Annotated in this window: 61 protein-coding genes; 22 read left to right on the top strand and 39 right to left on the bottom strand. The window is 48.0% G+C overall.

Annotated elements, in window-relative coordinates; all coding sequences use genetic code 11:
* Positions 1-181: 181 nt before the first annotated feature.
* The 7 genes from plsY to acnA all read right to left on the bottom strand — a co-directional run bounded on the left by plsY (position 182) and on the right by acnA (position 8920).
* Positions 182-802 (bottom strand): glycerol-3-phosphate 1-O-acyltransferase PlsY, encoded by a 621-nt coding sequence (gene plsY, locus KNQ13_RS04800; RefSeq protein ID WP_014970115.1) that lies wholly within the window; start codon positions 800-802, stop codon positions 182-184.
* A 17-nt stretch (positions 803-819) separates the two neighbouring features.
* Positions 820-1866, bottom strand: a complete 1047-nt coding sequence (locus KNQ13_RS04795) for a M15 family metallopeptidase (RefSeq protein ID WP_209548136.1) — start codon at positions 1864-1866, stop codon at positions 820-822.
* A 95-nt stretch (positions 1867-1961) separates the two neighbouring features.
* Entirely contained in the window at positions 1962-2396 is a 435-nt protein-coding gene (locus KNQ13_RS04790) for an acyl-CoA thioesterase (protein WP_014970113.1), read from the bottom strand.
* Positions 2397-2408: 12 nt separating this feature from the next.
* On the bottom strand, positions 2409-4652 hold the full coding sequence (locus KNQ13_RS04785) for an AAA family ATPase (RefSeq protein ID WP_026831184.1): 2244 nt from the start codon (positions 4650-4652) through the stop codon (positions 2409-2411).
* A 75-nt stretch (positions 4653-4727) separates the two neighbouring features.
* A complete protein-coding gene (locus tag KNQ13_RS04780; RefSeq protein ID WP_014970111.1) occupies positions 4728-5435 on the bottom strand; it encodes a hypothetical protein in 708 nt (235 codons plus the stop codon).
* A gap of 230 nt (positions 5436-5665) precedes the next feature.
* A complete protein-coding gene (locus KNQ13_RS04775) occupies positions 5666-6130 on the bottom strand; it encodes a DUF3939 domain-containing protein (RefSeq protein ID WP_026831182.1) in 465 nt (154 codons plus the stop codon).
* Positions 6131-6196: 66 nt separating this feature from the next.
* Positions 6197-8920, bottom strand: coding sequence for an aconitate hydratase AcnA (acnA, locus tag KNQ13_RS04770; RefSeq protein ID WP_026831181.1), 2724 nt, complete (start codon positions 8918-8920; stop codon positions 6197-6199).
* A gap of 255 nt (positions 8921-9175) precedes the next feature.
* On the opposite strand from acnA, the gene KNQ13_RS04765 reads away from it, so the two are divergent.
* The 5 genes from KNQ13_RS04765 to KNQ13_RS04745 all read left to right on the top strand — a co-directional run bounded on the left by KNQ13_RS04765 (position 9176) and on the right by KNQ13_RS04745 (position 12887).
* The gene (locus KNQ13_RS04765) at positions 9176-9670 is read left to right on the top strand and encodes a hypothetical protein (RefSeq protein WP_026831180.1); all 495 of its coding nucleotides are present in this window, start codon (positions 9176-9178) and stop codon (positions 9668-9670) included.
* Positions 9671-9873: 203 nt separating this feature from the next.
* Positions 9874-10611: an alpha/beta hydrolase gene (locus KNQ13_RS04760; protein ID WP_026831179.1), complete on the top strand. Its 738-nt coding sequence runs from the start codon at positions 9874-9876 to the stop codon at positions 10609-10611.
* Between the two features lie 179 nt (positions 10612-10790).
* The gene (locus KNQ13_RS04755) at positions 10791-11225 is read left to right on the top strand and encodes a MarR family winged helix-turn-helix transcriptional regulator (protein ID WP_026831178.1); all 435 of its coding nucleotides are present in this window, start codon (positions 10791-10793) and stop codon (positions 11223-11225) included.
* A gap of 57 nt (positions 11226-11282) precedes the next feature.
* Positions 11283-12266: a ring-cleaving dioxygenase gene (locus KNQ13_RS04750; RefSeq protein WP_026831177.1), complete on the top strand. Its 984-nt coding sequence runs from the start codon at positions 11283-11285 to the stop codon at positions 12264-12266.
* 78 nt (positions 12267-12344) lie between these two features.
* The gene (locus KNQ13_RS04745; protein ID WP_026831176.1) at positions 12345-12887 is read left to right on the top strand and encodes an NADPH-dependent FMN reductase; all 543 of its coding nucleotides are present in this window, start codon (positions 12345-12347) and stop codon (positions 12885-12887) included.
* Between the two features lie 82 nt (positions 12888-12969).
* On the opposite strand, the gene KNQ13_RS04740 is transcribed toward KNQ13_RS04745, so the two are convergent.
* Together KNQ13_RS04740 and KNQ13_RS04735 are read right to left on the bottom strand one after the other, a co-directional pair.
* Positions 12970-13731 carry a hypothetical protein gene (locus KNQ13_RS04740; RefSeq protein ID WP_209548138.1) on the bottom strand — a complete coding sequence of 254 codons (762 nt, stop codon included), beginning with the start codon at positions 13729-13731 and terminating at the stop codon, positions 12970-12972.
* Positions 13732-13754: 23 nt separating this feature from the next.
* Positions 13755-14252 (bottom strand): cysteine hydrolase family protein, encoded by a 498-nt coding sequence (locus KNQ13_RS04735; protein ID WP_026831173.1) that lies wholly within the window; start codon positions 14250-14252, stop codon positions 13755-13757.
* A 115-nt stretch (positions 14253-14367) separates the two neighbouring features.
* On the opposite strand from KNQ13_RS04735, the gene KNQ13_RS04730 reads away from it, so the two are divergent.
* Positions 14368-14859 (top strand): GNAT family N-acetyltransferase, encoded by a 492-nt coding sequence (locus tag KNQ13_RS04730; RefSeq protein ID WP_026831172.1) that lies wholly within the window; start codon positions 14368-14370, stop codon positions 14857-14859.
* A 109-nt stretch (positions 14860-14968) separates the two neighbouring features.
* On the opposite strand, the gene KNQ13_RS04725 is transcribed toward KNQ13_RS04730, so the two are convergent.
* Entirely contained in the window at positions 14969-16159 is a 1191-nt protein-coding gene (locus KNQ13_RS04725) for an RNA-splicing ligase RtcB (RefSeq protein ID WP_026831171.1), read from the bottom strand.
* A 71-nt stretch (positions 16160-16230) separates the two neighbouring features.
* Complete coding sequence (locus KNQ13_RS04720) at positions 16231-17043, bottom strand: LysR family transcriptional regulator (RefSeq protein WP_026831170.1); 813 nt, start codon at positions 17041-17043, stop codon at positions 16231-16233.
* A 106-nt stretch (positions 17044-17149) separates the two neighbouring features.
* Here KNQ13_RS04720 and KNQ13_RS04715 point away from each other — a divergent pair, with 106 nt between their 5' ends.
* Positions 17150-18388, top strand: coding sequence for a purine/pyrimidine permease (locus tag KNQ13_RS04715; RefSeq protein WP_026831169.1), 1239 nt, complete (start codon positions 17150-17152; stop codon positions 18386-18388).
* A 251-nt stretch (positions 18389-18639) separates the two neighbouring features.
* Here the strand turns inward: KNQ13_RS04715 and KNQ13_RS04710 are convergent, their stop codons facing one another.
* From KNQ13_RS04710 to KNQ13_RS04700, 3 genes are all read right to left on the bottom strand, one after another.
* A complete protein-coding gene (locus tag KNQ13_RS04710) occupies positions 18640-19725 on the bottom strand; it encodes an MBL fold metallo-hydrolase (RefSeq protein ID WP_014970090.1) in 1086 nt (361 codons plus the stop codon).
* Positions 19726-19846: 121 nt separating this feature from the next.
* On the bottom strand, positions 19847-20299 hold the full coding sequence (locus KNQ13_RS04705) for a general stress protein (RefSeq protein ID WP_236624421.1): 453 nt from the start codon (positions 20297-20299) through the stop codon (positions 19847-19849).
* 125 nt (positions 20300-20424) lie between these two features.
* A complete protein-coding gene (locus KNQ13_RS04700) occupies positions 20425-22011 on the bottom strand; it encodes a peptide chain release factor 3 (protein WP_014970088.1) in 1587 nt (528 codons plus the stop codon).
* A 413-nt stretch (positions 22012-22424) separates the two neighbouring features.
* Between KNQ13_RS04700 and KNQ13_RS04695 the strand changes: the two genes are divergently transcribed.
* Positions 22425-23672: an MDR family MFS transporter gene (locus KNQ13_RS04695; protein ID WP_014970087.1), complete on the top strand. Its 1248-nt coding sequence runs from the start codon at positions 22425-22427 to the stop codon at positions 23670-23672.
* Between the two features lie 298 nt (positions 23673-23970).
* Here KNQ13_RS04695 and KNQ13_RS04690 read toward each other — a convergent pair whose 3' ends face one another.
* Complete coding sequence (locus KNQ13_RS04690; RefSeq protein WP_051004049.1) at positions 23971-24771, bottom strand: hypothetical protein; 801 nt, start codon at positions 24769-24771, stop codon at positions 23971-23973.
* 141 nt (positions 24772-24912) lie between these two features.
* Between KNQ13_RS04690 and KNQ13_RS04685 the strand changes: the two genes are divergently transcribed.
* The 3 genes from KNQ13_RS04685 (at position 24913) to KNQ13_RS04675 (ending at position 27782) form a co-directional block, all read left to right on the top strand.
* Positions 24913-25353: an RrF2 family transcriptional regulator gene (locus KNQ13_RS04685; protein WP_014970085.1), complete on the top strand. Its 441-nt coding sequence runs from the start codon at positions 24913-24915 to the stop codon at positions 25351-25353.
* Positions 25354-25444: 91 nt separating this feature from the next.
* Complete coding sequence (locus KNQ13_RS04680) at positions 25445-26458, top strand: hypothetical protein (protein ID WP_026831167.1); 1014 nt, start codon at positions 25445-25447, stop codon at positions 26456-26458.
* A 22-nt stretch (positions 26459-26480) separates the two neighbouring features.
* Positions 26481-27782, top strand: coding sequence for a VOC family protein (locus KNQ13_RS04675; RefSeq protein ID WP_051590524.1), 1302 nt, complete (start codon positions 26481-26483; stop codon positions 27780-27782).
* 39 nt (positions 27783-27821) lie between these two features.
* Here KNQ13_RS04675 and KNQ13_RS04670 read toward each other — a convergent pair whose 3' ends face one another.
* The gene (locus KNQ13_RS04670; protein WP_026831165.1) at positions 27822-28145 is read right to left on the bottom strand and encodes a hypothetical protein; all 324 of its coding nucleotides are present in this window, start codon (positions 28143-28145) and stop codon (positions 27822-27824) included.
* 92 nt (positions 28146-28237) lie between these two features.
* Here KNQ13_RS04670 and KNQ13_RS04665 point away from each other — a divergent pair, with 92 nt between their 5' ends.
* The gene (locus tag KNQ13_RS04665) at positions 28238-28663 is read left to right on the top strand and encodes a DUF2621 family protein (RefSeq protein ID WP_026831164.1); all 426 of its coding nucleotides are present in this window, start codon (positions 28238-28240) and stop codon (positions 28661-28663) included.
* Between the two features lie 32 nt (positions 28664-28695).
* Here KNQ13_RS04665 and KNQ13_RS04660 read toward each other — a convergent pair whose 3' ends face one another.
* Positions 28696-29178 carry a CcdC family protein gene (locus KNQ13_RS04660; protein WP_026831163.1) on the bottom strand — a complete coding sequence of 161 codons (483 nt, stop codon included), beginning with the start codon at positions 29176-29178 and terminating at the stop codon, positions 28696-28698.
* Positions 29179-29193: 15 nt separating this feature from the next.
* Positions 29194-29892 carry a cytochrome c biogenesis CcdA family protein gene (locus tag KNQ13_RS04655; protein WP_209548139.1) on the bottom strand — a complete coding sequence of 233 codons (699 nt, stop codon included), beginning with the start codon at positions 29890-29892 and terminating at the stop codon, positions 29194-29196.
* A 213-nt stretch (positions 29893-30105) separates the two neighbouring features.
* Between KNQ13_RS04655 and KNQ13_RS04650 the strand changes: the two genes are divergently transcribed.
* Entirely contained in the window at positions 30106-30300 is a 195-nt protein-coding gene (locus KNQ13_RS04650; protein ID WP_014970079.1) for an aspartyl-phosphate phosphatase Spo0E family protein, read from the top strand.
* 428 nt (positions 30301-30728) lie between these two features.
* Positions 30729-31622, top strand: a complete 894-nt coding sequence (locus KNQ13_RS04645) for an SH3 domain-containing protein (RefSeq protein WP_014970078.1) — start codon at positions 30729-30731, stop codon at positions 31620-31622.
* Between the two features lie 51 nt (positions 31623-31673).
* On the opposite strand, the gene KNQ13_RS04640 is transcribed toward KNQ13_RS04645, so the two are convergent.
* The 7 genes from KNQ13_RS04640 to yneA all read right to left on the bottom strand — a co-directional run bounded on the left by KNQ13_RS04640 (position 31674) and on the right by yneA (position 39165).
* Positions 31674-33440, bottom strand: a complete 1767-nt coding sequence (locus tag KNQ13_RS04640) for an ABC transporter ATP-binding protein (protein ID WP_026831161.1) — start codon at positions 33438-33440, stop codon at positions 31674-31676.
* Positions 33430-35187 (bottom strand): ABC transporter transmembrane domain-containing protein, encoded by a 1758-nt coding sequence (locus tag KNQ13_RS04635; protein ID WP_026831160.1) that lies wholly within the window; start codon positions 35185-35187, stop codon positions 33430-33432. Before KNQ13_RS04635 ends, KNQ13_RS04640 begins: the two co-directional genes overlap by 11 nt.
* A 120-nt stretch (positions 35188-35307) precedes the next feature.
* Entirely contained in the window at positions 35308-35538 is a 231-nt protein-coding gene (locus tag KNQ13_RS04630; RefSeq protein ID WP_012370001.1) for a YneF family protein, read from the bottom strand.
* Between the two features lie 106 nt (positions 35539-35644).
* Positions 35645-37633, bottom strand: a complete 1989-nt coding sequence (gene tkt, locus KNQ13_RS04625) for a transketolase (RefSeq protein WP_026831159.1) — start codon at positions 37631-37633, stop codon at positions 35645-35647.
* A gap of 196 nt (positions 37634-37829) precedes the next feature.
* Positions 37830-38066, bottom strand: a complete 237-nt coding sequence (locus tag KNQ13_RS04620; RefSeq protein ID WP_014970074.1) for a DUF896 domain-containing protein — start codon at positions 38064-38066, stop codon at positions 37830-37832.
* Between the two features lie 112 nt (positions 38067-38178).
* On the bottom strand, positions 38179-38832 hold the full coding sequence (locus KNQ13_RS04615; protein ID WP_014970073.1) for a YneB family resolvase-like protein: 654 nt from the start codon (positions 38830-38832) through the stop codon (positions 38179-38181).
* A gap of 45 nt (positions 38833-38877) precedes the next feature.
* Positions 38878-39165: a cell division suppressor protein YneA gene (gene yneA / locus KNQ13_RS04610; RefSeq protein WP_014970072.1), complete on the bottom strand. Its 288-nt coding sequence runs from the start codon at positions 39163-39165 to the stop codon at positions 38878-38880.
* Between the two features lie 210 nt (positions 39166-39375).
* Between yneA and lexA the strand changes: the two genes are divergently transcribed.
* From lexA to glpK, 4 genes are all read left to right on the top strand, one after another.
* Entirely contained in the window at positions 39376-39990 is a 615-nt protein-coding gene (lexA, locus tag KNQ13_RS04605) for a transcriptional repressor LexA (RefSeq protein WP_014970071.1), read from the top strand.
* Positions 39991-40020: 30 nt separating this feature from the next.
* Positions 40021-40491: a metal-binding protein gene (locus KNQ13_RS04600; RefSeq protein WP_014970070.1), complete on the top strand. Its 471-nt coding sequence runs from the start codon at positions 40021-40023 to the stop codon at positions 40489-40491.
* 185 nt (positions 40492-40676) lie between these two features.
* Complete coding sequence (locus tag KNQ13_RS04595) at positions 40677-41378, top strand: MIP/aquaporin family protein (RefSeq protein WP_014970069.1); 702 nt, start codon at positions 40677-40679, stop codon at positions 41376-41378.
* 43 nt (positions 41379-41421) lie between these two features.
* Positions 41422-42939, top strand: a complete 1518-nt coding sequence (gene glpK, locus KNQ13_RS04590) for a glycerol kinase GlpK (RefSeq protein ID WP_026831158.1) — start codon at positions 41422-41424, stop codon at positions 42937-42939.
* A gap of 105 nt (positions 42940-43044) precedes the next feature.
* Here glpK and dhaM read toward each other — a convergent pair whose 3' ends face one another.
* The 3 genes from dhaM to dhaK are packed head-to-tail and all read right to left on the bottom strand — an operon-like array spanning position 43045 to position 44993.
* On the bottom strand, positions 43045-43410 hold the full coding sequence (gene dhaM / locus KNQ13_RS04585) for a dihydroxyacetone kinase phosphoryl donor subunit DhaM (protein ID WP_014970067.1): 366 nt from the start codon (positions 43408-43410) through the stop codon (positions 43045-43047).
* Positions 43407-44006 (bottom strand): dihydroxyacetone kinase subunit DhaL, encoded by a 600-nt coding sequence (dhaL, locus tag KNQ13_RS04580; RefSeq protein WP_026831157.1) that lies wholly within the window; start codon positions 44004-44006, stop codon positions 43407-43409. The genes dhaM and dhaL overlap by 4 nt, the downstream gene beginning before the upstream one ends.
* Positions 44007-44024: 18 nt before the next feature.
* Complete coding sequence (gene dhaK, locus KNQ13_RS04575) at positions 44025-44993, bottom strand: dihydroxyacetone kinase subunit DhaK (protein ID WP_014970065.1); 969 nt, start codon at positions 44991-44993, stop codon at positions 44025-44027.
* 167 nt (positions 44994-45160) lie between these two features.
* Between dhaK and KNQ13_RS04570 the strand changes: the two genes are divergently transcribed.
* Complete coding sequence (locus tag KNQ13_RS04570) at positions 45161-45856, top strand: AzlC family ABC transporter permease (RefSeq protein ID WP_026831156.1); 696 nt, start codon at positions 45161-45163, stop codon at positions 45854-45856.
* A complete protein-coding gene (locus KNQ13_RS04565; RefSeq protein ID WP_026831155.1) occupies positions 45841-46167 on the top strand; it encodes an AzlD domain-containing protein in 327 nt (108 codons plus the stop codon). Before KNQ13_RS04570 ends, KNQ13_RS04565 begins: the two co-directional genes overlap by 16 nt.
* 97 nt (positions 46168-46264) lie before the next feature.
* Here KNQ13_RS04565 and KNQ13_RS04560 read toward each other — a convergent pair whose 3' ends face one another.
* The 6 genes from KNQ13_RS04560 to hflX all read right to left on the bottom strand — a co-directional run bounded on the left by KNQ13_RS04560 (position 46265) and on the right by hflX (position 51299).
* Positions 46265-46537 (bottom strand): GNAT family N-acetyltransferase, encoded by a 273-nt coding sequence (locus KNQ13_RS04560; RefSeq protein WP_026831154.1) that lies wholly within the window; start codon positions 46535-46537, stop codon positions 46265-46267.
* Positions 46537-46749, bottom strand: a complete 213-nt coding sequence (locus KNQ13_RS04555) for a (4Fe-4S)-binding protein (protein ID WP_026831153.1) — start codon at positions 46747-46749, stop codon at positions 46537-46539. Before KNQ13_RS04555 ends, KNQ13_RS04560 begins: the two co-directional genes overlap by 1 nt.
* A gap of 91 nt (positions 46750-46840) precedes the next feature.
* Positions 46841-48187 (bottom strand): type I glutamate--ammonia ligase, encoded by a 1347-nt coding sequence (gene glnA, locus KNQ13_RS04550; RefSeq protein ID WP_026831152.1) that lies wholly within the window; start codon positions 48185-48187, stop codon positions 46841-46843.
* A 45-nt stretch (positions 48188-48232) separates the two neighbouring features.
* A complete protein-coding gene (locus KNQ13_RS04545) occupies positions 48233-48631 on the bottom strand; it encodes a MerR family transcriptional regulator (protein WP_014970060.1) in 399 nt (132 codons plus the stop codon).
* Positions 48632-48772: 141 nt separating this feature from the next.
* On the bottom strand, positions 48773-50050 hold the full coding sequence (locus KNQ13_RS04540) for a methionine gamma-lyase family protein (protein WP_014970059.1): 1278 nt from the start codon (positions 50048-50050) through the stop codon (positions 48773-48775).
* Between the two features lie 7 nt (positions 50051-50057).
* Positions 50058-51299: a GTPase HflX gene (hflX, locus tag KNQ13_RS04535; protein ID WP_026831151.1), complete on the bottom strand. Its 1242-nt coding sequence runs from the start codon at positions 51297-51299 to the stop codon at positions 50058-50060.
* A gap of 135 nt (positions 51300-51434) precedes the next feature.
* Between hflX and KNQ13_RS04530 the strand changes: the two genes are divergently transcribed.
* Complete coding sequence (locus tag KNQ13_RS04530) at positions 51435-52409, top strand: tyrosine-type recombinase/integrase (protein ID WP_026831150.1); 975 nt, start codon at positions 51435-51437, stop codon at positions 52407-52409.
* Positions 52410-52473: 64 nt separating this feature from the next.
* Here KNQ13_RS04530 and hfq read toward each other — a convergent pair whose 3' ends face one another.
* From hfq to KNQ13_RS04510, 4 genes are all read right to left on the bottom strand, one after another.
* The gene (gene hfq, locus KNQ13_RS04525; protein ID WP_014970056.1) at positions 52474-52725 is read right to left on the bottom strand and encodes an RNA chaperone Hfq; all 252 of its coding nucleotides are present in this window, start codon (positions 52723-52725) and stop codon (positions 52474-52476) included.
* A gap of 43 nt (positions 52726-52768) precedes the next feature.
* The gene (gene miaA / locus KNQ13_RS04520) at positions 52769-53701 is read right to left on the bottom strand and encodes a tRNA (adenosine(37)-N6)-dimethylallyltransferase MiaA (protein WP_026831149.1); all 933 of its coding nucleotides are present in this window, start codon (positions 53699-53701) and stop codon (positions 52769-52771) included.
* 450 nt (positions 53702-54151) lie between these two features.
* A complete protein-coding gene (locus KNQ13_RS04515) occupies positions 54152-55150 on the bottom strand; it encodes an ABC transporter permease (protein WP_014970054.1) in 999 nt (332 codons plus the stop codon).
* Entirely contained in the window at positions 55143-56063 is a 921-nt protein-coding gene (locus KNQ13_RS04510; protein WP_026831147.1) for an ABC transporter ATP-binding protein, read from the bottom strand. The genes KNQ13_RS04515 and KNQ13_RS04510 overlap by 8 nt, the downstream gene beginning before the upstream one ends.
* Before the next feature lie 126 nt (positions 56064-56189).
* On the opposite strand from KNQ13_RS04510, the gene KNQ13_RS04505 reads away from it, so the two are divergent.
* The gene (locus KNQ13_RS04505) at positions 56190-56954 is read left to right on the top strand and encodes an SGNH/GDSL hydrolase family protein (protein ID WP_026831146.1); all 765 of its coding nucleotides are present in this window, start codon (positions 56190-56192) and stop codon (positions 56952-56954) included.
* Positions 56955-57031: 77 nt separating this feature from the next.
* Here the strand turns inward: KNQ13_RS04505 and KNQ13_RS04500 are convergent, their stop codons facing one another.
* Complete coding sequence (locus KNQ13_RS04500; protein WP_026831145.1) at positions 57032-57388, bottom strand: DoxX family protein; 357 nt, start codon at positions 57386-57388, stop codon at positions 57032-57034.
* Positions 57389-57671 lie beyond the last annotated feature (283 nt).

Genomic DNA, 57671 nt, shown 5'->3' with positions numbered 1-57671 from the left:
ACGTCTGTAAAGGTCTTGTAAATCCGGTGTAAAAAAACGTGTAATTCCTATGAAATGTTGTTGTATTCGTTTATTTTTCAGAAAGAGTGGCTTTCAAAAGTCGTCGGCTGTCCGAAATAGCTAAAAAAGTCGGTGGATCCCCTCACTTCCTGACAGGAAGGAGGACATCCACCGACTCGAATCAATCGATTTCTTTTTTATCTTTTGCGAACATGTTAATCTTCGATTCCGTCCCTTGACGGATCCGACTGATGTTTTCGCGGTGTTTAAAGATGACGAACAGCGCAAGGACCGTAAAGAACGTTGGCACGATCCAGTCCTGCTCGACGATGCCGATCGTGATGGCGGCGACAATCCCGATGCTTGCGGCGACGATCGAGCTGAGTGACACCATCCGACTGAATCGTAACGTCGTCAAAAACGAAATCAACAAGATGAGAAACAGAATCGGACTCGAAACGAGTAACATTCCGCCAGACGTCGCGACGGCCTTCCCTCCCTTGAACTTCGCGAAAATTGGATAGATGTGACCGATGACCGCCGCTAGTCCGGCAAACAAGGGATGTAATTCTGATCCAAGTAGAATTGGTACGAGACTGGCTACTGCGCCCTTACCGAGATCACCAATCAGGACGATGATCCCCGCCTTTTTTCCAAGCACCCGAAACGTATTCGTCGTGCCCAGATTCCCACTGCCATGCTGGCGGATATCCATGCCGTGTCCCCATTTTCCGACAAGCAGGGCAAACGGAATCGATCCGAGCAAATAGCCTAAAATTAAAATCCCGATGATTTCAATCATGGTCAACCTCCAACGTATTAGTGACCGACCTTCATATATTCTTCAAGAGTCTGTCCATTATTTTTAATTTGTGTGGCTGGACCAACACCGACGTAACGAATATGCCACGGCTCATACGTGTAACCCGTCCGTGACTGGAAGCCGCGGTCATATCGAACGATGAATCCATATTTCGCTGCGTTGTCCGCAATCCATTTTCCTTCTTTTGTATCGCCAAGCGCTGCCGTCAAACCATTCCCGACACTTGGAGCAGAGATATCAAAGACAAGTCCGGTTTGGTGTTCACTGTGACCAGGACGGGCCGAATACTGATCCGCCGCTTCTTTTCCGTCACGGGCGACATAGTTGTTGTAGAGAACCGTTTGTCGTGCCCCTGAACGGAAACCACTGACGGCATTAAGTGTGACGCCGTCTGCTTTTGCTGCTGCGAACATTTTTTCCATTTTTTTTGCTGCTGGTGCCCGCATGTAGCTTTGTTCTAAGACTCCTGAATAGGAAAAGCTGACGTCCGGCACGACTAGATCCGACGGTTTATAGTCGATCGGTAAGCTGTACTTTTTATTGACGACGACTAACTCGCCGAGGGACAGATTGGCTTTTGTATCCGATTTGTCGACGTCTGGTGTCTCAGATTCCGGTTTCGATGGTTTCGCCGGTTCCGGATCCTGTACAGAATCGGTTTTTCCGTCATCTTTCTTCTCTTCTTTTGTATCATCTGTTTTTTCTTCTGTTGCCGACTCATCCTTCTTATCTTCAGCGGCTTTTTCTTCAGCTGCCTTTTTGTCGGCTGCTGCTTTATCTTCGGCTGCTTTTTGGTCAGCGGCTGCTTGTTCTTCTGCTTTTTTCTCCGCTGCGGCTTTTGCCTCGGCTTCTTTTTTGGCTTCAGCAGCTTCTTTTTCTTTCGCTACCTCGGCATCACTTTTTTCATTATCTTGTGCGACCTTTTCATCTGCGTTTTGATTCGCCTGTTCATCTGTTTTTGTGTCTTTTTCCGCTTCCTGATCCCCAGGATTACAACCTGCAAGGAGGAGCGCCAATGTACTGACTGCTACGATTTTTTTCATTTTTAATTCCCCACTTCCTTGGTGCTATTCTATGTTACCTCTAATCGGGCAATTAGAAAAGCCCTCACGCAAGAAATCCTGCTGAGGGCTGAGACTTAATTGGAGACGAGCACGGCATCTTCGGCACGGACTTGTTCATAGATCGCATGCCAGTTTGGAAAGACTTTCGGCAGACGAATTGGTCGGAAGTTCTCTTTTTTCACGACGACGTGCGTCGTCTTGGCCGAAACGGCCAGTTGCCCCTCAGCATTCTTCACTTCGTATCCGTAAATCGTCCGCAAGCCGTCATAATGATCGATCCAGACGGAGACGTGTGCGACATCACCGTATGTCAACGACCGTTTATAATCGAGGTTGACGTTCGTGACCGGGGAGACGTACCCCGTTTCTTCCATTTCCTTGTAGTCGAGCCCCAGTGACTTGATCAGTTCCGTCCGCGCAATCTCGAGATAGACGAGATAATTGGAATGGTAGACGATTCCCATCATATCGGTTTCTGCGTAACGGACTGGTATTTCAATTGTGTGCATGCAGCTTCCCCCTTAAAAATCCTCTTTTTCAAGATAGGACCATTCTGAACCGGTTAAGCTAAGTTTGTCAATTAATCGGACGGATTGTTTAGCGATGGCCCGCTCGACGATCGTGATCGCTGCCCGGGCATTTCCGTTCGGGACCGTCTCGATCGCTTGTTCGAGTGTCTGCTTCGCATCTTCCGTCAAACGGTACCCGTAATCCGCCGCATAGTTGACGATGATCTCGATCAACTCACCTTTTTCATAGTTCGGAAAATGGAACTCACGTTTAAAACGCGACTTCAGTCCTGGGTTACTGGCGAGTAAAGACTGCATCGGCTGCTCGTAACCGGCAAGGACGACGACGAGATTATCGGCATGTTTCGTCATCTCATCGACGAGCGTATCAATCGCTTCCTTGCCAAAGTCGTTTGCCCCACCGTTCAGCGCATACGCTTCGTCGATGAACAGGACACCACCAAGGGCATCACGGATGACATCCCGTGTTTGCTGCGCCGTCTGACCGACGTAGCCCGAGACGAGATCCGCCCGACTGACGACTTTCAAGTGCCCCCGCTTCAAGTAACCGCATTGGCGGAGAACGTCGGCATAAAGCGCCGCGACCGTCGTCTTACCGGTGCCGCTGTTTCCGCTGAAGACAGTATGCAGTTCGACCGGTAAGACCTTAAATCCTGCCTCCTGCCGGCGTTTTTGCATCGACAACAACGCTTGGATCTGTTTGATTTCGGCTTTTAACGGGTGAAGACCCACCAATCGTTCCAGTCGTTCCTCGACGGTATTATCGTCTGATGCAACAAGTTCGAAATCGCTTTGTTCGAGCAAGGCAAAGTCCTCATGACTGGCACTTTCCCCGAGGCTCGCACCTTTTTTAAAGATCGCGTCAAGAACGATATTCCGGACGGCACGCCCGTTTCCGAAACTGGCATCGACCCGTTCGCGTTCAAGTCGGGCGAGCAACGCCCGTTCGGCTTGTTCCGTCAAGACATAATCGTTTGCCGTCGCAATCGAGCGTCCGATCTCAAGCAGTTCTGCATCGGTATAGTCGGCGAGCAGATAATGGTTCGATTCCGGGAATCGGCTCCGGAGACCGGGATTCGCCTTTAGAAAATCACGCATCTCCTCCGGGTACCCGGCGAGGACGACGGCGAACCGTCCTGCATACTCCCCACTCGTCATCGCTGCGACGAGCGTATCGATCGCCGCCTGCCCGTAATCGTTGCCGCTTTGTCCGGCCCGCTTCAAGGCATACGCTTCATCGATGAACAGGACACCTCCGACCGCTTCCCGGACTTTACTCATGACCTGTTCTTCCGTCTGTCCGACGAAGGCGCCGACGAGCGACGAGCGATCCGTCTCGACGACTTCCGGTCGTTCAAGTAAACCTAACTCATGATAGATTTTTGCCATCAACCGGGCGAGCGTCGTCTTGCCGGTCCCGGGATTTCCCATGAAAATCATATGCAGGGACGGTTGGTCACTCGACCGGTAACCGTCTGCCGTCCGTTTTTGCTGGTACTTCAAAAAACGGTACATTTGATGGACACGCAGCTTGATGTCCTCGAGCCCGATCATCGCATCCAGTTCCTCAAGCGCCGACCGTTCGACCTGTTTGATTTCAGCCGGCAACAACGAGACGACCCGCCGTAAGTCCTGGATTGCCGTCGCCTTCAGTTCCGTCATCTCCCGGAATGCATCCCGCGAATAAAATCGTTCCTGCAGGCTGTTGAGAAACTCGGTTGCCGTCTGCTCAAGCGTCGCACTCGACAACAACAACGCTTTCCCCGCTTCAAATAGTTCCGACCAGCGACTGGCGTCTATCCGCCGCAGGCGTTCCGTCAACTCGACGACCTGTTCCGTTTCATGAAGAATCTGATCCGTCTGTTGAATCAGCTCCGTCGTCGCCGAACGTTTGGCATTGGCATTGTCGGTCTCGCGAATCGTTGGGAAGGTATGTGCGACCAGTAATTGATAACTTGTCTGCAATTGTTGTTCGATCAGCAATTGTTCCAGCCGTTCCGGCAAGCGGTCGTGTTGCCGGATTTCCTGCATCCAACTTTCGGCTAACGCATCGATGCGTCCCGTCATGATATACCGGTGTTCGACGAGCAACGCTAAAATGCGGACCAACGCCTCTGTTTCTTGTAAGAGCCGGCTGCTTTGGGCATAACGTAGTGCGAGGACTTCTTCGACCTTCGCTCCATCTTCCCATGCGGCAATCTGTTTGAACATCTCCTCTTTTGAGAACGTCTCCATCTTGAGTTGATTCCTCCTACTTCTCGAAAAAACCGACTTTGCGCGTCACGGTGTGACGCGCAAGTCGGTTTGTCCTCAATTGACTTTTAACCAGTTCGGATCGAATGTATCCAGTGTCTCGAGTTTTTTCATCTTGACGGAATAAAACAGCTTTCCGTTGTTACGCGACTCGGCGCCAAGTACTTTTGACCGGTCGGACGCAACATAGTACGTTGCTTCTTCCGAATTGTCTTCCTTGTCGAAGAACGACGGGTATTGTTTGATCCATTCTTTTGGTACCGTGCTTGCCGGCTCTTTTTTGACGTAGACGTCTGCTGCGAGCCCTGCGATATCGGCTTCCCCTTCGACTTGACCGAAGTCGCCGTCTTCGATGAACTTGATGATCTGTTCATTAAAACCACGCGAGAGGAACGGACGCGGTGCACTGACGCTTTTCGAAGCCTTGGTTTCGTTCAGCAATTTTCCATCCGCATTGTATTCACGGAACATGTCACCGTCCCAGATCGCCATCGTCCCTTTCGAGGGACCGTCGATGACTTCTGTCCGGAAGTGACCTTTGTCGTCAAATACAACTTCATACGTCCGTGTTTCAAGCGCATCTTCCGTCGTCGACAATTTCTTTTCGACATACTGGATGCGTGACATCGTATAAAACGGCTTGACCGGTTTGGTCTTATCTTCGTTTGCGGTCTGTGTCTTATTCAGGAGATAAAAATTATAGGCAAGGAGTATCGCCATTGCCACGATTGCGACTGCAATCCATGTGCTCGTTCGTTTCGTCATGCCATGTACACCATCCTAGATTTGTCTCGTTTCATGTTAATCGTATCGGTTTTAGGCTTAGAATACAAAGGGTTTGTCCAAGATTCCTGCATTTCTGAAGAAATGCGTCAGACTTTTGAACAATTGATTCCGTTTCGCTCAGGGAATACAAGCGGCAGCAGACTCGTCAAGCAAACGACCGATAGCCAACTCAAAAATGGACTCCCGTTCATCCGGCAGTCCATCTTCGTTTAATCGGTTTTTGGTTCAAGCGAGACGATCATCGATTCATCGACGAGGTAATACGTTTGATGAGGCAACTCACGTAAATACCCTTGTTCAAATAACTTCGCACAATCGACTTGAAACGTCTTCGAATACGGTTTGAGCGGTAACTTGCGTTCTTTGTCGAAATAACGGTCGACCGCGACTTGGACATGATCCATCTCATAGACCGTCAAGCGGTCTTTTGCCTCCATGATCGCAAACGTCTCACGTGACATATAAAAAACTTGTGTCGAACGGACACCGAGATGTGGTGCCAGCCGTGTCATGTCGATCCGTTGTTCGTCGTCGAGTAGAATCGTCCGGTTCGTCCCTTTCGGTAACGTCAATTCAAATTTGTGTGTCGCCCGTTTGACTTCATCGAGCGTGACATCGCGAACAGGCAATTCCGGTTCTTCTTTTGGTTGAAACCATTTCTTAAAGCGGTTCACGGCCTCGCCCCTTTCTGCATCAAAAAAGGTGGGGTTACCCCCACCTCAAACGTTAATGTAAACGGTTTAGTTTTGCAAGCGTTCGCGGAGAACCATCGGTAAGATTCCGCCGTGACGGTAGTAGTCGATATCGACTTCTGAATCAAAACGAGCAATCGCTTCGAACTTCGTGACTTTTCCGTCTGCAGCTGTCGCTGTGACTTCGACGACGTCACGTGGACGAACCGACTCGTCGATCGCGATACTGATTGCTTCTTCACCTGTCAGTCCAAGCGAGTCAGCCGATGTGCCAGCTACGTATTGGAGTGGCAGGACACCCATCATGACGAGGTTCGAACGGTGAATCCGCTCAAAGCTCTCGGCGATGACGGCTTTGACGCCAAGCAGGTTTGTTCCTTTTGCTGCCCAGTCACGTGATGAACCCATCCCGTAATCTTTACCAGCAAGGATGACAAGACCTGTGCCATCTTCTTTATACTTCATCGCAGCGTCGTACATCGCCATCGTTTCGCCTGTTGGCCAGTACGTCGTGAAACCGCCTTCTGTCCCTGGAGCGACCTGGTTGCGAATGCGGATGTTTGCGAATGTTCCGCGCATCATGATTTCGTGGTTACCACGGCGTGAACCGTATGAGTTGAAGTCTTTTGGTGCGACACCTTTGCTGACAAGGTATTGTCCGGCTGGTGTTGTTTTCGAGAACGAACCGGCTGGTGAGATGTGGTCCGTCGTGACCGAATCCGCAAACTTACCAAAGACACGGAGGTCGTTCAATGCTTCGACATGACCCGCTTCTTTCGCCAAGTTCTCGAAGAACGGCGGATTTTGGATGTATGTCGACTCTGCATCGAAGTCATACTGATCGCCTGTCGGCACGTCAAGGTTGTTCCAACGTTCGTTTCCTGAGAAGACCGAATCGTACTCCGCACGGAAACTTTCCGGCGTGACGACGGTGTTGATGATCGTTTGGATTTCGTCACGTGACGGCCAGATGTCCGCGAAGAAGACTTCTTGTCCGTCTTTGCCTGTTCCGAGTGACGCGTTCGTGATGTCGACATCCACTGTTCCGGCAATCGCATAGGCGACGACGAGTGGTGGTGATGCCAAGTAGTTCGCTTTGACGAGCGGGTGCACCCGTCCTTCGAAATTCCGGTTTCCTGAGAGGACAGACGAGACGAGCAGGTCTGATCCGAGGATCGCGTTTTCGACGGCAAGGTCAAGCGGGCCTGAGTTTCCGATACATGTCGTACATCCGTAACCGACTGTGTTGAAGCCGAGTTGATCGAGGTACGGTTGAAGACCTGATTTCTCAAGGTAATCCGTTACGACTTTTGATCCCGGTGCAAGTGATGTCTTGACGTATTTCGGAACCGTCAATCCAAGTTCGATTGCTTTTTTCGCAACGAGTCCGGCACCGATCATGACGTAAGGGTTCGAAGTATTCGTACAGCTCGTGATCGCTGCGATCGCGAGGTCTCCCGTACGCATCTCAACCGCTTCGTCTTTAAATTGAACGACAGCGACTTTACTTGCTTCTTCTTCCGCAAGACCAAAACCGGCGTTTCCTTGTGGTGCCGTCAATGCTTTTTGGAACGACGTGTGCACGTCCGTCAAATCAATCCGGTCTTGTGGACGTTTTGGTCCGGCAAGTGCAGGAACGATCGTCGACAGATCAAGTTCAACCGTCTTCGTGAACGTCGGATCTTCGTTTTGCGGCGTGTAGAACAAGCCGTTTGCTTTTGAGTAGTTCTCAACTTTTTCGATCAAGGCTTCATCGCGGCCTGTCAGACGGAGGTACGTCAACGTTTCCGTATCAACCGGGAAGAATCCGCATGTCGCGCCGTATTCAGGTGCCATGTTGGCGATTGTCGCGCGGTCAGACAGTGACATCAGATGAAGTGATGGTCCGAAGAACTCAACGAATTTACCGACAACGTTGTGTTGACGCAACATTTCCGTTACGCGAAGGGCAACGTCCGTCGCTGTTGTTCCAGGGTGCATTTCACCTGTGATGCGGACACCGATGACTTCAGGAACCGGGAAAAATGACGGTTGTCCGAGCATACCGGCTTCCGCTTCGATTCCGCCGACACCCCAACCAAGGACACCAAGTCCGTTGATCATCGTCGTGTGGGAATCCGTTCCGACGAGTGTATCCGGATAGACGTCAACCGAACCGTCAGCTGTTTCTTTTTCAAGAACGACAGATGCCAAGTACTCGAGGTTGACCTGGTGGACGATTCCTGTTGCAGGCGGGACAGCACGGTAGTTATCGAATGCTGTTGTGGCCCAGCGTAACAATTTGTAACGCTCTTCGTTCCGTTCGAACTCGAGGTCCATGTTTTCAGCGAGTGCGCCGGCGAATCCGTAAGCATCGACTTGAACCGAGTGGTCAACAACGAGATCAACCGGAACTTCCGGGTTGATGACAGATGGATCGCCACCGAGGTCTTGCATCGCTTTACGAAGTGATGCGAGATCGACGACAGTCGGTACGCCTGTGAAATCCTGCAAGATGACGCGTGACGGCTTGAACGGCACATCGATATCATTCGATACTTGGGCAGTTCCCCATTTCGCCAAGTTTTCGACATGCTCTTGTGTGATCGAACGACCGTCTTGTTGACGAAGGACGGATTCAAGCAGCACACGGATGGAATACGGAAGGCGTTTGACTTCCGTCAGACCGAGTTCTTCCAATTTCTCAATGCTGTAATAGTTGTAATTTTTACCGTTTGCTTCAAACGAACGGCGTGCACCAAAGACGTCTTGCGTTGGTTGCGTTTGCTTCATGCTGATTCCCCCTTTAAGTGTTGACGACATCAAGCCCCTGATACCGCTTACTTGTACAGCTCTATCATAGTATAATATGAGCCCCGTTACAATTTGAAAGAACAAAAGACCTCCAATAAGTTTTTCTTATCACCTAATTGAGAAACTATATCAATCATATGCTTACACGGATCAACGGTTCCTAGTTTTTAATGGTTCTGTTACGGGTAGTAGTAAATTGTAGAACGACATCAGAACTTTCTGGAGGCGGAAATTATGGCACAATATAAAAATGAGGCAACACACGTCGTTACGACGATCGTTTTCAACGATCTGGAAAAAGCAAAAACCGGTTTTGAGATGATCAAGGACCTCGAAGCGATCAAAGAGATTGAAATGGAACAGATGGTCCTCGCCGAACGCAATGAGACGGACGGCTTCTCGTTCATCGATGCAATCGACTTTACGCAACAGGATCAATCGTTCAAAGGTTCCATGATTGGGATGGCAGTCGGAGTTGTCGGTGGACCGTTCGGCATGCTCGTCGGTTCCGTCGCCGGTTATCTGATCGGCGCGAACCGTGACGAAAAAAACGAACGCGATTCGTTTGATTTGTTTAACCGCACACTCAACCAGATCAATCCCGACCACTACGGCGTCATCATCATCAGCGAGGTCAACGAGGATTCGGAAGCGATCAACGCGATTGCCGCTGAACTCGGAGCGACCGTGCGCCGGACCGGTGAAACGTTTACGGATGAGACGGTTTAATTAAAAAATATTATTGCTTCGTCCCCGTTTTTCGGGGGCGTTTTTGATGTCGATAGTTTTAGTAGAGACTTATTCATTTTACTTGTGATAATACCTAATTATCACAAGTAAAATGAATAAAGTTAACAAATCAGGAAAATGAAACGATAGTAACTATTGGATATAAAAATAATGAACACTACGAAACGAGGAATCACATAACCATGAAATTATTACCACCGAAGCCCTTTTATTACGAAGGCGGCGAAAGAGCTGTTCTGCTCTTGCATTCTTTCACGAGCAATCCGAATGACATGAAAAAGCTTGGCAGCTATTTGCAACAAAATCAGTATTCTTGCTACGCTCCAACACTGAGTGGACATGGACTGCCGACGGAAGACCTTTTGTCGCACGGACCAGCCGACTGGTGGCAGGATGCTCTCAACGGTTATCAACTGTTGAAAGACAAGGGATACGAACGTATAGCGGTCGTCGGACTATCCCTCGGCGGTGTACTTGCCCTAAAAATGGGACAGGAGTCGCAGGTGAACGGTATCGTCACTATGTCCGTGCCCATGTACAAGGAAGCAGCCGTTCTAAAAGAACGAATAATTTATTATGCCCGGCGGTATAAACAACTCGAAGGGAAAAAGGACCAGCAGATTGCCTCTGAAATGGCTGAACTTGATCACCTCCCCTTCGATTCATTAACCGACTTTGAACAAATCATTAACCGGACGAGAGACCAGTTGGCACGCGTCGTCTCTCCTATTTGCGTCCTGTACGGGGAATTGGATGATCCCTCGTACAAGACGAGTGCCGAAACGATTTTCCAAAGCGTAACCTCGGATCAAAAAACGATTAAAGGTTTTGCGCATTCGAAACACTTGATGACGTTAGGAAAAGATATGAACGCAATTAATCAAGACATTCTTGCGTTTTTAAATAAACTGAAATGGTGATGTATTAATCCCCTTTAAAGGCAGTCCGCATTCAACGGGCTGTCTCTTTTCATACTGCTGTATGAATCTAGGCTCCTGCAATCAGAAACCAATCAAAACCATTGACGCCATAAAAAACAGATGGTATATTTATCTCGAATTAAAGATATATGAATTAAAGATAAAAAGAGGTGAACGAAATGGAACAGCCGAATCCGAACTTAAAAGCACTGACAGTCATGGTCCGCGCAGTCGATGCGCTTCATGAAGTCATCAAACAGGATGTTGCGAAGTCCGGACTAAATCCGACAGATTTTTCCGTACTCGAATTGCTGTATCATAAAGGAAGGCAGCCAATTCAACTAATCGGAAAAAAAGTATTGATCACAAGCGGCAGCATCACCTATGTCATCGATAAGCTCGAAAAAAAGAACTACGTCGTTCGCAAAGCCTGTCCGGAGGATCGGCGTGTGACATTTGCGGAACTCACCACAGACGGTCAAACTTTAATGGATACGATTTTTCCGGAACATGAACAAGCCATTAATCAGGTTTTCCAAGGGATTGATCAGGCGGAAATCGAATTGTTCATTAAGACTGCTAAAAAAATAGGCTACCAAGCCCAAAACAATTAAATTTTTTTACCTATATATCTCGAATTCGAGATAATGATGATTAAGGGAGCGATCTACATGAATGAATTAAAAGGAATCCATCACGTAACAGCCATCACGAGCAGCGCCGAGAAAAATTATGCGTTCTTCACCAACGTCTTAGGCATGCGTTTAGTCAAGAAAACGGTGAATCAGGATGATATTCAGACCTATCATTTATTCTTCGCTGACGATAAAGGATCAGCCGGTACCGATATGACGTTCTTTGACTTCCCGGGCATTCCAAAAAGAATACACGGAACAAATGAAATCTACAAAACCGCTTTCCGCGTGCCGACGGATGAAGCACTTGACTACTGGATCAAACGGTTTGACAAATATGACGTCAAACATCGCGGCATCAAAGAACAATTCGGGAAGAAAACCCTCTCGTTCGTCGATTTCGATGACCAGCAGTACATGCTGATTTCAGACGAGCATAATGAAGGCATTGCATCCGGCATTCCATGGCAAAACGGTCCGGTCCCATTAGAATTCGCGATCACCGGTTTAGGTCCGATCCATATCCGGATTGCCGAATTTGACCGGTTAAAAGAAGTGTTGGAAAAAGCGATGTTGATGCGAGAGATCGATCAGGCAGGATCCCTGCATCTGTTTGAAATGGGTCAAGGCGGGAATGGTGCGCAAGTCATCGTTGAGCATAACCTCCTCCTTCCAAGTGGACAGCAAGGATTTGGTACCGTTCACCATGTTGCGTTCCGAGTCGAAGATACGGCCGCTTTAAATGAATGGATCAGCCGCATGCAGAACTTACGATTCAATACATCCGGCTACGTCGATCGTTTCTTCTTCGAATCCTTATATGCCCGTGTCGCCCAAGGTATCCTGTTCGAATGGGCAACAGATGGTCCTGGTTTCATGGGAGATGAGCCGTATGAAACGGTCGGAGAGAAATTATCATTGCCACCGTTCTTAGAATCACAACGTCAACAAATCGAACAAATGGTCCGTCCGATTGATACCGTCCGAAGCACGCGGACAATCGAAAAAGAATATTTATAATCCGGAGGAATTAACTTGAGTCTATTCAGTAAATTATTTGGTTCAAAAGAAACACCACAACAAGAGGAGGAAACGAACATGACAAAATTGAACATTGGGATTATCTTAGGATCAACACGTGAAGGTCGCTTAAGCCCGCAGGTCGGGAACTGGGTCAAAGAAATCGCGGACAAACGTGTGGACGCCAACTATACGATCATTGACATCGCAGACTACAAATTGCCGTTGCTCGGCGAAAAAGACGGCGATGCATCCGGTGCAGCTGCCTGGTCTGAAGCGATCGCCGCTCAAGATGGATTTGTTTTCATCACACAGGAATACAACCACTCGATTTCCGCTTCCTTAAAAAATGCCCTCGATTACCTTCGTGTTGAGTGGAATAACAAAGCAGCCGGAATCGTCTCGTACGGTTCAGTCGGCGGCGCACGCGCAGCAGAACATTTACGCGGGATTTTAGGCGAATTGTTGATTGCAGACGTCCGCGTCCACCCTGCCCTCTCCTTATTCACTGATTTTGAGAATGGGGCGGTGTTAAAAGCAGCACCGGTTCAAGCAGACTCCGTTAACCAAATGCTCGACCAGGTCATTCCTTGGGCCGGTGCTTTAAAAACGATCCGCTGATTATTCCATTCCCCTTAAAAAATGTTTGAAATAGAGATTAAAAATGAGAGAACTCCTTCATTCGGGAGTTCTCTCATTGGTTTTATTCTTTATCTTCCGTCCACGTATCAACATACGAAACGACGTACTCTTTTTTCATTCGACTGTACTTCGTTTCGAAGTAATAGAGGACATTCTCTTTCTGATTCAAAACGGAATACGAATACGTCTTGTACGCTTTTGGAAAAACAGGCTGTTTTTTACCAGCTTGCTTTCCGACTTTTGAATAGTCGATATACGCGACTCTCTCATGTTTCCCGATCCCTGTTCCCGTCAGCACGTCATCCAACTGCTTTTTCGTCATGCCTTTTTTAATTTTTTGATTATTGTAGACACGTGTTGAATTCACAACGGATGAATCAAACCAGTGTTTTTCGACAAGCTTTAACTGCTTGCTGTGCTCTTTCGACTTAAATACGAGCAACATCCGGACGGTTTGGAACGTCACTTCATCCGGGTCATCCGATTCATTCGGCACCTTTGGATTCGGGTACAGATAAAACTCATACTTCAAATATTTTAGTTTCTCATCCTTATCGTACTTATTGGAATCGTATACCTCTCCACTGCATAAAAGATTTACTTTCACCTCATCTTCTGAGCGGTCACACAGATGTTTTTTGTAGCTTTTGCCATACATAACTTCCGCAACACTGGTCATCGAGGCGTTCAATTTTAGCTTTTTAAAGATGTCGTGCTGCGTTTCTTTTTTAGTTTTTGCCACGGCTTCGTTTGGCGGATAACTCGTCAACATCAGACCTAATGAGGCGGACAAAACAACCAGTGACTTAATGACGTTTTTCATGTTAACAACCTCCTTCAACAACGTTAATCAACCGAAAGTAAATCATTGAACTGAATGATGTTGCTGCCCTTTTTCGCATAGTATTCAATCATTTCCGGAAGTTTCTTTTTATCGTAACTCGTGATGCCGTCCGTAATCACCGTCACGTCGTAATCCAGTTTACGTAAGTTGAAACAAGTCGATTTGACACAAGCTGTCGCGTCTCCACCGGTCAGATAAAAATCGGTGATGTTATTTTGCTCAATGAATGCCGCAAACGCTTCGCTCGTTAAGGCATTCCCCTTATATTTTGTGAATACATGATCTGACACGATGTTCAAATCAGGTGCTAACTCGGCACCACGTGTCCCGGTTTTAAACGTTCTTGTCCCGGCTGATAAATTTTCGTGTCGGATGTAGACCACATGCATGTCCTGTCCAACTGCCCAATCGATTGACTGATTGATCGTACCGATGACTTCTTTGTAGTTTTTTGTCATGTCGTTTTGAATATCAATGACGACTAGGGCTTTCTTTTGCATGTAAACTCCTCCTGAATTAATGAACGGATTTTTTAGTTTTGATGATGTTTTGCTTCCGATTCGGATCGGATAACGTACACTTGAGGTAAGAAGCAAATTCAAGGAGGCATGCCCCGTGAAAGAAAAATACTATTTTGACGTCTTTCCTGAACTGACGAGCGAACGGCTCCTCTTAAGAGAAATCCGGTTAAGTGAAGCGAACCACATGATTGAGATTACGGTCTATGATGGTCACCAGGCACAGAACAGCCGGGATGTCATCCGGATTTTGAGTCAGATTGCCCTTGATTACCTCAACGGGGACGGCATTACGTGGGGACTGTATTTAAAGTCGACCGGCGAATTTATCGGGAACTGCTGTTTTTGCAGAGGCTATCAAAATAACATCGCCGAAATTGGGTATGTATTAAAACCGGACTTTCGGGGTTACGGCTATATGACAGAAGCCGTCCAAACAGTTACCCGGTTCGGACTGCAGGACATGAAGGTCACACAAGTTTGCGCCTATACCGAGCTTGATAATCACGCCTCGCAATCCGTACTTCTAAAAGCTGGATTCGTAAAGAGTACGCATGACGAAGACACGTATAAGTTCATTTCTCCCTGACTCCCTTTGTGAAAGCAAACACCTTGCAACCTTCTGATTCATTTCCAATCAAAAGGTTGCATTTTGGTATGTCTACTTTTTTAAAAAAGTTAACTCCGGCTTCCGCCAATCACTTCGCTTTAAAATTATAGAGCGGCTTGATGACTTTGAGTAATTCGACCGTATCCATTGTGTTCAGGATGATTTCCTCCATCGGCTTATAGACGAACGGTGACTCATCACGCGTCGATTCGACGACCGAACTCGACCAGACGTCCTGCATCGTCGCTTCAAACTCTTTGAGGTCAACGGATTTAAAGGCTTTCGAACGGGACATGATCCGTCCTGCCCCGTGTGGTGCCGAATAGTTCCAGTCCGGATTGCCTTTTCCTTTGACGATCAGTGAACCGTCCCGCATGTTCATCGGAATGATGGCGACTTCACCGGCTTGCGCTGAAATCGCACCTTTCCGGAGAATCATCTGCTCGAGATCAATGTAGTTATGGATCGTATCGAACTGTTCCGTGACCGACCAGCCCATCGCTTCAACAATGACGTCCGTCATCGCTTGACGGTTTAATGCCGCGTAGCGTTGGGCGATTTTCAGATCATGTAAGTAGTTGTCCATATCGGAACCGGACACGTACGCTAAATCTTTATTCGTTTCATTGAATTGACTCTTCAACTCGACCAAAGTCGATTGGATGTCTTGTTCACGTCCCTGTTCTTTCAGCGATGCGACGATTACCTCCGTATCGACGGTGAATTGCGACGCTTCCGCTAATTTTTGATAATGTTCGGCAATCGTTTTTCCGAGGTTCCGGCTGCCGGAATGAATCACGAGGTAGAGATTGTCTTCCTCGTCTGTATTCAATTCAATGAAATGATTGCCGCCGCCTAACGTACCGATCGACAATCGGGCCCGCGTTTCGTTGAATGGTGCCAACACTTGGTCAAACGGAATCTGTTCCGACAACCGGTGCGGCTGATTGCGGACGGACATGCCGCTCGGAACCAGTGCCTGAATCGCAGCATCCAATTTCTCATAATCGACGCCGGCTGTTCCTTCACGGTTGATTTGTGTACATAACATCCCACAGCCGATGTCGACACCAACGAGATTCGGAACCACCTTATCGTGAATCCGCATCGTCGTTCCGATGACCGAGCCCTTGCCCGCATGACAATCGGGCATGATTCGGACATTGCCGTCGACAGCAATGTTTTCGTTCAGCATCCCCGTCACTTGTTCAATCGTCATGTCATCGACGTTGTGGGTAAAAATCTTCGCTTCGCCGTATTTTCCGCGAATCGTCTTCATTTCATCCTCCCCCTTACCTTCCTGTCTCTTGTTCAATTATCCTATAAAATCCCTTTTTTAACAATTCGTTCTTACTCGTGCACAATCGAGACCCATTGTTGGGTCAGCGCCGATTGACCGTCTTCCGTCAACCAGACAAGAGCCGTCGTACTCGTCGCGTCCGGTAACTTTTCCCGCACCAGTCCCGTCATGTCGAGCTCGCGGAGCGTACTTTCCGGTAACAGTGTCACCGCTTGTCCACAACGGACAAGTCCAATCAAGGTCAAGACGTCGGAACAGGTCTCCTGCGAGACGACCCCGAACTGCTGGCTGAGCGTCTGAAAGACACCAAGTCCTTCCTGACTCGGAATGATGACATCGGCGTCCGGAAAATCAGGATGATGGATTTGATAAAACGGTTCCTCTTCCATCCACTCAATCGTGACACCTTGTGCCTCAATCGGCAGCCGGACGAGTGCCACGTCGATCGCATGATCCTTCAAACGATCAATTAAGGCAGCGGACTCGCCCTGATGAATTTGCAGCGTGATCCGGGGATGTCGTCGTTTCATCTCTTGCACCCATCCCGTCAATCGACCGGCGGACAACGTATTGACCCCGATCCGTAAGATGCCGGTCCGTCCTTCCTTGATGTCACTGACTTCAATCCGGGTTTCCGCTTCATACCGCAACAAGGAGACGGCGCGTTCATACAGCCGCTCACCGCTTGCCGTGATCCGGATGCCGCGTCCCGCCCGTTCAATCAGCCGTACACCAAGCAACTCTTCCATCTTCCGGATCTGTTGCGTCAAAGCAGGCTGTGCCATCCGCAGTCGTTCCGCCGCCCGTGTGACGGATTGTTCTTCGACGACCGCACAAAAATACCGATATTGGCGTAAATCCATATTCATCATCTCTTTCATATGTTTTCAATCATAAATATGTATGAATCATAACATCAATCATATGATACGATGCTGAAATCAGCGATTTTTAAAGGAGACGATTTTTGTGAAACGTACGACGTCCACGATTCAGTGGATTATTTTCTTATTAGCCAATACGATTGCCTTGCCAATCGTCGTCGCGAGCCTGTTTGATCTCTCGAGTGTCGAAACGGCCGCACTTGTCCAACGCTCCTTCTTTGTCGGAGGGATTGCCTGTTTTCTCCATGGATTGTTTGGTCACCGTTTACCAATCGTGTCCGGTCCGGCCGGCTCATGGGTCAGCATCTTTGTCGTCATCGCTGCGTTGCCGGTCGATTCAAAGACGGCCTTCACGATTGCGATGGCCGCTGTCGTCATTGCCGGCGTCGTCTTGATTTTCCTCGGGTTGACGGGATGGACCCGCTTTTTATTACCGGTCTTTACGCCGCTCGTCAGCGGAACGTTTTTGCTTTTATTATGTATGCAACTGACAGGCGTCATGCTTGGTGCCGTCCTCGCCGTCGAAGCAACACGTCTTGCCGGCATTCTGACGTTCCTGCTTGTCCTCGGACTCAGTCAATTTGGTCCGACCCGCCTCCGGCCGTTCGCCTTGATGATCGGAATAGTCGTCGGCTGGTTGGTCAGCCGTCCGTCGTTACCGGAAGCGTCCGGTATCTTTGCCGTTCCGTCCGCCTTACCGTTCGGGATGCCGCAATTTGACGGCAGCGCCTTTTTGGTCGCGATTCCGTTTGCGATTCTTTTGATCGTCAACTTGATTGCCGCGTTAAGCGCCGTCGAAGCGACGATTCAGAAAAAAGGGGCCTTGAATCAAGGGCTCACGGTCGAAGGGATCATTCACTTGATCGCGGCGACGTTCTCGACGCTCGTTCCGGTCCCGTTGCCGATCACAAGTGGTTTCATCGCCCAGACGGGAAGTAAGGAACGCCGTCCGTTTTTGATTGCCTCACTTGTCATCGCCTTGGTCGGGTTTTTCCCGAGTATCATCGGCATCATCGCGACGTTGCCGCGCAGTGTCGCCAGTGCGGCTTTACTCGCAACGTTACCGCACATGTTCCTGATTGCCTGGCAGTCTGCTGAAAGCAGCATGACGACCAGTCGCCGCAAGCATGCCTTTGCGATTTGTGCCGTCATCGGAATCAGTATTCTGTTGCAATCGACGGTTTTGGCGGAAATCCTGCCGCTGACGTTACGTCCGTTCTTCAGTAACGGCTTATTGATTGGCACGATGCTTGTGCTTGGGTTTGAAGTCATCGAACGGTTCCGTTCACGCCGCGATGCCAAATCAGAACGACTTGCCAGTTAATCTATACGTCAAAGTAAATCCCCACTTTCTCGCAAAACGCGACAGAGTGGGGATTTTTTGTTTGAAATCATATGAAAGTAGTCCATTAAACTCGGCTTCTTCCCGTGACTCCTACAGGAAAAAGCGCGTGCTTTTCGCGCTGTCAGAGGCAAACGAGACCCGGCTCCTCGTCCGAAAGTAACAGGCGCCACGGCTCGTGTCTCGCCTGAGGAAAGCACGGAAAAAGAAGACAAGTTTCATTTCATCTAACTTTACCGTACCTCACGCCACCATCTGCGTGTCTCACTGGCAGCAGTGACACTTTCGCCAATCATCGGTGTCACGACCGACACCTCATGTTTTACAGCTTCTTTCAGTAAACGTTCGACCGGTTCGTACCACGGATGAAACGCCAGTGTAAACGCCGACCAATGGACAGGAATCAGCACATCCCCTTTGACATCGAGATGCGCAGCGAGTGTCTGTTCCGGCAACATATGTGAACTCGACCACCGGGTATCATATTGGCCACATTCCATAATGGTTACATCAAACGGACCATACTGTTCCCCGATTGCCTTAAAGTGTGGACCGTAGCCACTGTCTCCGCTGAAGAAGACTTTCTTCGATCCCTCAATTACCCATGACGCCCAAAGCGTCGAAAATTGATCAAGCCCGTTACGACCCGAGTAGTGCCGGGCTGGTGTTGCCGTCAAACGGAGACCATTCGTCTCGACCGATTCGTGCCAATCCAGTTCCGTAATCCGGTCCGGATCTACCCCCCAGCCTTTTAGACGGCTTGCGACACCAAGCGGGACGATGAATCGACCGACCCGGTCTTTTAACGCCAAGATCGAATGATAATCCAAGTGATCGTAATGATCATGCGAATAGATGACAAGATCAATCGGCGGCAACGAATCGAGATCGACCGGCGCCGTCGTTTGGAACCGTCCGCCTCCGAGTTTCGGGAACGGTGACGGCGCACGACCGAGCATCGGATCAAAGAAAATCGTTTGTTGATCGAGTTCAAGCAGGAACGCCGAGTGTCCGAACCAGGTTATCCGCGGCTCTGTTCCGTCCGTCCGTCGTTCAAACGGGACGACCGGTAACGGTTTGACCGGCTTTAGCGATGGTAATTCCCGACCGTAATCTTTTAAAATACTTTTCATCGTCTCCCATTCCATTTTCAGTTGGAACGGTAATTCATTCTGAAACTTTCCGTTCGAAAACTGACGGGACCGCGTATACTGCTGTTGATCTGCTTTTGACGGCCGGCGACCAAATAACGGATAACGGGCCATGAAGACTGCTCCAAGGACGCCGATTCCGGCTAGTGTTGCTACTGTTTTTTTCATTTTTCTTCACCTCTTTGATACATTCAGTATAGCACCGGCGATTTTTAAAGCGGTAATGAACAAACTTCACTTCCCCTAAAAAAAGACGTAAAACTGAGTATCTCAGTTTCACGTCTACTATTTAGTCTAGATCGTCCGCTTTCCATTTCGAACGATCGCTCTTGTCGTGATCGGATTCATGCTCCGACTCATAATCGTTGACGCCCGGATTTTCGACTTTTCCGTCATGCCGATGCCCTTCATCATGTAAATGATCACGTGAGTGGTCATGATCATGATCGTCATGCCGGTCTTTTGCGAACAGCGCGATTCCACCCCGCTCGACTTCTTGATAATGTTGTTCTGCTTCGTGATCGGAATGACCGACGCGCTTCAACGTTTCCCGTAACGGCGGTTCGTGACTGAACTTCGATTTGACTTGATCAATCCAGGAAGCACCCGATGCCTCATCCGCTGCGCCATCCCGTCCAACCACGGAAAAATCAGAGTCCTTATGACCTTGTTCTCTCAGAGCTTGCATTTTCTGATGTAAGCTCGATTCATCATGGAAAATCCCGATAAATTTCTTAGCCATCGTCAACACCATTCCTCTCACCAAGATATGATTTTACAGACTCCAATTTTTACCCTTGTTTCGCCTTCGCAAAACGAAAAAAGGCGTATCTTCCGCTGAAACCGGAAAGACACGCCTTGTTTGAATTAGTCTTTGAGTAATTGTGGCGAATCGACGAGCGTGATGACACCGTCGTTTTTCTGAACAAACCGTTCATACACAAAGTCATTGGCAAATAACAGCACCGGATTTTCCCAACGGTCGTAGACAAGGACGGTCCGTGAATCCGTCAATTTCTTGACTTCACTGATTTCCGTCACCTTGACCCATTTCGCGACTTGGAAGTTCGCCGCATCTTTTAAGATGTCAACGCCATATTCGCCTTTCAGACGGTGCTCGAAGACTTCGAATTGAAGTTGTCCGATCGCCCCAAGGATGATTTCGTTGTATTCCGTCTTGTAGACCTGAATCGCACCCTCTTGCGCGAGCTGTTCGACACCTTTTTGGAACTGTTTGGATTTCAGTGCGTTTTTCGTGAAAACTTTCAAAAACAATTCCGGCGCGAACGTCGGCAACGCTTCGTACTGAAGCGTCGGATCGCCGTTTGTGATCGTGTCCCCGATTTGGTAGTTGCCGGAATCATAGAGACCGATGACATCGCCTGCAAATGCTTCGTTGACCGTTTCCCGCTCGTCCGCCATGAACTGTGTCGATTGGGATAACTTCATTTTTTTGCCGGTCCGTGTCAGGACAACTTCCATGCCGCGGTCGAATTTCCCGGTACAGATCCGCACGAAGGCAATCCGGTCACGGTGATTCGGGTTCATGTTCGCTTGAATCTTGAAGACAAAGCCGCTGAAGAATTCTTGTGCCGGCTCGATTTGTCCTTTGTTCGACTCACGCGGTGTCGGTGACGGTGACAAGTTGAGGTAATGCTCAAGCAACGGTGTGATTCCGAAGTCGACTAGGGCCGAACCGAAGAAGACCGGTGTCAATTCACCTTTCGCAATCAACTCTTCGTCATACGCATTTCCCGCTCCGTCGAGCAGATCCACTTCATCCACCAACGTATCGTACATCTCGTTGTTGATCGTTGACGCCAACTGATCGTTTGCGAGTCCTTCTTCGCCGAGATCAATCGTCAGACGGTCATTCTTGAAGCAATGGAACTTCTCGTTGACGCGGTCATAGACGCCTTCAAACTGTTGACCCGATCCGGCCGGCCATGTGACGGCGACTGATGGAATGCCGAGGACTTCCTCGAGTTCTTCCATCAATTCGAGTGGATCACGCGCTTGACGGTCCATCTTGTTGATGAACGTAAAGATCGGAATCCCGCGCATCCGACAGACTTGGAATAGTTTTTTCGTTTGCGACTCGATCCCTTTTGCGGCATCGATGACCATGATCGCCGAGTCGACGGCTGTCAGGATCCGGTACGTATCTTCCCCGAAATCGGAGTGACCCGGTGTATCCATGATCGAGACGATTTTTTTATCGTATTCAAATTGCATGACGGATGACGTAACGGAGATTCCCCGTTGTTTTTCGATCTCCATCCAGTCGGATTTTGCGAATTTCGAGTTTTTTCGTGCTTTGACCGATCCCGCTTCGCGGATCGCGCCACCGTGGAGTAAGAATTTTTCAGTTAATGTCGTTTTCCCGGCATCCGGGTGGGAAATAATTCCGAAGATCCGGCGTTTCTCGACTTCGGTTTGGAGTAATTTTGTCATGTAGGGTAATTCCTTTCACCTATATATTAAAAATCTTCTTAAAAAGTGGTTAACTCGCTCATTTTCGCAACTAGTCTATCATACCGAATTTTCGCAGTCTCGTCCATTTCACTTTATTGACTCAATTTTCAGAGTTTTAGTTGACAAAACATTCCAATCTTTTATACGATGACGAAGAAGTTCACTATTACAAGAAGGAGGAGACGTACAATGTCACAATCATTTAATCAGCAACAACCGATTTACGTATTGGCTACAACTGTACGTCACCCAATCGTTTAATTTTTAATTAAGCAGGGTGTACGTATGCGTATACGTACATGCTGCCCTCTTATATCAGGACGGGTATGCCCATAATTGTGCGTATCCGTCTTTTTCATGGTCTAAAAACGGAAGTATAAGGGGTTTTGTTTATGTTTACTGCATTAAAACAGCTTGATCGTAACATCTGGATCCGGTTCGTCGGGGAAACGATTACCGGGGTCATGATGTTCATGATTGCACCATTTCTTGTTCTCTATTACTCGGAACAGCTGGATTCGTACTTTTTAGTCGGGATCATCATGGCGACCGGTCCGATCACCTCGTTGTTCGGTTCATTTGTCGGTGGATATCTCGCTGACTTGTATGGACGAAAACCACTCATGGTCATTTCGATCGTCGGCGATGTCATCGCGTTGATCGGATTTTCATTCGCCGATTCGTTTTGGCCGTTGCTGCTGATGAATGCCTTGCTTGGTCTGACGAACTCGTTGTTCCACCCGGCAGCCAGCGCGATGGTCGCTGACGTCACGCCACCCGAACGACTGAACGAATCGTTTGGTCTCCTCCGGATGGGGCATAATGTCGGTGCCGCGTTTGGTCCATTGATCGGGAGCGCCGTCTTGTTCGTCGACCGGTCGTTAATTTTTTACGCCGCCGCCGCCGTCTTTTTCCTCTATGCTCTCGTCCTGCTGTTCTTTATCGCGGAGACGAAACCTGATCAGCTGGAACAGACACGGGATGAACCACAATTATCCGCCTTCACCGTCTTACGAAAAGATCATGTCTTTTTAATCTTCATCGCTGCCGGTGTCTTCATCTCGATGGGCTTTTCGCTCGTCGAAAGTATGTTGCCTGTATTTTTGAAAGAAGCTTTACCGGGTCTTCCGAATGACAAAAATCCATTTCCGTACTTGATGGGGTTAAACGGGATCATGGTCGTCCTGTTCCAGTTCCCGGTCGCAGCGCGCTTGTCCGGAAAAGCGTTCGGGAAGGTCATGTTGCTTGGGGCGTGTGTGTTCGGAGTCGGTATGATTTTACTCGCCTTCGTCCCGTCCTATCTGTTTTCGCTCGGAACGGACTACATCGTCCTTGTGACGATCTTACTTGTCATCTACGCTCTATATACGCTCGGTGAGATGATCATGTCTCCGGTCCAGATGACGTTCATCGCCTTGATCGCGCCGGAACACTTACGCGGCACGTACAACGGGGCCGCGAGTATCCAGTGGCTGATCGGTGGTGTGACGGCACCGTTGCTCGGATCACTGTTCCTTGATTCCGGAAACGGACAATATGCGTTAGCCGGTGTCGGTATCGCTTGTTGTCTGTCCGGACTCGTCTACCTCGCACTTGACCGGTCGATCCAGCGGGCCAAACGGTTGTCGCAATCGGCTTAATCTCAACTAATGGTTAAAAAGGCACCTTCCGATTGATTTCGGAAAGTGCCTTTGAATTTAGAAAAAAAACGATTCGTTCTCCGTTACTCGTACGGGAAAAAGCGCGTTTCGCGCTGCCAGAGGCAGGCAAGATCCGGTAACTTGGTCCGTTAGAATAATGGTTACGCGACTTGCCCCCCGCCTGAGCAAAATACTGGAGAATACGAATCGTTTATAGGACAAACTCTTTTTTTGTCTGAATGTCAGATGCATTCCATATAATTAGGGGCGTATCTTTTTTGTTTTTCTTAACTAACCATTAAGAAGGCAACACACCGTCTGCGACAAATGGTCCAAAAATCACCGGCAACGGATCTAACGTACGTTGCACTTCGGCAATGAATCGACCGGAACCACTGACGAAAACGATTGGATCGTCGATGGAGATGAGTTTTAAGAACGTCTCTACTTCGTCGTCCCATCCTTCAGCCTGAATGCTGTGAAAAATCAATCCTTGTTTCGTCAGTAAGTTGAGTGTCGCCACCAGATCCTTCGAGGACGGTTTTGTTGGTCGAACGTGTAAAATCGTTGTTTTCCGTCCGCTCATCAAGGCATATTTCGCTTCGTCGATGATCGCACCGAGATGGTGGCTTTCCGCGACTAACAAGACATCCAGTTGTGTCCAGTCCCCCTGTTGCTTGTATTTGCAAAAATGGCGGCACGTCTCGACCAGATGATGATGGACGATCCGCCAGGCTTCGAGCACGGGAGCCGTCGGTGCTAACTCGAGTTCGATCCGGACCGCTTCGATGATCTCCCGACTGACGATTTCCGGATAGGTTAAGATAAACGATTTTGTTTGATTGATCTCGTTTAATAAAATCATCTTGAACAATTCACTTGATTCCTGTTGGTTCGTCACGTGTTTCAACAGTTGACCCAGACGTAAAATCCGTAGTTCCATACTTTGAGACAGGAGTTCGAGATGTCCGATTTCCTGTAATTCTGCGCTATGCTTCATTTCTAACTGTCTATAAAAACGACTGGCAATCCGTAAGCCTTTTTGGTCCACTTCAGGTCCGACGGATTGTAATAGATGTAACGCCTGATCGAAATGCATGACATGACCTACCTCTCCTCGTTTATTATGCTTGACCGATTCGCTTAATTCAATCTTCAAAATGCATCTTTAGATAAACACATTTAAACTTGTACTTCATTTCAAACTTCTCTAACATGTGTATTTAAGTAGGTGATGAAAATGCGCATGACACGTTATACGGATTACGCAATCAGATCCCTGTTATTTGCCGGGGCACACTCTGATCGACTGGTCCGAATCCAGGAAGTAGCGGACTGTTACGACATTTCAAAAAATCATCTGATGAAAGTCGTCTATCGTTTAGGACAAAGTGGATTGATTCATTCTGTCCGTGGTCGAGGTGGCGGATTCCGTTTAGCAAGTCCGCCGGATGAAATTTATATTGGTGACGTGGTGCAGTTGTTTGAACCGACAACTCATTTTCTGGATCCACTTGAAGGAACGTCTGAACTTCCTTCGCTAGACCCTGCACGCGAAGCTTTTGATGACGCGATTGCTGCGTTTCATCAAGTCTTGAACAGTTACACGATACGTGATCTACTTCATCCAACGCACGCAACACATCGACAAATCCTTGAAATGATTCCGAGCCGCGACTAATCGTGGGCGGAATCATTTTTTTGTTCGCCGACATCACTGACACCTTCTGAATCCGTGCGTGGTATACTTATATAAGAAAGGAGGGGTACAGATGAACCCTCATGAAGAACTGAACAGTTTATATCTCCGCCTAAAAGAGGCCGATCCCTCACTTGAACGGGGCGAATCGCTCTGGACGATCTTTGAGGATACGACGGACGCTACACTCCGGCCCCTTGCTTTATGGACGTTTTCTCAAAATCAATTTGATTTGGGACACTTCCGTTCCTTTTTGGTTTCCTTTTCATTATTGATGGACTGGGTCCGAAAAGAGGAATTGACGTTAACACCTAAACAGGAACTTGACCTGTACTGGAACTATAAATCCTATTTAATTTATGCAGCCGAACAGGAAGATATGCCCGTCGCTTTATTAGAAGAAGATTTTGACCGGTTCGTTGATTTTTGTGACAGCCGCGGTTTTTTCCGGACACGGGACTATATCGGATTTATGATCTACAGCAAACTCGGTGACGAAGAACAGGCCGACCATTATCTTGCGGAATGGATCGATGCTCCGCCCGACGAATTAAGTGACTGTCCGTCTTGTGAAGGATTCAGCCGAATGACGTATGCGATCGAACGTGGTTTCGAGGACCGTGCCTTACTGCTTTATGCAGCGATTCGTCATGAACGAGGTTGTTCACGAATGCCCGATCAAGCCCACCCTTATATCTTACCTTTGTTCATCAGTCGAAAGAAAGACCGATTCGACTGGACGGAACAGTTGATTCAAGAAGTCAAACGCGTCAAACCTCTGTTCACGGGTGGCGATGAACCGTATCATCTCTACGCCGAGATGTATTACGACGCAAACTATGTCTGGTTGATGGAAGAGAAAAAACAATTGATCCCTCTGCTGACGGATAGAGGATACTTGCAATTCTTGTTGGCTCATTATGCAGCTTCGTACCGCGCAGCCCGCCATGCAGAAGTCGCTTATCTGGGTGTGCTCCGCTCGAATATTTATGAAGTCGCCCAAGAGCTCGACCGCCGGATTGATGGACACTTTTATTTGAATTTCGTCGAACGTGAACTCAAACGGGTGACGGAGTTCATCGTTTAATTTCTTGAGAGGACGTGTAGCGATGTTAGATCATGTACAATTAGCCGCTCCGAAAGACTCAGAAGAACAAGCTCGGGCTTTTTATGCCGGGCTTTTACATATGGAGGAAGTGGAAAAGCCCCTTGGCGTACAAGCAAGTGGGGGTGTCTGGTTCCAGTCACACGCGGCAGCTCTTCATCTCGGAATCGAAGAACCCTTTCATCCGGCCAAAAAAGCACACCCCGGTCTCACCTTTTCTCAACTGGATGACGTGGCGGTTCGATTGCAAACTGCCGGTTACCCCGTTCAGTTCGATGACCGGTTGGCACCACGCCGGCGGTTTTTCACGAAGGACCCATTTGGTAACCGGATTGAATGTATCGAACAACAAATTCCGGCCGTCGTCCCCAAACGCCTTACGGACGGTTCACATGTCCGGTTGTTGGCACCGGCATCAAGTTTAGCGACCGTCGAATCAAACATCCTCGACGGGGCGATCGAGGTGCTTCAATCACTTGGTCTTTGCGTCTCGATCAGCCAACATGCCCGGGCAGTCAATCCGTTTGGTTCCAGTGATCCTGCCTGTCGGTTAGAGGATTTGCATACGGCGTTTGCCGACCCGACCATCGATGCCATCTTGTGTGTCCGTGGTGGATTCAGTTCGAATGAGTTGCTTGACGGACTGGATTACGAGTTGATTCGCCGGAACCCGAAAATACTTTGTGGATTTTCCGATATCACGGCTCTCAGCCAGGCGATTTTTACGAAAAGTGGTCTTGTCACCTATTCTGGTCCGATGTTACGTGCCCTCGCTTCTCGTGATGCCTACACGTTACAGGCGTTCCGGAACATGTTATTCGAAGACAAGACGATGACCATTCAACCAAGTCACAATTGGCACGATCATGTGGACGGTAAAGACGTCACCCTTCCGAACCCGGGACATCTTTTCCTTTCACCTGGTACTGCTGCCGGTCGTCTGCTGGGCGGGAACCTCTGTACGCTCAACTTATTGCAGGGTACTGCTTATTTCCCCGACTTACGTGATAGCATCTTGTTCCTTGAAGACGATTACGAAGTACATCCGGCGACGTTCGCCCGTGACTTTGCGTCCTTGATGGCGCAACCGGGTGCCGACTTGATCCGTGGCATCGTCTTCGGTCGTTTTCAACTGACGACCCGGATGACAGACGAACACCTCCAGTATTTAGTTCAATTGTACCCATCCCTGTCATCGATTCCGGTCATCGCGGGTGCTGACTTTGGTCATACGATGCCTCTGTTCACGTTCCCGATCGGCGGCATCGCGCAGATCGAGGACGGAAAAATTTCGATCGGACACTAAAAAAAGAAGGAGTCGCGGCGATCCGCGTCTCCTTCTTTGTCAGTAATCGAGCAATCTCGAAGCATCGATTTGACGCTTCGATCCATCGGCAAACATCTCAAGTGTCGCGAGGATCTGATGGTCCATTAAGTCATAACGCAACAACGTAAAATCTTCCAGCGTCGAAATCGTCTTAAACGTCTTTCCGACCGTGAACGCTCGTTTCCGACTGGCATCCTGAGCTGGTATCGTTACGAAAATGACGGTAATGTCCATTCCGCTCGTATCATAATAAAACTCGACGACGCGACCATCCGCCGTCTCCGGCAACAGTCCTTTTTGTGGTCGTCCGGACTCATCTAATTGTACATAAGGTTGTAACATCGTTCCGCCTCGCTTTCTCCGTCATTTATCATAGCATGACAAAAAAAATTATGCTAATCTATAGTTGATGTTGAAAGGGGGATGAGTCACGGATGGCATGGTTCATGAACGGAATTTTGCTCTGGGGCTTTATCATGATCACACTGATGGCAATCGGCGGTTTCTTCATGTTCCGGAAGTTCCTAAAGAAACTTCCGAAAGAAGACGGCAAATCGATGATGGACTGGGAAGATGAATACATCGACCAGACCCGCCATTTATGGACGGATGAAACACTTGATTTATTAAATGCACTGGTCATGCCCGTTCCGACCGCATTTCGGGATGTGGCACGTCGAAAAATCGCCGGACGGATCGGACAGTTCGCGCTTGAAGAGCGTGCGTCGAAGATGACGTCTGAACTCGTCGTCAAAGGATATGTCTCGGCGACACCGAAACGCGATCATAAATTCTTGAAAAAAGCGTTAAACGAACACGCCATCGACTGGCGCGATTACGAACTTTATTTCCAAAACTAAACGGAAGGACTCTCGCTTGAGAATCCTTCCGTTTAGTTTTGCGGTAAATGTTCAACTGGAACAATCCCCGACTTGACTTGTTTGTATTTCAGATACATCGCAATCCGCCACGGCACGATCATTCCGAAAGCAACGAGATAAAAAATCCCTCCCGTTTCAAAAATATCGATTTGACCACCGATGATGAACTTTGCGACCGTCCGGACGATCAAAATCCCGAACAAGACGATGAAAAAGGCTTTTGAACGTTGCAGATAAATCTGCCCTTCGGCTTCATAAAAGTTGGACGTTTTGATCAAAAAAATACTAAAGATGGCTCCAATCAATAATGCTTCCGCTACTTCCGTCCATGTCAGACGAGAGGCTGGGTATAAAAACTGCAGCATCCCCGTCGACATCGCAAAAGGCGGGATCAAGATTTTTTTAGCGTTCGTCGGTTTAGCTGATGCTTTGACACGAATGAAACTGATCAGCAATCCCATGACGAGCGCTACCCCTGTTGATACCCAAATCATCCCATCACTTCCTTGTTAAAATCCGGTGAATCCAACGAGATCACTCATCCATGCTGCGAAGGCACTTAAGCCATCAAAATAAAGGACGATTCCGAACACCATCATCAACGCCCCACCAAATTTCGTCATCTTCAAGCTGTACTGGACGAACAGTCTCGAACGACCGACGAAAAAGGCCATCAATAAAAATGGAATCGAAAAACCTAAGACATAAAATAACATGTAAAGCATCCCTTGACTTGGATTCGTCGCCGCGAGTGCAATCACACCTGCCAAAATCGGACCCGTACAAGGTGTCCATCCGGCAGCAAAACCAATTCCAACGAGGACTGTACCGATGTAACCGCCCTTGCGTTCACCTAAATCGAGCTTTTTTTCACGCATCAAAAATGTCGGTTGCCATAATCCCAGCAGGACGACACCAAATACGAAGATGACGAGCGCACCGATCATCCGTAGCGTATCCCGATACGTAATGAAGACATCCGCTAAAAGCGAAGTCGACAGACCGAGCACCGCAAACACCATCGCAAATCCAACTAAAAACGCTAATGTATGCAACAATGAACGTTTTTCTCTGACCCCTTTTTCTTTTAAATCCGTTACGGAAACACCGGTAATGTACGATAGGAAAACCGGATATAACGGAAGCGTACAAGGTGAAACAAATGACAATACCCCTGCACCGAACGCTAACCAAAGCGAGAGCTCCATTTCAGCAGCTCCTTTCTAATAAGAAGAAGTTCCTTCTCTATTTTGCCAAACTAATCAACATTTAGCACCTATTATCTTCCGAAAGATTAAAAAGATTCACGAAGACGGAAATTACAAAAAAATTACATTTACACAAAACGACGGAAATGGCGTTGCGCTTGTGAAAAGCACTTGCTAGAATATGGATATGACACCAATGTAAGGGAGGATGCTATGACAAGCCAACATCTATTGACTTTAGCGATTGAAGCAAAGCGAAGTGAACTGTATCATCAAGCCGATCGGTCTAGTTTCACCTCCCCGCATGTTTTAAAGCTGAGCCACGAACTGGATTTGTTACTGCTCGAATATTCTCGGTTCGTCCAAAAGTATACGTACCCACGTTCAAACGACTCGGTTTTAGGATAACCCGAATCTACGAGACGTGTCATCGGGAGGTTCCCTTCCTTTGGCTCCAACATAATATATAGAGACAACCGTTGACGATATTCCTGCGTCAGCGGTTTTTTCGTGTTTCTTCTATATAACGGGTTGAAAATCATCCGATTCCATAACCTATCCTCCATTACTGCTTTTCATTTCGAAATTTCTTTTTTTTGAGTCTTTGGTCAGAGGAATAGTTAGAATATTTCCGCTATACCCCACCTAAAGTCCTATATTGGAATCATTTTTCCATGTATTATGACCCACGCGTGACAAAACACGCATTTTTGCAATCTGTTTGTCACACTAGCACAGTTTGTAACTTGAATGACTCCGACCTGTAAACGCACAACCCTGAATTGCCGTGTAAAGTAGGAACAGTAAACACAGCATATGTCAGGAGGACATCAATAATGAAAAAAGCAGTTTTCGCTGCAGGTCTTGCAGCAACGGCTCTATCAGTAGGATTCGCCCAAGAGACAGAGGCTGCCTCAGAGACGGTAACGGTAAATACAGCGGTATTAAATGTACGCACAGCACCTACAACGGCATCAGCGGATGTAGGTAACGTATATAAAGGTCAAAAATTAAATGTCGAAGGACGTTCTGGTGCTTGGATTCAAACAAACATCAACGGCCAAAAACGTTATGTTCACGGCACTTACACTTCAGCCGGTTCTTCGTTCGACTTTAAAAAAGCTACAGTCACTACGGCAGTATTAAACGTTCGTTCGCAACCAACTACTAACTCTAAAGATGTAGGCAACCTGTATAAAGGTCAGTCCGTTAACGTAGAAAGCAAAGTCGGTGCTTGGATCAAAACAACAATCGACGGGAAAACACGTTACGTACACAGCGCTTATACAACATTAGCAGGTTCAACAGCTAAAGCTGCACCAGCAGTAAAAGCAGCTCCTGTTGCAAAACCAGCTCCAAAGGCAGCAGCTAAACCTGCTACAGCAACAAAACAAACAACAACAGCAGCTAAATCGGGTACGAAAGTAACGATGAACGTTACAGCGTACACAAATGATCCATCAAACAATGGTAGCCAGCTTTATAACGGCCGTGCCTTAACTGCCAGCGGTTATGATGTAACAAATACGATCACGTACAATGGTATGCGTATCGTAGCAGCATCAGCACAATACCCAATCGGTACACGCATGCACATCTCAGGTATCGGTGAAGCAATCGTACTTGACCGTGGCGGCGCAATCCAAGGTAACAAACTTGACCTTCTCGTTGGTTCACAACAAGAAGCACTCAACTGGGGACGTCAAAACGTCACAGTCACTGTCTACTAATTTTAAACACAAACAACCTGCCGGGCGAGATCGCCTGGCAGGCTTTTTTTGTCATGAAACAGATGTCACATGTCCGGATTGTAACTCATACATCTTTTTGTATAATCCATCTTTTTCAATCAACGTCTGATGATTTCCTTGTTCGACGACTTCTCCTTGATGGAGGACTAAAATCAAGTCGGCATCCTGGATCGTCGACAGGCGGTGGGCAATCGCAATCGTCGTGCGCCCTTCCCGCATTCGTTTTAAAGCCACTTGGACTTTTTCTTCGGTTTCCGTATCAATCGAACTCGTAGCTTCGTCGAGAATCAAGACTTTTGGATCCCGTGCCATCGTCCGTGCGAAGGAAACCAATTGTCGTTCCCCTGCAGAAAACGTTGCTCCGCGTTCCGCAACCGGGCTGTCGTACTGCTCATCGAGCTGATTGATGAACCCATCCGCCTGGACGAATCGCGCGGCCTCCTCCACTTTCTTGAACGGAATCGAGGGATCAAACAAACGAATATTATCGGCGACACTTCCCGTAAAGAGGAAGGAATCTTGTAAGACAAGTCCGATATGCCGCCGCAGTTCATCTTCCGGTAGCTGTTCGAGCGGTTGACCGTCGATCAAAATCCGACCGGACTGATACGAATAAAACCGCATCAAGATATTGATGATTGAACTTTTCCCGCTTCCTGTCTGACCGACTAGAGCGACGGTCTGCCCTTTTTTCGCCTCAAAGGAGATCCCCTTCAAGACTTCTTTTTCTCCGTCATAACTAAAGCGGACATTTTCAAAGACGATATGTCCGTCCGATACTTCCGCATCACCCGCTATCGATTTAGAAGGTTCCGGCTCATCGGTATCGAGCACTTTGAAGACCCGATCTGCCGAGACGACAGCCTGTTGGAATTCAGACAGGCGTTGCATGATTTGCTGGACCGGCTGGAAAATCCGTTCCATGTAACTGATAAAGGCATAGACGACCCCGACTTGGACCGTTTGGGAAAAGGATAAAACACCAAAATAGGTGACTAACGTTGCGATGGTCAACGCGAGCAACAATTCGATGATGGGACGAAGTAACCAACTATCCAGCTTCAAGTTTTTATAGCGCCCATCCTGGTGGGCAACGTTGGTTTCTTCGAACTCTGCCATCAATCGTTTTTCCTGGCGAAATTGTTGAATGATCGCCATTCCGTTAATCGATTCATTGAGTTGTCCATTGATTTTTGACAACAAATCCCGGACTTCCGCATAATATCTTGTTGAATAACGGCGGTAGATCCAGATGATGAAGTAAAACAGCGGCAGCAGCACTAAGGCAATCGTCGCTAAGCGTGGCTCTAATAGATAGAGGAATGCGTACGTCCCGACCAACTGGACCCCACTTTGGACAAACGTCGACAAAACACCGATGTACAGCTCTTTGATCGCTTCCGTGTCATTGGTGATCCGCGAGACGAGGACGCCGGCTGGTGTGCGGTCGAAGTATCCGAGCCGGAGATGCATGACATGACGAAACACATCAATCCGCAGGCGTTGAATGACCTGTAAGGCAATCTTTTGGAACTCGAACGCCTGTAAATAATCGACGACGATTCCCGTCGTATGCAGTAACAAGTAGACCCCAAACAAAAGTGCCACTTCTTGAACGGGATAGTTGCCGACCGTGACATAGTCATCGATGAAGATTTTGACGAGATACGGTCCTCCAAGCTTTGCACCTGTCGTAATCAGGAGAAGCAAAAAAGCGACCAACACTTGTTTTTTAAATGGTTTGACGAATCCGAGCAATCGTTTCAGGACCGCCTTTTCGTTGATATCATGATTCAAACGTTCCACCTCCTTGTTCGACGAGTGACTCGAGCTGCTGGCGGTCATAGGTTTCTTTATACCAGCCACCCCGGTGGAGCAACTCGTCATGTGTCCCTCGCTCGATGATTCGGCCGGCATCGAGGACGATGATCTCATCCGTATGCGAGACAGCAGACAGTCGGTGGGCGACGATGATTTGTGATTGTTTATCATCCGCAGTCCGGAAGTGATCGATGATCGCTTCTTCCGTTTTCGCATCGACGGCCGACAACGCATCATCGAGGACGAGAATCGGACAATCGGCGAGTAAGGCACGGGCAATCGAAATCCGTTGTTTTTGACCTCCGGATAACGTCACACCCCGTTCACCAACCATCGTTGCATACCCTTCCGTGAAGCCAAGGATATCTTCATGGACCGCCGCAATCCGAGCCGCTTCCATGATCTGTTCCATCGAGGCATCCGGTTTTGCGAACGCAATATTATCAGCAATCGTGGCCGAGAACAGGAAATGATCCTGCGGGACGATGGCGACTTGTTTCCGGACCGTTTCACGCATCAATTGTTTGATGTCTTGGCCGCCAATCGAAATAGATCCGTATTTGACATCATATTCCCGTGACAATAAACGAACGAACGTCGATTTTCCGGCACCGGTTCGCCCGACGATCCCCAGGGTCCGTCCCGGTCTCAGCGTCACATCGATCTCTTGGAGGACGGGTTGCGTATCATAAAGAAAACGGTCAATCGAGACATGTAAATCGGTTGACGTGACTGTCGTCGCCGCTTCCTTCGCATCTTTGATTTCCGGTTCGATCGCAAGCATCCGCTCGATCCGGTCGTAGGACGCCCGTCCCCGTTCGACGATGTTAAACAACCAACCAAATGCCAGCATCGGCCATGTTAACAATCCTAGATATGTAGTAAAGGAAACGATATCCCCGATCCGGATTTCACCTTGTTGCAGTAAGTAGGCACCGTATCCGACGGCGATGATATACGACAACCCGACTAATCCAAAAATCGTCGGATCAAACAAGGCATCAATCTTCGCGACACGGCGGTTCTTTTGAACGACGTCGTCCGATAATGATGTAAACGTCCCGACGTCCGATTCGACCTCTCCCGTCGCCTTCAAGACGCGGACACCGCTGACACTTTCCGCGACCTTGTCGTTTAAATCGGAAAATGCTTCCTGGGCGTCATGGAACCGCGAGTGTAACATCTTGCCGTAACGTGAGGTCAGATAGACCATCAGTGGCATCGGTAATAATGAGACGACCGTCAGTTTCCAGCTGATCGTCGTCACCATCGTGATGATGACGAAACTCCCCATCGTCACCGAATCGACGAGTGTCAAAATACCGGCCCCCGCCGTCATCGAGACCGCCTGCACGTCGTTTGTCGCATGGGCCATCAAATCACCACTGCGGTACTTTTTATAAAATGACTGGTCTAAATCCGAAAAATGCCCATAGAGTTGACTCCGTAATAACCGCCCGAGCCGGATTGAGGCACCAAAGATAAAAAACCGCCAAAAATATCGAATGACATAGGTAGATACCCCAATCAACACCAATGTTCCGACAAGCTTCATCAAGTCATCCTTCGTCAAACTGCCTTCACTCAGACCGTTCACAGTCGAACCGATCACTTTCGGTGGAATCAGTTCCAGTCCGGCTACAAAAATCAAACAGATGATGCCCAGGCTGTATGCCTTCCATTCGAGTCGAAAAAACCAACTCAGTTTCCTGAAGACTCCCATACAAGTCCCCCCTTTTTTTAAATCGATTGAGTATTTTTAATAGTCTCACATTTTAGATTAGCCATCTTCCTAAAAAATAGCAAACAAAAGGAGACCAAACTGGTCTCCTTTTACAAGTCATTATTTTTTTGGTGATTTCATTGAACCACTCATCGAACGCATCACTTGGTTGACTTTCTTTTGTGATGGTTTTTGACCCATTTGCATCATCAATGTCTTAATCATATCTTCGTTGATTGGCGGGTTTTGCTCCAAATAGTTCATCATGTATCGGCGAGCGATATAGAAACCAAGGGCGACACCAGCTACCAAGCAAAGAAGGGCAATTAAAATCCAAATCCATGTAGCCAAGTTGCTTCCTCCTCTAACTTCAAACGTCGCTTTTTACTATACTATAATTTAAAGCCTTTGCATAGATAATGCAAAAAAAAGGTGCGCGCTTGCGCACCTTTCTTCATTAACCGAGTTGCTTGACTGTGTTCAAGACATTTTCGACAGACATGCCATATTCTTTTAAGAGCAGATCCCCAGGAGCAGAAGCACCAAAGCGGTCGATTCCGATGACTTGACCTTCTGTTCCTACATATTTGTACCATCCGAGTGAAGCACCGGCTTCAATCGCAAGACGTTTTGTGATCCGTTTTGGTAAGACGGATTCTTTGTACTCTGCCGATTGAGCTTCAAACAATTCCCATGATGGAAGTGAGACGACGGCAACCTTTTCACCAAGCTGTTGTTGCGCTTCAACCAAGAGATGGACTTCAGAACCTGTTCCCATCAAGATCGTATCCGCTGTTTCGATGTCACCTGCGATCACATATCCGCCTTTTTCAGCACCTTCGACCGTCGTACCTTCAAGTTCCGGTAATCCTTGACGCGTCATGACGAGAAGTGTTGGTTTGTTTTTCGATTGGACCGCTGTTTTCCAAGCCGCAATCGTTTCTTTTCCATCTGCTGGACGGTAGACCGTCAAGTTCGGCATCGCACGGAAGCTCATCAAGTGTTCGACCGGCTCGTGTGTCGGACCATCTTCTCCGACGGCAATCGAGTCATGTGTCAAGACGAAGATCGACTGGATACCCATCAACGCAGCTAAACGGACAGCTGGACGTAAATAATCCGAGAAGACGAAGAATGTCGCACCGTAAGGAATGACACCACCGTGTAACGCCATACCGTTGACAGCTGCTGCCATCGCGAACTCACGGACACCAAACCAGATATTACGGCCACTTGGATCGATATCGAAGTCCGCTTCCCCTTTGAGCATCGTGTTGTTTGATCCCGCTAAGTCAGCTGAACCACCGAAGATTGTCGGGATGTTTTTCGCAAGGGCGTTCAAGACTTCACCACTTGTCTGACGTGTTGCTTTTTTAGAAGTCAGATCATATGTTGGTAAATCTGCTTCCCAGTTGCTTGGCAGTTCGTTGGCGATTGCTTGAACGAGTTCCGCATGCAATTCCGGATGTGCCGCTTTGTAGTGTTCCATTTTCTCAGCCCATGCTGCTTCCGTGTCAGCGCCACGTTTGACGATCCGCTCTTCGAACAAGTCTTTGACTTCGTCCGGCACGTAGAATTCTTCGTGGTCCCAGATGTAGCTTGCTTTCGTCAACTTGATTTCAGCGTCTCCGAGTGGTGCACCGTGTGAAGCGGATTTTCCTGATTTGTTTGGTGAACCAAATCCGATGACCGTTTTGACTTCGATCAACGTTGGTTTTGTTGTTTCGGCTTTTGCCATTTCGATCGCTTTTGAAATCGAATCGAGATCCGTTCCATCTTCAACGCGAATGACTTGCCAGTTGTACGCTTCAAAACGTTGTTGGACGTTTTCAGAGAACGATTTATCCAAGTCACCGTCGAGTGAGATGTCATTTGAATCATACAGGACGACCAATTTACCAAGACCTAAATGTCCTGCCAGTGATGCCGCTTCTGCCGAAACACCTTCCATTAAATCGCCGTCGCCGCAAATTCCGTATGTGAAGTGATCGACGACGTTTAACTCGTCACGGTTGTATTTTGCTTCCAAGTGACGTTCTGCCATCGCCATCCCGACAGCCATCGCGATGCCTTGTCCGAGTGGACCAGTCGTCGCATCAACACCTGCCGTGTGACGGTACTCTGGATGACCTGGTGTTTTCGAATTCCATTGACGGAATGACTTCAAGTCATCCATCGCAAGATCATAACCTGATAAATGGAGGAGTGAGTAGAGAAGCATTGAACCGTGTCCTGCTGAAAGTACAAAACGGTCACGGTTGAACCATTCTGGATTTTTAGGGTTGTGGTTCATATGATCCGCCCATAATGTAAATGCCATCGGTGCTGCACCCATCGGCATTCCCGGGTGACCCGAGTTCGCTTTTTGTACTGCATCAATTGATAAGGTACGAATCGTATTTACTGCTAATAATTCTACTGTTGTCATGTTCGTCAAAACAATCATCCTCTCTCTTTTTCACAAATTCCTTCTCATTTTAGCATATCAAGAAATGTGATACAACTTTTCTAAATAGTATGTCACATTAAAATGAATGCGCTCTCTATTGCCGTTTTTCGAGTACTTTCGGAAGACACATTACCTGATTTTCATCAAAAAAAGCTACCCCGCTCATCCATTGAGCGACATAGCTTTTGTCTGATTACTGTTTGTTCCGTTCTTCTTCTTGTGCTTGCTTTAATTTTCCCGGCGTAACGTCCGTTCCTTCTTCATCGACGATTTTGATACCCATCATCTGATTTTTGAATGAACCACGGAAAGCTTTCAAATACGCTGTTCGTAGTTCTTTTTGTTCTGCCGTCTCCGCATCCGTCAACGGCTCGACTTTTGATTTATTGGCTAATTCATTAATCCGGTCTAGTTGTTCTTGTGATAACATGATATCCCTCTTTCTGTTGACTCGACATCGAGCATTCAATAGTAATCTTACTGTAAAAGAGACGAAAAAAAAAAGCAAGTTTGATGCGTCGTTCGCGCATCCACCTGCTTTCTCATTCGTAAGAATTGACGACTTCTTTATATTCCAGATAACGACGGTTAACGGTGGCTTTTGAGATGTCATGCCCCATGCCTCTTAGCGTGACGGCAATATCGGCAAACGTCAGTCCTAAGTCACGTAATCGGACGATTTCTTCAATCGGTACTTCTTTTCGGCTCCGGCCTGCATTCTCACCTTGGCGATTGAGGTTCTGTTCGGGACGGAATCCATTTTCGACCGCCCGTCGCATACCACGAGCAATTTTTGCATTATGCAATTTGCGTTGGTACTCTTCGACAAGCGAGACGATCTCAAGAACCATCGCTTCGGCATCGGCCAATTTATACTCGCCGTCTGATTCCATCGTCATCAGTTGGACATGATGTTTTCGAAACGTATGCAAAATCGCAATCTTCGCATTCCCACGTCCAATTCGTGTATCGTCCGTCACAAGAACAGCGTCGACCGTTTGACGCGTCACGTAGTCAAGAACAGTTAACATCCCTTCCCGATCGACGTCATAACCACTTTCTTTTTCCGTGATGATATCCACGACTTCAAATTCTTTTGTTGCAGCGAGTCCCGACAGTTCTGATCTTTGCCGCTCAAGCGAGCTATCCTGTGCTTCTTTTTCCGTCGAGACGCGACAGTAGATTACGACTCTCATACTACTTCACACCCCTGTTCGTTCAATAACAACTTTTACAGTTTGTCACTGTTGCGCGATTGGTACAACGATTTTGTTTTTCGAAATGACATGAGTCGTCTTCAGTTCATTATTCTCAATCAACCACTCGACATATTCTTGATCCGTCATCGAACCGTCATTGTAAACTTCGGCAACTTGTTCGACTGTCGCATTTTGATCGACAGTGACAGAAGCAGTCAGGAGTTGATCGACCTTTTCGTCCGGTCGAGGTGTTAAAAGGAAAAGAATGAAAGCAAGGCTGAGCGTATAAAAAACAATGGAAAAGGCATGGGTACGAATCGTATGCATCATGATGAATCCCTCCAAATTAAAATGATTTAGAATAGATGTTCCCGGAACAATTGTTCGCATAACTCATCATAAACCAAGAACCAGTGTTCGGTCAACACAAAATGTCGAACAATTGTTTGTACGCTCATTTGTTCTATGTTATAGTGATTTTAGAAACATGTATTCTTATTATCCTTCAAAAAACCATTCCGAAAAGAGGTGGCAATTCATATGCGGAAAATGTCGAAACGACAACAAGAAATCCTTGATTATATCGTCGCTCAAGTGAAACTGAAAGGGTATCCACCTTCAGTTCGTGAAATCGGTGAAGCTGTTGGTCTTGCTTCAAGCTCAACGGTACACGGTCATTTGGATCGTCTAGAAAAACGCGGACTGATTCGCCGTGACCCGACAAAACCACGTGCGATTGAGATATTGGTTGATAAACCTGAAGATGATCACGAAGCGATCGTGCACATTCCCGTCATCGGGAAAGTAACCGCTGGATTTCCGATTACAGCAATCGAAAACATCGAAGAACATTTCCCGCTTCCGGCTCACTACGTCGGGAACGAAAACGTCTTCATGTTGACAATCGACGGTGAATCGATGATTAACGCAGGGATTCTTGACGGTGACCGTGTCATCGTACGTCAACAGAACACGGCAGAAAACGGTGAAATCGTCGTTGCTATGACCGAAGATAGCGAAGCGACAGTTAAACGGTTCTTCTTAGAAGATCAACAAGTGCGTCTCCAACCAGAAAACGATTCGATGGACCCGATGTATTTCGATAATGTCTCGATTCTTGGCAAGGTCATTGGCGTATACCGGACGATCCACTAAGTGAGGGACCAGCTCAGCTGGTCTTTTTTTATGCCTTCTGGAAACGTACATGATACGGTCAATACCGTCGCCTTGGCAGGTTACGTTGCGTATTCGGTCGCAACACAGCAGACGGATTGGTTACCTACTGCTGTCGGCATTACTGTCGGCACACTTTGGCTCTCTCCTGACTTGGACTTAAAATCGGAGCCCTATTATCGTCTCGGACCGTTTCGAGTGCTTTGGATGCCGTACGTCAAAATCATGCCGCATCGCTCGATCTGGTCACATGGTTTGATCATCGGTGATATCATCCGACTGTTATACAGTGCTGCTTTCGTCATTCCTTTGCTGTTTTTGGCGCTGTATACCAAAATCATCGCCTCGGAGACGGTCGATCTTTGGTTTGAAGCGATGCCCGCTTTCATCATCGGCATCATCGCCGCCAGTACGATACATATCGTTCTCGATCACTCTAGCAGCTTCTTTCGAACAAAAAAGAAGCGAAAAAAGCGTCGCTGAAAACCCTTCGTTCATCGTAAAAATGAACAAAGGGTTTTTTAATATCCATTTTTCATATTTTTAAACATAAATTAAGGAAATTTCATTTCCGAATTGCAATTAATTGTATTGAAAACGTTATCATTTAGATGTAGGTTTAAATGGAAAGGCCAATATTTGCTTCAATCCAAAGGGAGGGTTTTTGCATGAGTAACTTTACTAGTGAGCTGATTGGAACGATGATTCTGATTTTGCTCGGTGATGGGGTCGTTGCAGGGGTTGTCTTGAAAAAGACGAAATCTGAGAACAGCGGCTGGATCGTCATCACATTTGCTTGGGGTCTCGCCGTCATGACTGCAGTTTATGTTGCAGCCGCCAGTGGTGCCCACCTTAATCCAGCGGTCACTTTGTCGCTAGCGTTAAACTCTGATTTACCATGGGCAGATGTACCCGTCTACATCGCTGCTCAGTTAATCGGAGCCTTTATCGGTGCGGTACTCGTTTGGCTTCATTACATGAAACATTTTGAAGCGACAGATGACCAAGCTGCAAAATTAGGTGTCTTTGCAACAGGACCAGCTATCCGTCATACCGGATCAAATCTTGTTTCTGAGATTATCGGAACGTTCGTCTTGGTTTTCGGAATTCTAGCGTTTGGCGCAAACTCGTTCGCCGATGGGTTAAACCCGTTAATCGTTGGTCTACTTGTTGTCGTCATCGGTCTATCGCTTGGTGGTACGACAGGTTATGCCATCAACCCAGCTCGTGACCTCGGTCCACGGATTGCGCACGCCATCTTACCAATCAAAGGAAAAGGTTCATCGGATTGGGGTTATTCTTGGATTCCGGTCGTCGGACCATTCATCGGTGGCGCGATTGCCGTCTTCCTTCATCAAATGCTCTTTTAATTAACTGACGGATTTCAACTCACATTTCAAGGGGGATTTCAGAATGGAAAACAAGTATATCTTAGCACTCGACCAAGGTACAACAAGCTCACGCGCCATCATCTTTGATCATGATGGTCATATCGTCAACTCCGCACAACGTGAATTCAAACAATATTTCCCACAACCAGGTTGGGTCGAACATGATGCCAACGAAATTTGGGGATCCATTCTTGCTGTCATGGCGGATGCTCTCGGAACAGCGGATATCAAACCTAGTGAAATCGCAAGTATCGGAATCACGAACCAACGTGAAACGACGGTCGTCTGGAACAAAGAGACGGGTAAACCAGTCTATCACGCACTCGTCTGGCAATCTCGTCAAACATCCGGTATCTGCGATGAGTTGAATGCCCGAGGACTTAATCAAAAATTCCGTGATAAAACAGGTCTGCTGATTGATGCCTACTTCTCCGGTACGAAAGTCAAATGGATTTTAGATAATGTCGAAGGAGCGCGCGAGCAGGCTGAAAACGGTGAACTGCTGTTTGGAACGATCGATACGTGGCTCGTCTGGAAACTGTCCGGCGGAAAAACGCATATCACGGACTATACGAACGCTTCACGAACATTGATGTATAACATTTACGAACAAAAATGGGATGATGAATTACTCGAAATCCTCACGGTTCCGAAATCAATGTTGCCAGAAGTCCGTCAATCGAGTGAAGTGTACGATAACACCGTTCCATACCACTTCTTCGGTTTTGAAGTTCCCATCGCCGGTATCGCCGGTGACCAGCAAGCTGCCTTGTTTGGCCAAACGTGCTTCGAACCAGGTGAAGGAAAGAACACATACGGAACAGGTTGCTTCATGTTGATGAACACCGGTGAAAAAGCTGTTTCTTCGGACCACGGTCTGTTGACGACAATCGCTTGGGGCGTCGACGGTAAAGTCGAATATGCACTTGAAGGATCCATCTTCGTTGCCGGGTCAGCGGTTCAGTGGTTACGTGACGGGTTAAGGATGCTGAAAAACGCCAAGGATTCGGAAGGCTATGCATTGAAAGTGGATTCAACAGAAGGCGTCTATGTCGTCCCTGCGTTCGTCGGACTCGGCGCTCCTTACTGGGATAGTGATGTCCGCGGAGCGATCTTCGGCTTAACGCGCGGAACGGAAAAAGAACATTTCGTCCGGGCGACACTCGAATCACTCGCTTACCAGACACGTGACGTCTTAACGGCAATGGAAAAAGATTCGGGCATCGAGCTGAAAACGTTACGCGTCGACGGTGGTGCCGTTTCGAATGACTTCTTGATGCAGTTCCAAGCGGACATTTTAGGTGTCCCGGTCGATCGTCCAGAAATCAACGAAACGACTGCCCTCGGTGCCGCTTACCTTGCCGGCTTAGCAGTTGGTTACTGGAAAGACAAAGCAGAAATCAAAAAACAATGGAAACTTAATCGTCAGTTCAAACCAGAGATGAAAGAAGACGATCGTGAACAGCGTTATGCCGGTTGGCAAAAAGCGGTGGAAGCGACGATGGCGTTTAAACCAAGTAAAAAAGAAGTCAACGCTTAACTCGATTTTCCTGACGTTCCCCATCGGAACGTCAGGTTTTTTTAGCCTTCACGAAACAAGCGCGCTCCATCGTTCTGGAGCGCGCTTGTTTGTTATCGTAATCATTTATTCAAATTCGGACTTCAAGCCGGTGACGATTTCATCTAACGACTTGGATTGACCACTTAAGACAGCTGCTAAAAAGGCACCCTCGACAAGCGGAGCCTCGACGAACTGAACGCTCCGGTCCCCACTATATAACTCGAGGGCAAGTTCTGCGTTCATCGTCGCTGAACCGATATCCGTTAAAATCAATCCGTCATCGGTCAGCTCATTCATCGTTTCTTCGATGCGGGACGCATCGGTACCGATACTGCCGTCCGCAAGCCCGGCTGCGAGTAACACCGGTGTATCGGGCGCCATCTCGGCTAACAATTCCTTGAGTCCTGCCGCTAACTTTTCGCTGTGCGAGACCAAAATCAAGTTAATCATCGAAGCACCTCCACGATCGCACGTAACAGCAAGGCACTGGACAGGGAACCGGGATCTTGAACGCCGATCGTCGCCTCTCCAAAATACGAAGCCCGTCCTTTTGTCGCCACACGTTCTTTTGTATCGACCAACGCTTGATCGAGCGCTTGGTTTAAATCAGTTTTTTGCTCGAGCGCTTCATAAAACGGCGTCCAGATATCGACCATCGTTTTTTGCCCGAATTCCGATTTCCCACGCATTTTAATTCCGTCCGTCGCTTCTTTGAAGGCGGCTGCCAACTCATCCCCTTCCGCTTCGGTTTTTCCTTTGAAGGCTCCTGCAAACTTGACGAATGCCGTCCCATAGAGCGGTCCGGAAGCACCTCCGACCGTCTTGATCAACGTCATCCCGACCTGCTTGGATAAAGCGCCGAGATCTTCATATTCTGTCTGCGCCTCAAGTTCCTTCTGAACCGCTTGGAAGCCGCGAGACATGTTGATGCCGTGGTCACCGTCACCGATTTCCCGGTCGAGATCCGTCAGTTCATCTTTATGTTGTTCGATTTGTTTTGCTGCTTCGAGCAACGCGTCACGAAATGTTTCCGTTGATAACTTCATTGTCTGCACCTCTTCTAGTTAGAATCCAATCGCATTCGTTTTTGCATCCAAATAGCCGATCAGTTCATCGTCAACCGGGAGCAGGGTGATCGAAAAACCATGCATCTCAAGGGATGTCATATAATTGCCGACGAACGGGCGAACGATTTCGTACCCTTTGGCCTGGAGTTGTTCCGCAACATACTTATAGGTGATATACAATTCCGATACCGGCGTTCCACCCATCCCGTTCACCATCACCGCGACTTTTTTGTCTGATACTTCCGCTGTCAGTCGATCGAGTAACTCTGTGACGATTGCTTCGACGGAAGCAATCGGTTTCCGCTCAAGCCCTTTTTCTCCATGAATCCCAATTCCGATCTCCATCTCGTCTTCATGCAGATCAAAACCAGGTTTCCCGCTTTCTGGCATATAACAGGGAGATAAGGCCATCCCGATCGAACGGACACCGGCAATGACTTTTTCTGCGATCACTTTGACTTCTGCTAACGACTTGCCTTCTGCTGCCGCAGCTCCCGCAATCTTGTGGACAAAAATCGTCCCCGCGACACCCCGTCGATCTTCCTCTTTTTTGATGGCGATATCATCATTGACGATGACCGTCTCGACTTCGATGTCTTCCAGCTCGGCTAATTCTTTTGCCATATCGAAGTTCATGACGTCACCGGAATAGTTTTTGACGACAAGCAAAACCCCTTTTCCGCCGTCTGCCGCTTTGATTCCTTCTAGTACCATATCCGGTGTCGGTGAAGTGAAGACTTCTCCGCAGACTGCTGCTGCGAGCATCCCGTCTCCAATGAATCCTGCATGGGCCGGTTCATGACCGCTCCCCCCACCAGACACGAGAGCGACTTTCCCGTTCAGTGGTTCTTTTCGTTTAATGACATTAACTCCGTCGACTTTTGCATAAAGATCGGGATGTGCTAAAACGAGACCATCGACCATATCTGACACAAACCGGTTCGCATCTTGCATTAATTTATCCATCTTGAACGCTCCTTCGTCTAACGAATTTTTGCCGTACCACTTACTCTTTACCACCAATGGACACGACTTATGTCAAGGAAACATATGAAAATATTGACCAGTTTATTTCCAAGCGGTTTCGTTGATGCTATGCTGATAACACATCATAATGAGAGGGGGTACCTTACATGGCAAGTTCATTTCAAGCAGGTGTCAAAGCTTGTTTGCCTACCGTTCTAGGTTATCTCGGAATCGGTTTTTCTGCCGGTATCGTCGGACGCGCTGCCGGACTCAGCCCACTCGAAATCGGATTGATGTCGATCCTGATTTATGCCGGTGCTGCTCAATTCATCATTACAAGTCTACTGTTACTAAACAGCCCTTTTTCTGCCATCATCTTAACGACCTTCATCGTCAATTCCCGGCATCTTCTGATGAGCATGACACTTGCGCCTCGCGTCGCAAGCCGTAACCGGTTCGACCAGTTCGGAATCGGCGCCCTGCTGACGGATGAATCGTTTGCTGTCGCCATGAATACGTCACTGAAACAAACGATCGATGCCAAATTCATGCATGGGTTGAATCTGACCGCCTACTTCAGTTGGATTGCTTCGACTGTCCTAGGAGCACTCGTCGGCAGTTGGTTCCCGGATCCGGAACGGTTCGGACTGGACTTTGCCTTGACAGCAATGTTCATCGGCTTGTTGTACTTGCAGCTTGAAAGTGAACGGTCACGTGTTGCCTTGAACGGAATTTTACTGGTACTCGTTTTCTTGTTGTTATACATATCGATGCGCTACCTCTCACCGGAACTTGCTGTTTTGTTTGCGACGATGGTAGCCGCCAGCATAGGAGTAGTGATCTCACGATGGACATCCACTTAGAGCTTTTAATCCTGTTCGCCGCCTGTGGTCTTGTCACATTGATTCCACGAATTTTGCCGTTTCTGCTGATGCATGGATTGACGTTGCCCCGCCTGTTGACCGAGTGGTTGTCGTTCATCCCGATTTGCCTGCTCAGTGCTTTGTTTTTTCAAAACTTGTTGCTTGCTCAAAGCGATGATTATCCAACGCTGTCTTCTCTTCATCTCGCAGCATCAGTACCGACAGTCCTTGTCGCACTGACCAGCAAAAGTCTTTCCTTCACGGTCATTACCGGAGTCATGTCGATGGCGCTGATCCGCTTTTTCCTGTAGGAGTAGAAGCGAACGATACTTTTTAAACAAGACGAGGGCAGTGGATGTAAACCCACTGCCCTCGTCTTTCTATAAATGAACATTCGTATCAATTTCTTTATTGAGCCGATACATCCGCATAATCCGGCGTCTGCTCAAATTCCCGTTTCGCAAATGGACAAAGCGGCAACAGCTTGACGTTTTCTTCCCGCGCCCATTCGACAATCGCTTTGACCAGTTGTTCACCAATCTGTTGATTCCGGTGCTTCGGATCAACATACGTGTGGTCAATGATCCATTTACCGCCTTTTGTATCACTGTATGTGATCTCTCCGACAGCTTGATTGTCGAGATAGGCTTCAATCTTTTGATCTCCTCGTTTCAATTCCATTAAGCTTCCCTCCGTTCGTAAGATAAGGCCCCGCTCGGACATCCGTCGACGACCCGCATGACGTCTTCGACCGGTGCTCCGTCCGCTTCAATCCATGGACGTTTTTTGACATCAAAGACGGTCGGCAGATTCTTCACACAGTGACCGGAATGGATACAGACTTCAGCATCAAAATAGACCGTGATCTCTTTTCCTTCATACGCCTTTTTCATTTAAAACGCCTCCTTGGTACAGAATTCGTTGTCCAAGACCAGATTTCCTCTACAAAAAAACGCCCGAACCAAGTTCGGACGTTCCAAGAGATTAGAACAAGACCATGTACTGATCGCGTTCCCATTCCGTGACTTGCGTCCGGAACATATCCCATTCGATTTCTTTGAGTTCCACGAAGTGCTCTGCGATGTGCTCGCCAAGTGCGTTCATGACGACGTCATCCGCTTTCAGAACTTCAAGTGCGTGGCTGAGCGTTGACGGAAGATCGTCAATGCCGTTTGCGACACGTTCTGGTTTGTCCATCACATAGATGTTACGGTCGATTGGTTCAGGTGCTTTCAGGTTGTTTTTAATACCGTCAAGACCTGAAGCGAGCAATGTCGCGAGTGCCAAGTACGGGTTTGCTGCCGGGTCAACCGAACGGACTTCGATCCGTGTTGAGAGACCACGTGCTGCCGGTACGCGGACGAGTGGTGAACGGTTACGGGCTGACCACGCGACGTAGCAAGGTGCTTCGTAACCCGGAACGAGACGTTTGTACGAGTTGACTGTCGGGTTACAGACTGCTGTGAAGGCACGGGCGTGCTTCAAGATACCTGCTGTGAAAGCACGGGCATCGTCAGACAGTTGCATGTTGCTGTTTCCTTCATCGAAGAAGACGTTTTCGTTTCCTTTGAAGAGGGACATGTTGGCATGCATCCCTGAACCGTTGACACCGTAAAGTGGTTTCGGCATGAATGTTGCGTGAAGGTTATGTTTCGCTGCAATCGTCTTAACGACGAGCTTAAACGTTTGGATGTTATCCGCAGTCGTGATCGCATCGGCATATTTGAAGTCAATCTCATGTTGTCCCGGTGCGACTTCATGGTGAGATGCTTCGATTTCAAAGCCCATGTTCTCAAGTTCGATAACGATTTCCTTACGGCAGTTTTCGCCGAGATCGACCGGTGCGAGGTCGAAGTAACCACCTTGGTCGTTTAATTCAAGCGTCGGGCGACCGTTTGCATCCTTCTTGAACAAGAAGAATTCCGGCTCAGGACCAACGTTGAATGAAGAGAAACCAAGCTCTTCCATTTCTTTAAGTACCCGTTTGAGTTGACCACGCGGATCTCCTGCAAACGGCGTGCCATCCGGATTATAGATGTCACAGATGAGACGTGCGACTTTACCCGTTCCGTCTTCTGTCCATGGGAAGACAACCCATGTGTTGAGGTCTGGGAAGAGATACATATCTGATTCTTCAATCCGGACGAATCCTTCGATTGACGAACCATCGAACATCATTTTATTATCAAGTGCTTTTTCCAATTGACTGACTGGAATTTCAACGTTCTTGATCGTACCGAGGATATCTGTGAACTGTAAACGAATAAAACGTACATCCTCAGCTTTAGCGATTTTCATAATGTCTTCTCGTGTAATGTTGCGACGTGTCATGTGACAAATCCCCTCTCCGGTTCTTTTTTATATGGTAACAGGCACTTACTTGAAAAAGCGTCCGAGCTCACCTTGGATGAGTGACGTTTTTCCATGTCGCCCTGCTTCCTTCAATTCATTTTTCAGGAGTTTATATAGTTCGCCATCAGATAATTCCGGACGCGTCTTAACGACGGTTTCCGCAACACGTTCCCGTTTGACGAGATCATTATCAAAAATCATTTTGATCCCTGCGATATTTAGTCCCTGATCCAAATATTCCTTGATCGACAGCAAACGATCGACATCGTTAAACGAATAGAGGCGACGTTTCGTCTCTGTCCGCTCCGGCTTGATCAATCCCTGTTCTTCATAATATCGGATTTGTCGGGCAGATAACGCGGTCAACTCTTGAACGACTCCGATGGGAAATAGTGGCTTGGACTGTCGTGATAAGTCTGCCATTTCGTTCCTCCTTTTTCCTTACTTCATGAGAATAAACCTCTGTAAGGCAAGTTGTCAAGAGATGTAAGGAAAGTTAACATGACTTTCTTACAAGTCAGACGACTTGGGGTAACAGAGGTATTTTCACATCAAGCCCTTATTTTAAACCTGTTGCGTTTGAATCAATTGTTGTTCCATCAGTTGATTGACGGCCGAGACGATGGCAATCTTGACGTGGCTGTAAGTCAATCCACCTTGGACATATGCCGTATACGGCGCCCGGATCGGACCGTCTGCTGATAACTCGATCGATGAACCTTGAATGAACGTCCCCGCTGCCATGATGACATCATCCGCGTATCCCGGCATATAATCAGGAATCGGCAAGGCGTGGGCATTGACCGGTGATGCCGCCTGAATCGCCTGACAAAAAGCAATCATCGGCTCCGGTGCATGGAAGGAAACCGATTGAATCAAATCTGTCCGTTCAGCGGCGTAATGCGGTGCCGTCTCAAATCCAAACTGTTCCATCATGCTTGAGGTGAACATCGCCCCCATCAATGCCTGACTGACCGTATGCGGTGCCATGAAGAACCCTTGATACATGTCTTGAAGCGAATAAAGCGATGGACCGGCTTCCGCACCGATACCAGGTGTCGTCATTCGGAACGACGCCCGTTCGATCAAATCGCGGCGACCGACGAGGTACCCGCCGGTCTTCGCGAGACCACCACCCGGATTTTTAATCAACGAACCTGCCATGATATCGGCACCGACGTGGGTCGGTTCAATCGTCTCGACGAATTCGCCGTAACAATTGTCGACGAAGACGATGACATGGGGATGCTGTGCTTTGATCGCTGCGATGGCTTGACCAATCTCTGCGACCGGCAGACTCCGGCGTGTCGCATACCCTTTTGAACGCTGGATGCCGACGACCTTCGTCTTGTCCGTGATCCGGGCGAGGACGGCCTCAAGATCAATCGTCTCTGCCTGTTTCATCTCGACGACGTCATAGGTCACACCGAGTTCCTTTAACGACCCACGACCGTCTCCCCGGATCCCGACGATTTCTTCTAACGTATCGTATGGTTTCCCCGTGATATAAAGTAGTTCGTCGCCCGGCAACAAGAGACCGAATAACGCAATCCCGATTGCATGGGTGCCGCTGATGATTTGTGCCCGACACAGCCCGGCTTCCGCCCCAAAGACTGATGCATAGATCCGTTCGAGATTGTCGCGCCCTTCATCGTTGTAGCCATAACCGGTCGACGGCATGAAGTGGAAATCACTGACTTTATGCTGACGAAACGCGTTTAAGACGCGGAACTGATTCTGTTCCGCGACTTGTTGCGCCTGTTTGATTCCTGGTGCGATTTTTTCTTCCGCCCGTTCGACGAACGGACGAATCGTTTCATAATACGTTAACTCCGAAAACATGATTAGATTACACCTCGTATTTTTTCAATGTCGAGTACAGTCGTGTGTCTTTACGTAAAAATCCTTTTAAGACCACGGACCCGTCCTCTTCATACTCTTCTTTTAAATTCATCATCACTTCTTTTGCCGGATTGTAATGGACAAACGCCTCGACCGGGATCCGGATCTCGAGGTATTCGAGAATCTCACTGATTGCTTTTTCGATTTCGACCGTCAGACGTTCGATATCTGCCGGATCCAGTGCTGAAATCAATAATTTCCCACCTGTGAACAAGTCCGTCAACCGGTCTTTTTTATTAAAGACCTCGAGTTGCGGAATGTCACCGGCACCGAGCTCATCCAGGACATCGTTTGTCGTCTGCATCTGATTGAGATAATGTTCACTTGACGCATCGATGACATGGATGATCAAGTCCGCTTCGAGGACTTCTTCAAGTGTCGAACGGAATGCAGCAATCAGTTTCGTCGGCAGATCTTGAATGAATCCGACGGTATCCGTCAGAAGAATCTGACCGCCTTCCGGCAAATCAAACTGACGTGTCAACGGATCAAGCGTCGCGAACAATTCGTTTTTCTCGTATGTGTCAGCATTGGTCAACCGATTGAAAATCGTTGACTTCCCGGCATTCGTATACCCGACGAGCGCGATTTGGAACGTCTGGTTTTCCTTCCGGCGTTCCCGGTAACGGGCGCGGTGGGCGACCGATGTTTCGAGTTGTTTCTTGATTTCGTCGACACGACGACGGATGTGCCGGCGGTCGGTCTCAAGTTTCGATTCACCGGGACCACGTGTCCCGATTCCTCCACCGAGTCGCGATAACTGGGTCCCTTGTCCACTCAGACGGGGTAACAAGTAACTCATTTGGGCGAGCTCGACTTGTAATTTCCCTTCCCGAGACTGGGCGCGACCAGCGAAGATATCTAAGATCAGCTGCGTCCGGTCAATCAGTTTGATCGATTCCGGATCTTCGAGCGCAATCCGGATATTTTTCATCTGTCCCGGTGTGACTTCAGCATTAAAAATGATTAAATCCGGTTCGAGTTCCTCTGCTAACGCAACAAGTTCCTCGACCTTCCCTTTTCCGATAAACGTACGGCGATCGATCGATTGACGTTTCTGATCGAGTCGTCCTACCACGACGGCGTGCGCAGTCGTAACGAGTGCTTCAAGCTCCGCGACCGATTCTGCATAGATATGATCTGGTACACCGGGGAGCTGACAACCGACGACGATGACGCGTTCTGACATAAAATCATTCCTTTCAAAATAAAGACATTCTGCGCCCCTAATCATACCACATGCACCCTATCGTCTGAACTTTTTTGGACAGGAAACATTCGTTCGGTTTATGATGAAAGAAAGTCATCCTACAGGAGGTCCGTTATGGCACGAGAACGACTCGACTACACCTTGCCGGAATTCATCGAACGGTATTTATTTTTTCTGAGCGCGAGCGGCAGACAAGACTCGACGATCCGTCGTTACCGCTACGATTTGATTGAAATTCACCGGTACATGACGGAAGTCGATCAACCGCTCGAGACGATCGACGACTTCAAGGCGATTCCGCTTGAGACGTGGAAAACGTTCATCAATGAGTACTTGATCGAAGAAAAACTGTATCAGCAGGCGACCGTCGCCCGAATTGTCAGCGTCCTCAACCAAGTCAACTATCAAATCCGTCAGACGAAGACAAAGCTGATCGAGTACGCCCAACCGTCCCACGAATTGACACCGGGACACGTCGCCTCGCTGGCTGAATACGAACAACTAATCCGGACGAACCGGTCCGACCGGGGATTGACCGATCACCAACTCGTCGCAAGGCCTTACTTGATTGACCGGAACGAGTTGATTTTACGCCTCTTCTACCGCTACGGCCTCCGGGTTCATCACATCATCGGTCTGAAGATGCAGGACTTGAATTTCGCGCAACGTGAAATGACCGTCCACGACCGGCTCGGCAATGCATACCTCCTGTACCTGGAGCGTGACGATCAGGATCTGATGCTCGCGTATTTAAAGACGATTCCGGAACCGGTCCGTCCGCGGTATCATTCGGCCGATCCGTTTTTCGTCGCCTTTGATTTCTCACGGATGACGTTTCGCTGGGTCTACAGCAAAAATGCCCCGAAACAATTGTCGATCGTCATGATCACGAAGATGATGCGCCAGTTAAATGAACGCTCGGACAACAAACGGATCATCACCCCGTCGATGTTACGCAACAGCTTTATTCTCGGGACCTATTTGGAAGAGTTAACAAAAGAAGAACGCTTGACGAAGACGTGCCTCTATAAAGACGTCTCACTGAGACGGTATGCCGACGCGTTTGACGAATTAAAAGAGTTACTCTAACAAAAAAAAGGAACAACGCCGCAGCGTTGTTCCGTCGAGTAGACGGCCCCCCGGCCGTCTTTTTTTAACGTGTGACTTCTTCCGTTTCCGTCTCTTGTTCATACAACGTCACGTTGCGTGCCGGTGCAAATGTCGAGATGGCATGTTTGTAAATCAATTGTTGTTTGCCTTCCGATTCCAAAATGACGGTAAAGTTATCAAACGATTTGACCAATCCCCGTAACTGATACCCACTGATTAAAAACACTGTCGTTGGAACCGAATCTTTTCGTAATTGATTTAAAAAATAGTCTTGAATGTTATACGTCGCTTTCATAAGACCCCGTGCCCCCTCTATTTTATCTGTTTTTCTCTTCAGGCTACTCCGATTTAACCGCTTTCAGAAACCCTACTGTTCTATCATAGATAATTTTGAAGTTTTCTTCAAATGAAAGCCTTCCCATTTCAATCCAAATGCCGTCAAATTGATGCCGGAACCAGGTTAATTGCCGTTTTGCGAACCGTCGTGTATTTCGTTTAAGCAAATCGACAGCCGGTTCGAGTGGCGCTCCTTCTAAAACGGGCATCATTTCCTTGTAGCCGATCGCCTGCATCGCTTTTGTCTCACCGTAACCTGAAGCAACCAACTGATTGACTTCTTTGACCAGTCCTTGTTCGACCATCAAGTCGACCCGTTGATCGATCCGCGCATACAACTGCTCCCGGTCATCCATATGTAAGACAAACAACAAGCTCTCATAAAGACTCGGTTCACTGCCGGAGACTTGCGTTTGCCCGCTCATGGCGACTTCAATCGCCCGGACGACCCGTTGGATATTGTTCGGGTGGATCGCTTCCGCCCGCTCTGCATCAAGCTGCCGCAAGCGATCATGGAGCGCCTGCGCTCCTTCGATTTGCGCAAACTGTTCTAATTCCTGCCGTAACGCTTTATCTTCTGCCTGGACAGTAAATTGATAATCATACAAAATCGCCCGGATATAGAGCCCCGTGCCACCGACGATGATCGGTAACTTGCCTTTTGCCGCAATCTGATCGATTGCCGCTCGGGCCAACGTCTGAAAACGCGCGACACTCATCTCGTCGTCCGGATCAACCAGATCGAGCAAATGATGCGGAATTCCTTCCATTTCTTCGTGCGTCACCTTCGCTGACCCGATGTCCATCTGTTTGTAGACTTGAACGGAGTCACCTGAAATGATTTCGCCGTTTAATTTTTTCGCTAATTCAATGCCTGTCTTAGTTTTTCCGACGGCGGTCGGTCCAACGATGACAATGACGGGTTGTTTACTCATGAAATCACCATTCCTAGCTTATACGTGTTTGTAGTCAGTGTATCATATCTGCCTAAATCACAGACACGACAAAAAAACCGTCTCCTGTAAAGAAGACGGTTCGATGAGTTCTATTACACGCGGCGAATGAAGTCATCGTATACCGCACTAAACACACACCATCCACAAATGACTAAACCTGTCAGCATAATTCCCCAATCCGCCATTTTTGGCACCTCCTCTGTTGTCTTTAGATACCTTTTGACAATTCTTTGACTTCGTAAACCCTTTCAAGCAGGTTTGACACCAATTACTGGAATCGCTATGATAAAAGTACGATTGTTACGTAGCGCAGAAGCTGACCTGCATCAGCTTCTCTAAGAAGGATTCCCTTCTTGATTCCAGGCATATGCTTGACATATGCCAAAAAGCCCCTTTTCCATACCGGAGAAGGGGCTTTCTTGTCGTGTGTCAGTACATATCTTTTTGCGTGAAGTTCCAGAAGGCGACAATCAACGCCCCAACCGTCCAACAAAGTAAGACGGCGAGAGAGAACGGCAACGTCATCCCTTCAATCGGTGGCGCTTGTCCATCGAGGTAGTTGATTAAACCGAAGTTGACGTTGACGAGGTACTTCGAACTCGTCCAACTTGAACCAAGTGTCGTCAACAGCGTCCCTGAAATCAAGACTGCCATCATGATTCCGATACCGGTCGCAGTGTTTTTGACGAGTACGGAGACCATCAAGGCGATCGTCGCGACGACTGCCGTGACGATCCAGGCGAGTCCCACAGCCATCAACAAGTATTCCCACATCGGAATCGTATGCACGAATTCGGTCGAAAACGTTCCGCTTGGCGAGGCCTGGAAACCGGTCAGAATCGGCGCGGTCCATCCGTCATATCCGAGGACGATACCGGAAATCGCATAACAGACGGCGGCAGTCAGCGCCATCAGCATTGACGTATACAACAGCGTCGTCAGCCATTTCGCCATCAAAATTTTCCAACGTCTAACAGGACGGGACAGCAAGGTTTTAATCGTCCCATCATTTTGTTCCCCGCTGACGATGTCCGCCATGATGACGATGATGAAGAGCGGCAGAATCAGGGTCAATCCTTGGGAGAAGAAAATCCGGATGAAGGTCGGTGCTCCCGGATAGTTCGGATTGATGTCATTATCGAGATAGTACTGATTTTGTTTTAAGTCAAACTCCAGAAACTGTCGAAATTCATCTTGGATACTGCTTGAAGCTAACCGGTTTTGCGTGTCGACGATATCTTGTTGCAGTTCGACCCGCCAGTCGAGTGTCCCCTGTTTCTTGATCTGTTCTTGAATGTCCCGGTACTGGGCATACGTAAACATCGAGACAAGGACTACTAAAATAATGGCAACGACGGCAAACCGTTTTTTGGAAGCAATCTTCATCACTTCGTTTTGAACCAATCCAATCATGTTCGGGTTACGCAATATGATCTCCTCCTGTTAATGTAATGAAGAGATCTTCCAGCGTCTGGACTTTTCGTTCAATCGTCCAGACTTCTACACCTGCTTCAAACAATTGTTTATTGAGCGATGGTGTCTTACTGGCATCCATCAAGGTATGAACGGTGTTGGCATCAACGATTTCCGAGACTTGGACGTCAGGAGACGCCGACAAAATCTCGTTTGCCTTGAACGCATCATCGACACGCCAATCGACTCCCGGTGCCAGTGACTCGACCAATTCCTTGACTGTCCCGACTTGAACGATTTTCCCGTAACTCATGATCGCGACACGATCCGCAAGCATTTCGATTTCGGCCAGGATATGGCTCGACACCAAAACGGACAAACCGGTCTCGTCAACTAATTTCCGAATGAATTGACGTAAATCCCGGATTCCCATCGGATCGAGTCCATTGGTCGGTTCGTCCAGAATCAAGACATCCGGGCGACCGAGCAAAGCTTGTGCAATCCCAAGACGTTGGCGCATCCCAAGGGAATACGTCCGGACCTGATCGTCCACCCGTGCCGTCAAGTCGACCAAATCAATGACTTCCTGAATCCGCGCCTCGTCGACGTCCGGCAACATCCGTGAGAAGACCTGCAGATTTTCGCGTCCTGTCAAATATTTATACAGCTCTGGGTTTTCAACAATCGAGCCGATTCGTTGCATCGCTTGGACAAATTGTTTGCGGACATCAAAGTCACAAACCGTGATCTTGCCTGATGTCGGTTTGATCAGACCAACAAGCATCCGGATCGTCGTCGTCTTTCCGGCACCATTGGGTCCGAGGAATCCGAACACTTCACCGGGGAAGATTTCGAACGAAATGTTATCAATGATCGTTTTTTTTCCAATGACTTTTGTGACTGATTCTAATTTTACAGTTGGTTTCACGTCTCTCACCTCTTAGTATCCATTCTAGCGGAATAATGAATGATTTACCTTATCGAAACACTTCAAAACCGCACATTCCGAAAAGTTTTGCTACAATCATAGTAACAGCAAAAGGAGGAACGGTTCATGAAACGATATGTTTGGCCACTTTTTTTAGTAGTTTCTCTTATTCTAACGGCAGTCTTCGGGTACGGTTTCGCGAGTGCCTATAACGATGTCGTCAATCCACCCAAACGGGCCGTCTTGACTCCGACAAAGGAAGAACCGGTCAAAAAAGGCGGGACATATGTCGCGCTTGGTGATTCCCTGACGCGCGGTGTCGGTGCTTCAAACGGAAACAGCTACGCTGCGATCGTCGGGCGGGAACTCGTCAAAAACGACCGTGTCGAACGTTTCCAAAATCTAGCCGTCAGCGGTGCCCGGACGGAAGATCTCTTAAAACAACTGGAACAAAAAGAAGTCCGTCGTACGTTGTCCCAAGCAAAAGTCATCTCGGTGACGATTGGCGGAAACGATTTGTTTAACCGGGGTGAAGGTGTCGCAAACTTTGATGCCAAAAAAACCGCAGCTACGATTGAAAAGGCTCAAGACAACCTGACGAAAACATTCAGCATCTTACGCGAAGAAAATCCGGACGCCGTCATTTTCTATGTCGGACTCTATAACCCGTTCCGCGCGAACGAAAATGGAGCTGCCTTTGACAGCATCGTTCAAGAATGGAACGCTAAATCACGGACACTCGGTATCAAACATGACATCGAAGTCATCGATACGTTCAATCTCGTGCGGGACGTCAAACGTGATCTTTCAAGCGACCAGTTCCACCCGAACGACGCGACGTATGAAGACATCTCCAACGCAGCAATTTTGGCTGTCGAAAAACGTTTCTAAGAAAATAGCATCACAGAAAAATCCGAACGTTCCTGGGCTTTCACACGCAGGAATCGTTCGGATTTTTTAAAAGTGATTTACTTCAACCGTTTTGCAAAAGCAATCAAAACCCATTGAAGTGGAAGACGGGCCCACAGTCCCCAAGCAGGCAAGTTTTTCCCATTGATGGGTTTCGGGTTGACCGCCATGTTGATGTTGGCCGGTAAGACGGCATATAAAAAAGCAGGTAACGTCTTACGAACGATATCAACGCCTCGACCCGACAGCAACATCAGACCATACAATACTTCGATGACCCCGGTCAGCTGGACGAAAAAACGTTTGAACGGGATGAAAGCGGGCATAATCTTAACAAATCCCTTTTCGTTTCGAAAATGACCGATCCCGGCAAACAGTAAGCCGCCACCATACAGCACGCGCAGTACATACTTCATCTGAACATCTCCCTTTGTGACTAAGTGTGTTACTTAAGTACGAAACACACTCAGTGTACCGAACTCCCTCTTTTCCCTCAACTGTTTGAGATTGTCGACGAATTGTGGGGAATGATGAGGCATTTCGGAAAAACGACCGCAATTCCATTTCCTTGAATTAAATCTGATACATTACATATAGATAAAAACAACACTGGCTCATCACCATAAGGTGTGGTTGACACATAAAATCCATCGGATTTTAAATCGAACATAGAAAAAAAGCGAAAACCCCGGTATCGTA

The organism is Exiguobacterium sp. s128 (assembly GCF_018618815.1).
Classification (GTDB): domain Bacteria; phylum Bacillota; class Bacilli; order Exiguobacteriales; family Exiguobacteriaceae; genus Exiguobacterium_A; species Exiguobacterium_A antarcticum.
Note: the sequence above shows the minus strand (reverse complement) of the source record. Positions and strands in the feature narration are given on the sequence as shown.

Bases quoted from the DNA above. Each gene is read 5' to 3' on its own strand.
- plsY (WP_014970115.1), bottom strand. From the start codon at position 802: ATGATTGAAATCATCGGGATTTTAATTTTAGGCTATTTGCTCGGATCG.
- KNQ13_RS04795 (WP_209548136.1), bottom strand. From the start codon at position 1,866: ATGAAAAAAATCGTAGCAGTCAGTACATTGGCGCTCCTCCTTGCAGGT.
- KNQ13_RS04790 (WP_014970113.1), bottom strand. From the start codon at position 2,396: ATGCACACAATTGAAATACCAGTCCGTTACGCAGAAACCGATATGATG.
- KNQ13_RS04785 (WP_026831184.1), bottom strand. From the start codon at position 4,652: ATGGAGACGTTCTCAAAAGAGGAGATGTTCAAACAGATTGCCGCATGG.
- KNQ13_RS04780 (WP_014970111.1), bottom strand. From the start codon at position 5,435: ATGACGAAACGAACGAGCACATGGATTGCAGTCGCAATCGTGGCAATG.
- acnA (WP_026831181.1), bottom strand. From the start codon at position 8,920: ATGAAGCAAACGCAACCAACGCAAGACGTCTTTGGTGCACGCCGTTCG.
- KNQ13_RS04765 (WP_026831180.1), top strand. From the start codon at position 9,176: ATGGCACAATATAAAAATGAGGCAACACACGTCGTTACGACGATCGTT.
- KNQ13_RS04760 (WP_026831179.1), top strand. From the start codon at position 9,874: ATGAAATTATTACCACCGAAGCCCTTTTATTACGAAGGCGGCGAAAGA.
- KNQ13_RS04755 (WP_026831178.1), top strand. From the start codon at position 10,791: ATGGAACAGCCGAATCCGAACTTAAAAGCACTGACAGTCATGGTCCGC.
- KNQ13_RS04750 (WP_026831177.1), top strand. From the start codon at position 11,283: ATGAATGAATTAAAAGGAATCCATCACGTAACAGCCATCACGAGCAGC.
- KNQ13_RS04745 (WP_026831176.1), top strand. From the start codon at position 12,345: ATGACAAAATTGAACATTGGGATTATCTTAGGATCAACACGTGAAGGT.
- KNQ13_RS04740 (WP_209548138.1), bottom strand. From the start codon at position 13,731: ATGAAAAACGTCATTAAGTCACTGGTTGTTTTGTCCGCCTCATTAGGT.
- KNQ13_RS04735 (WP_026831173.1), bottom strand. From the start codon at position 14,252: ATGCAAAAGAAAGCCCTAGTCGTCATTGATATTCAAAACGACATGACA.
- KNQ13_RS04725 (WP_026831171.1), bottom strand. From the start codon at position 16,159: ATGAAGACGATTCGCGGAAAATACGGCGAAGCGAAGATTTTTACCCAC.
- KNQ13_RS04720 (WP_026831170.1), bottom strand. From the start codon at position 17,043: ATGGATTTACGCCAATATCGGTATTTTTGTGCGGTCGTCGAAGAACAA.
- KNQ13_RS04710 (WP_014970090.1), bottom strand. From the start codon at position 19,725: ATGAAAAAAACAGTAGCAACACTAGCCGGAATCGGCGTCCTTGGAGCA.
- KNQ13_RS04705 (WP_236624421.1), bottom strand. From the start codon at position 20,299: ATGGCTAAGAAATTTATCGGGATTTTCCATGATGAATCGAGCTTACAT.
- KNQ13_RS04700 (WP_014970088.1), bottom strand. From the start codon at position 22,011: ATGACAAAATTACTCCAAACCGAAGTCGAGAAACGCCGGATCTTCGGA.
- KNQ13_RS04695 (WP_014970087.1), top strand. From the start codon at position 22,425: ATGTTTACTGCATTAAAACAGCTTGATCGTAACATCTGGATCCGGTTC.
- KNQ13_RS04690 (WP_051004049.1), bottom strand. From the start codon at position 24,771: ATGCATTTCGATCAGGCGTTACATCTATTACAATCCGTCGGACCTGAA.
- KNQ13_RS04685 (WP_014970085.1), top strand. From the start codon at position 24,913: ATGCGCATGACACGTTATACGGATTACGCAATCAGATCCCTGTTATTT.
- KNQ13_RS04680 (WP_026831167.1), top strand. From the start codon at position 25,445: ATGAACCCTCATGAAGAACTGAACAGTTTATATCTCCGCCTAAAAGAG.
- KNQ13_RS04675 (WP_051590524.1), top strand. From the start codon at position 26,481: ATGTTAGATCATGTACAATTAGCCGCTCCGAAAGACTCAGAAGAACAA.
- KNQ13_RS04670 (WP_026831165.1), bottom strand. From the start codon at position 28,145: ATGTTACAACCTTATGTACAATTAGATGAGTCCGGACGACCACAAAAA.
- KNQ13_RS04665 (WP_026831164.1), top strand. From the start codon at position 28,238: ATGGCATGGTTCATGAACGGAATTTTGCTCTGGGGCTTTATCATGATC.
- KNQ13_RS04660 (WP_026831163.1), bottom strand. From the start codon at position 29,178: ATGATTTGGGTATCAACAGGGGTAGCGCTCGTCATGGGATTGCTGATC.
- KNQ13_RS04655 (WP_209548139.1), bottom strand. From the start codon at position 29,892: ATGGAGCTCTCGCTTTGGTTAGCGTTCGGTGCAGGGGTATTGTCATTT.
- KNQ13_RS04650 (WP_014970079.1), top strand. From the start codon at position 30,106: ATGACAAGCCAACATCTATTGACTTTAGCGATTGAAGCAAAGCGAAGT.
- KNQ13_RS04645 (WP_014970078.1), top strand. From the start codon at position 30,729: ATGAAAAAAGCAGTTTTCGCTGCAGGTCTTGCAGCAACGGCTCTATCA.
- KNQ13_RS04635 (WP_026831160.1), bottom strand. From the start codon at position 35,187: ATGGGAGTCTTCAGGAAACTGAGTTGGTTTTTTCGACTCGAATGGAAG.
- tkt (WP_026831159.1), bottom strand. From the start codon at position 37,633: ATGATTGTTTTGACGAACATGACAACAGTAGAATTATTAGCAGTAAAT.
- KNQ13_RS04620 (WP_014970074.1), bottom strand. From the start codon at position 38,066: ATGTTATCACAAGAACAACTAGACCGGATTAATGAATTAGCCAATAAA.
- KNQ13_RS04615 (WP_014970073.1), bottom strand. From the start codon at position 38,832: ATGAGAGTCGTAATCTACTGTCGCGTCTCGACGGAAAAAGAAGCACAG.
- yneA (WP_014970072.1), bottom strand. From the start codon at position 39,165: ATGATGCATACGATTCGTACCCATGCCTTTTCCATTGTTTTTTATACG.
- lexA (WP_014970071.1), top strand. From the start codon at position 39,376: ATGCGGAAAATGTCGAAACGACAACAAGAAATCCTTGATTATATCGTC.
- KNQ13_RS04600 (WP_014970070.1), top strand. From the start codon at position 40,021: ATGCCTTCTGGAAACGTACATGATACGGTCAATACCGTCGCCTTGGCA.
- KNQ13_RS04595 (WP_014970069.1), top strand. From the start codon at position 40,677: ATGAGTAACTTTACTAGTGAGCTGATTGGAACGATGATTCTGATTTTG.
- glpK (WP_026831158.1), top strand. From the start codon at position 41,422: ATGGAAAACAAGTATATCTTAGCACTCGACCAAGGTACAACAAGCTCA.
- dhaM (WP_014970067.1), bottom strand. From the start codon at position 43,410: ATGATTAACTTGATTTTGGTCTCGCACAGCGAAAAGTTAGCGGCAGGA.
- dhaL (WP_026831157.1), bottom strand. From the start codon at position 44,006: ATGAAGTTATCAACGGAAACATTTCGTGACGCGTTGCTCGAAGCAGCA.
- dhaK (WP_014970065.1), bottom strand. From the start codon at position 44,993: ATGGATAAATTAATGCAAGATGCGAACCGGTTTGTGTCAGATATGGTC.
- KNQ13_RS04570 (WP_026831156.1), top strand. From the start codon at position 45,161: ATGGCAAGTTCATTTCAAGCAGGTGTCAAAGCTTGTTTGCCTACCGTT.
- KNQ13_RS04565 (WP_026831155.1), top strand. From the start codon at position 45,841: ATGGACATCCACTTAGAGCTTTTAATCCTGTTCGCCGCCTGTGGTCTT.
- KNQ13_RS04560 (WP_026831154.1), bottom strand. From the start codon at position 46,537: ATGGAATTGAAACGAGGAGATCAAAAGATTGAAGCCTATCTCGACAAT.
- KNQ13_RS04555 (WP_026831153.1), bottom strand. From the start codon at position 46,749: ATGAAAAAGGCGTATGAAGGAAAAGAGATCACGGTCTATTTTGATGCT.
- glnA (WP_026831152.1), bottom strand. From the start codon at position 48,187: ATGACACGTCGCAACATTACACGAGAAGACATTATGAAAATCGCTAAA.
- KNQ13_RS04545 (WP_014970060.1), bottom strand. From the start codon at position 48,631: ATGGCAGACTTATCACGACAGTCCAAGCCACTATTTCCCATCGGAGTC.
- KNQ13_RS04540 (WP_014970059.1), bottom strand. From the start codon at position 50,050: ATGTTTTCGGAGTTAACGTATTATGAAACGATTCGTCCGTTCGTCGAA.
- hflX (WP_026831151.1), bottom strand. From the start codon at position 51,299: ATGTCAGAACGCGTCATCGTCGTCGGTTGTCAGCTCCCCGGTGTACCA.
- KNQ13_RS04530 (WP_026831150.1), top strand. From the start codon at position 51,435: ATGGCACGAGAACGACTCGACTACACCTTGCCGGAATTCATCGAACGG.
- hfq (WP_014970056.1), bottom strand. From the start codon at position 52,725: ATGAAAGCGACGTATAACATTCAAGACTATTTTTTAAATCAATTACGA.
- miaA (WP_026831149.1), bottom strand. From the start codon at position 53,701: ATGAGTAAACAACCCGTCATTGTCATCGTTGGACCGACCGCCGTCGGA.
- KNQ13_RS04505 (WP_026831146.1), top strand. From the start codon at position 56,190: ATGAAACGATATGTTTGGCCACTTTTTTTAGTAGTTTCTCTTATTCTA.
- KNQ13_RS04500 (WP_026831145.1), bottom strand. From the start codon at position 57,388: ATGAAGTATGTACTGCGCGTGCTGTATGGTGGCGGCTTACTGTTTGCC.